Below are 55,619 nucleotides of genomic sequence, written 5' to 3' on the forward strand. Positions count from 1 at the left end.
AGGACCTCGGCCACCACCCGGCCGAGCTTCAGGGCCGTGCCCGAGGGGGCATCCACCTTGTGCCGGTGGTGCGCCTCGAGGATCTCGACATCCACGCTGTCGCCCAGTGCGCGGGCGGCCAGCTCGACCAGCTTGAAGGTCAGGTTCACCCCGACGCTCATGTTCGGCGCATAGACGATGCGCATCGCCCCGGCCGCGTCTCGCAGCCGCTGCTCCTGCGCGGCATCCAGGCCCGTGGTACCGATCACCAGCGCCTTGCCGTGCGCGCGGCACAGCTCCAGGTGCTGCATGGTCGCCTCAGGGCTGGTGAAGTCGATCAGGACATCGAAGTCATCGGCCACGGTCGCCAGGTCCTCGACCAGCTGGACCGAGGCCGCCGACCCCACGGAGGTACCGAGACGCTCGCTGCCCGGTCGTTCGCTCGCCGCCCCCAGCGTGCCTCCGGGGTGATCCTCGACGGCCTGCACCAGGTTCTGCCCCATGCGCCCGGCGGCGCCCGCCACTGCCACTCGAATCATTGCCGTGTTTCCTTCGTTTCTGTTCATTCCCAGCCCGCGAAGACTACGGAAGATCCCGGGCATACGCGAGGAAGACCCCGTGGCCACCGGATTCGAACTCCAGCCAGATCAGCGGCAGATCCGGGAAGGCCTCCTCCACCGCGGGCTGGCTGTTGCCGACCTCGACGATCAGCGCGCCGTCCTCGGTCAGATGGCGGCGCGCATCGGCCAGGATGCGGCGCACGATGTCGAGCCCGTCCTCGCCCGCAGCCAGGCCCAATTCGGGTTCGTGGCGGTACTCTTGCGGCAGCTCGGCCATGTCGCGGGCATCAACATAGGGCGGATTGCTCACGATCAGGTCGTAGCGATCCTCCGTCCCCAGCGCATCGAAGACATCGGAGTGCCGCACCTGCACGCGGTCACCGACGCCATGGCGCTCGATGTTGCGCGCTGCGATGGCCAGCGCCGGTTCGGAGACATCGCTCAGATCGACCTGTGCCTGCGGCAGGGCCAGCGCCGTGGCGATACCGATGCAGCCGCCGCCCGTGCACAGATCCAGCACCCGCTCCACCGAATCGGCCTCGATCCACGGTTCGAAACCGACCGCGATCAGCTCCGCCAGGGGCGAGCGCGGCACCAGCACGTGTTCGTCGACAAAGAAAGGCAGCCCGGCAAACCAGGCCTCGCCGGTCAGATAGGCCGCTGGCTTGCGGGTCTCGATGCGCGTGCGCAGCACCGCAATCACCCGCGTGCGTTCGGCCTCGCTCAGGTTCGACGACCACCAGCTCTCGGGCAGATCCAGCGGCAGATGCAGCGTATGCAGCACCAGCCAGGCGGCCTCGTCGAAGGCGTTGTCCGTCCCGTGGCCGAAGCTCAGCCCGGCCGCGCGAAACTGGCTCGCGCCAAAGCGGATGAAGTCGCGCAGCGTGCGCAGTCCTGTGGTGGATTCCATTTGGGCCTTTCCCATTGGCGTGGGGGCCGTCATCATACCGGCTCGCTTTCGTCCCGTGCGCCCGAACCGAGTATTCCAATGAGTGCCCTAGACCCCTGGCTGGCCCGAGCTTCCCACCTGCTGCCGCAGCATGCGCTGTCGCGGGTGGTGCACCGCCTGGCCCGCATCGAGAGCCCGCGCGTTCAGCCACTGCTGCGCTGGTTCGTGCGCCAGTACGGGCTGAACATGGACGAGGCGGCGGAGCCCGACATCGGGGCCTACCCCAGCTTCAATGCCCTGTTCACACGGGCGCTGCGCGAGGACGCCCGCCCCCTGGCGGGTGACGACAACACGGTCGTGAGCCCCGCCGACTCGCGGGTCAGCGCGGCCGGGCGCATCGAGGCCGGCCAGATCTTTCAGGCCAAGGACCACCACTATACGGTGCGGGAGCTTCTGGGCGGGGAGGAAGACCTTGCCGAACCGTTTCGCCATGGCCATTTCGTAACGCTCTATCTGTCGCCGCGGCATTACCACCGGCTGCACATGCCGTTGACCGGCACGCTGACCCACATGCTGCATGTGCCCGGCCGGCTGTTCTCGGTCGCGCCGCGCATCGTGCGCCATGTCCCGCGCCTGTATGCCCGCAACGAGCGCGTGGTGGCCTGCTTCGACACGCATTTCGGGCCGATGGCCGTCGCCCTGATCGGGGCCCAGAACGTCGGCTCGATCGAGACGGTATGGGCGGGCGAGGTGACGCCACCGGCCGGACAGCCCTACAGCTGCAGCGAATACCCGGATCGCGAGATCACGCTCGAGCGCGGGGCCGAGATGGGGCGCTTCAACCTCGGCTCGTCGGTGGTGCTGCTGTTGCCGGATCATCCGCTGGAGCTGGGCGCGCACCTGACGCCGGAGACCGAGGTGCAGGTTCGCGGCGCCCTCGGCCGTTTCTACTAGCCTCCGCCTCCCGGCCGGTTTCCGCACCAGTGCCTTACTATGCAACCCCGCCTGTGGTCAGTTGCCAGCGCCGTTGAGGCTGGGCCTGGTTCGGCATCCGGGGTTTACGTGCCTTCGGTCCGCATACTGCCGTGCGCTCACTCGCGAGCGCGCCGCGAGGTACTTTCTTGCTTGCCCAAGAAAGTACCCAAAGAAGGGCACCCGGATTCCGCCCGGGAACCTTGCTCCAGGGCCCTCGGGCCGGCGGCGCTGAAACTCGCTACGCCTTCCGGCTTCTCTCAGACAGTCAGCGCCCCGTGTCTATTTTGAATCGTCCGGCCCGAGGACCCTTCCGCAAGGGGCTTCATACGGGGGGATAAGGTCAAGACAACGGCTGGCCTGACGTTCGTGCCAATGGATGGAGGCAAGGTGTCCCGACATCCTGGGCACGCGCGGCCTGCGGCCCTGGCGTGCCGCGCCCGCCAGCGGGCGCCAGACCCCATCGTAGGATGTGATGAGCGCAGCGAATCGCATCAGGGTTGCCCCAACGTCGGAACGGTGCGTTTCGCTGCGCTCAACCGCACCCTACAGCGCGGGACTTTTGGCAGGCGCTGGAGCGCCTTCTGTTTTGACCTACCCTCCCGATATGAGCCCCTTGTGGAGGGCGTGACAGGCCGGACGATTCATAATAGACACGGGGCGCTGACTGTCTGAGCGCAGCGAGTTTCAGCGCCGCCGGCCTGGCGCGTCCGGAGCAAGGTTCCCGGGCGAATCCCGGGCGTGTTTCTTGGTTACTTCTTTGCACGAGCAAAGAAGCCCGTTTTTGATTAACAACGGGCGCGGCGCGCTCGCGAGTGAGCGCTTGGCGGGCGGCGGACCGAAACCACCGTAAACACTGAAAGACGAACCAGGCCCAGCCTGAACGGCGCAGGGCGCGACGAAGCGCGATCAGTCGTGGGCGGCGGCGGGCGGCAGCTGGATGAAGTGTTCGCGGTAGACGCGAAGTTCGTCGATGGAGTCGCGGATGTCCTGCAACGCCTGGTGCGAGGCGTTCTTCTGCAGCTTCGAGAGCACGTCGGGGGCCCAGCGTCGGGCCAGCTCCTTGAGCGTGGAGACGTCCAGGTTACGGTAGTGGAAATAGGCCTCCAGCTCCGGCATCAGGCGCGCCATGAAACGCCGATCCTGACAGATCGAGTTCCCGCACATCGGCGAGGCCCCTTTCGGCACATAGTCGGACAGGAAGTCGATCGTCTCGCGTTCGGCGGCGGCCGCGTCCGTACTGCTGTGGCGGATGCGCTCGATCAGGCCGGAGGCCCCGTGCGTGCGCCGATTCCATTCGTCCATCGCATCCAGCACGTCGGCGGGCTGGTAGATCGCGAGGACCGGGCCCTCCGCCAGGATGTTGAGTTCCTTGTCGGTGACGATGGTGGCCACCTCGATGATTCGGTCGTTCTGGGGATCCAGGCCGGTCATCTCGAGATCGATCCAGATCAGGTTTTCGGCGCTCGCTGCCATGCCCGCTCCTTTCCTGTGCGCTCAAAGTCTATCATCATGGTCCAGGATGACGTTGTCCGTTTTGCTCACCTGCAACGCGGCCAAGGTCTCGGGGGCCATACGGCCCCGCCGGATCCATTCCCCACAAAGGAGGGAATCATGCGACTGATCATCTCAAGCCTTGCGGCCCTGGGCCTCGGTTTTTCGCTGGGCACCGCCCAGGCCGACGACATCCAGAAGGGCAAGAACCTGCATCAGGACAACTGCATCAGCTGTCATGCCGACATGGTCGGTGGCGACGGTACGGACCTGTACACGCGCGACAACCGGATCGTTGGCGACTATGACCACCTGGTCCGGCAGGTGAACAACTGCAACGCACAACTGGGCACCAACTGGTTCGACGACGAGATCGAGGCGGTGGTGGCCTACCTGAACGCGGAGTACTACCAGTTCGATGAGTGACCTGAAGACCAAGCACTGCCAAGCCTGTGAAGGGTTCACCGAGCCGATGTCGCGCGCGGACGCCGAGCGCGGCCTCGGCCAGCTGGACAGCCACTGGGGCATCGACGAGGCGGGCCGCAGCATCCAGCGCGGCTTCAAATTCAAGAACTTTCACGAGACGATGGCGTTCGTGAACGCGGTGGCCTGGATCGCCCATGTCGAGGATCACCACCCGGACATGGCGGTCGGCTACAACCGTTGCTCGGTGCAATTCTCGACGCACGCGGTGGGTGGCCTGACGGAGAACGACTTGATCTGCGCCGCCCGCATCGATGCGCTCTTTGACTAACAGCGTGACCAGCACGGCACCGGCTGGTCCGACCTCTTGAGCCGGGTCGGCCGGGTTCACGCCCGCCACAACCAGATGGCCGACATCGCGGCGCCGGCGAACGCGGTGCCGCGCCGCATTCGGCTGCACCGCCGGGTGAAGGATCTCGCCTGCGGTGATCGCGTGGAGATGGATGCGACCGGCGAGCAGGTTCAGCGGCGCCTGGCCCGGGACAATACCTTGGTGCGCCAGGACGGCTTTGGCCGGCGCAAGGTCATCGCGGCCAACATCGACACCGTCTGGATCGTGATCGCGCCCTCCCCGATGCCGGCGCGGTACTTGATCGACCGTTTCCTGGTTGCGGTATACAACCTCCCCGCACGGCCACGGATCCTGGTGAACAAGCAGGACGCGGGACCCGCCAACACGGGGGACTGGCTGGCCCCTTACGCTCACCTGGACCTTGACCCCCTGCATGTCAGCGCCCGCAGTGGGTACGGGCTGTCCGCCCTCGCCGAGGCCGCCCGGGGGCATACCAACATCCTGATCGGACAGTCCGGGGTGGGCAAATCCTCGCTGATCGCCGCGCTGCTGGAGCGCCACGGCAGCGGTGATATCAAGCTTCCGGAAACGGGAGATCTCGCGGTGTCCGGCGAGGGCCGCCACACGACGGTCACGGCACAGTGGTATTCATTGACAGGGGGTGGCGCCTGGATCGACTCGCCGGGCGTGCGCGACTTTACGCCGGAACTGGAATCCATCGATGCGCTGGTGCGCGGGTTTCCGGATATCGAAGCGCTTGCCGACAATTGCCGATTTCGCAATTGTCGGCACCAGTCCGAACCCGGCTGCGCGGCAAGGGAGGCCGTCGATCAAGGCACTCTGCCCGTGGCACGGCTCGAGGCCTGGACCGCCCTACTGGGGACGCTGGAGAAACGCTAGGGGAAGGCGACTAGAACGTCAGCCCCATCTCCACGCCGACCACCGACGACGAAGAGTCGCGAGTACTCTCGAAATCGAGGCGATCGGACATCCAGTCGCTTGAGGTGTTCAGCGAGTAGTCGTCGTAATACAGGCTCAGCGACAACTCGGACTGATTCTGCAGGCGCAGGCGACTGTCGAGGCTGAGATACCCCGCGCTGCGACCCAACTCGCGATGACGGCCCCCGTAGCCGAAGCCGAGGGCATCGTCTCCACTCGTCAGTGACTGGCGCACGCCGACACGGAACTGGCTGTCAAAGCGGCCAGACCCGGACGCAAAGGTGGGGCCGAAGCTGAGGTCGGTGAAATAGGCCGTGGATTCAGTCTCCGGGCCCAGGTCCGACCAGCCCGGACGAGTCTCCATACCAACCCCCAGGTTCAAGCCATAACCAAAGCCCGCGCCCAGCTGCTGGTGGTAAGCCCCTTCCACCTCGAACAGGCGGCTGGAGAGGACGCCCATACCGGTCTCGTCACCCGGAAGGCCACCAGTGGTCTCGGTGCGCAGCGTCAGTTGATAGCGCCAGTCGCGACTCGCCGAGGCGGGTTCCGGATCGGTCATCGGCAGGACGTTGGGCGCGGAGCGGGCCGCGCCACCGATCGGCTCCATGCCCACCGGGTCCACCACGGTCCCGCTCTCGGATTCGTACTCGGCTTCTTCCTCGACGCGATCCGGCCCACCAAGCGTCGACTCGGTGCTGGTGGGGGTATACGTCAGGGAATAGCGATCGTCGGCATGCGCCACACTGGTGGCGGCCACTCCGAACAAGACGGCCAGTGCCAGCGCGACCGGCACACGCGCAGGCGCCAGCTGCGGGCTGTTGCCCCGCGCTGCTTGCCTGGCTTCACCGTGATGATTCCGTCGCGTCACGCCGCATCGTCCGTGTTGTGTTGTCTCGATCAGCCCGGGGGCCAGCTCAGCGCGCGACCGCCCAGTACGTGCATGTGTACATGGTAGACCGTTTGCCCGCCGTCTTGGTTGCAGTTCATCACGGTTCGATAACCGTTTTCCGCAAATCCGCGATCGCGTGCAATCTGTGCCGCCACGTGCGCCATGTGCCCAATCACCGGGGCCGTCTCGGCGGTCAGTTCGTTCAGGGTGGCGATGTGCTGTTTCGGGATCACCAGCACATGCGTCGGGGCCTGAGGATTCAGGTCTTCAAAGGCCAGGACCTGGTCGTCCTCGAACACGACCTTCGCCGGGATCTCCCCCGCGACGATCTTGCAAAAGATGCAGTCAGCCATCATGTTCTCCTAAACGACGCGCGGGTTTATATCAGGAAACGGTAATGCATTCAATGCATCCCGAAAACCTGATCCCGATCAGTAATCGCGGCGCCCCGACAAGGCATGCGCCAGGGTCCCCGCATCGATGTACTCGAGCTCGCCCCCGGTCGGCACGCCCTGCGCGATGCGCGTAGCGCGAATGCCGTGGCGCGCCGCCATTTCCGCGAGGTAGTGCGCGGTGACCTCGCCCTCGACCGAGGTATTGGTCGCCAGGATCAGCTCGCGTACGCCCTCTTCCTGCAAGCGCGTCTCCAGCTGATCCAGCCCCAGCTCTTCGGGACCAATGCCATCCAGCGGCGACAACCGCCCGAGCAACACGTGGAAACGGCCGGCAAAGTCGGTCGCCGACTCGATGGCCATCACATCGCCCGGGCTCTCGACCACGCAGATCACGCCCGGGTCGCGCTCGGGATCCGCGCAGCGAGGACATACCTCTGCGGTGGTCAAGGTACGGCACACCTGGCAGTGCCCGACGCGCTCGACCGCCTGATCGACGGCCCGTGCCAACCGGCGCGCACCGTCGCGGTCGCGCTCCAGCAGGTGCAGCGCCATACGCCGCGCGGACTTGGCACCGACACCCGGCAGGCAGCGCAGCGCCTGCACCAGTTCGTCGAGTTCAGCGTCCATCGCGCGCAGCGCCGGTTCCGACCCAGGGAGACGCGATCAGAACGGCAGCTTCATCCCGGCCGGCAGGCCCATACCTTCGGTCAGGCTGCCCATGCGCTCCTGGGTGGTGGACTCGACCTTCTGCACGGCGTCATTGATGGCCGCGGCCACCAGGTCCTCGATCATGTCGCGGTCGTCCTCCAGCAGGCTGGGGTCGATCTTGACCCGGCGCACCGCGTACTTGCCGGTCATGAGCACACTCACAAGACCGCCGCCTGCCTGGCCCTCGATCTCCATTTCGGCCAGCTCCGCCTGCATCTTCTGCATGTCTTCCTGCATCTTCTGGGCCTGCTTCATCAGGCCACCCATGCCACCTTTCATCATGATTTCGCTCTCCTGCCCTGCGCCTTGCGCAGGGGTTATCGTTCAATCGATTGCGACGCGGACGGCTCATCACCCGCACGGTCCTCGCGAATGCGTACCGCGCCCAGTTCGGCCCCGAAGGCCTCGCCCAGGGCCTGTACCACCGGATCCTCGCGCATCGCCGTTTCGGCGCTAGCCTGACGTTCCGCTGCGTCTGCCGCAAGCCGTGCAGCGGGCGTGGCTTGCGAGGGTTGTGTCTGGTCGACAATCTCCAGCCGCACCGAGTGCCCGAGGCGTTTCTCCAGGGCCTCCTTCAGGCGCGTACGGGTTCGATCGGTATAGAGCGTACCCGGGGCTACGGCGATCACGACGCTTTCGTCATCCAGTTGCTGCAATTCGCCATGCAGCGCGAGTTCGCGCACCGTGCCGGTCGGCAGACCTTCGGCAAAGCGATGCCAGTCAAAAGGCCCGGAATCCGGCTCCGGGGGCATGACAGGCTTGGCATCCCGGGGTGGCGGCGCAGACTCGGCCGGCCCGGTATCCGGGCCGGGATCCGGCTCGCGCACCCGCTCCTGAACCCGCTCGGGCGGCGGCTCCGGGATGGGGGGCGGAGCCGACCGCGCCGTGGTGTCGGGCCGGGCCATGGCCGAACCCGCACTCGGGCCAGCTTGCGGTGCGGCCGGGGCCCCGCCCTGGCGCTCGACGGGCACGACCCCTTCGCCGGGCCCTTCCGGCCGAAAGGCCAGCAGACGCAACAGGGTCATCTCCACGCCCATCTGCGCATCCGGCGCCCAGGGCAGATCGCGGGCTCCATGGATCAGGATCTGGTAGGTCAGCTGCAGGGTTTCCGGATCCACCCGAGCTGCGGTCTCGCGCGCCCAGCGTTCGGCGGCATCGTCACCGTCCGCGCCGGCGGCACTGCGAACCAGCTGCTCCACGGCCACGCGATGCACCAGGGCCGCCAGCTCGTCCAGCAGGCGGGACCAGTCAGGCCCCAGCCCCGTAAGCTCCTGCAGACCCTGCATCAAGCCCGGACCATCACCGGAAAACGCCGCGTCCAGCAGGCCGGTCAGGCGGGTTCGCGGCAGCAGGCCCAGCATGTCGCAGGCATCGGACTCGGTCAGGCGATCGCCGCCGTAGGCGATGGCCTGGTCAGTCAGGCTCAGCGCGTCGCGCATGGAACCCTCGGCCGCCTCGCCCAGGCGCAGCAGCGCGCCCGGTTCGGCCTGCAAGCCTTCGGCCTCGAGGATGCGCGTCAGGTGCTCGGCGATCAGCGCCGGCGGCATCGGCTTGAGATTGAACTGAAGGCAGCGCGACAGCACGGTGACCGGCAGCTTCTGCGGATCAGTCGTGGCGAGCAGGAACTTCACGTGATCCGGCGGCTCTTCCAGCGTCTTCAACAGGGCGTTGAAGCTCTTCTCGGAGAGCATGTGCACCTCATCGATCAGGTACACCTTGAAACGCCCCGCCGTCGGGGCATAGGAGACGTTGTCCAGCAGCTCGCGGGTGTCGTCCACGCGGGTACGGGACGCGGCATCGACCTCGATCAGGTCGAGATGCCGGCCCTCGGCGATCTCCACGCAGGAACGGCACTCACCGCAGGGGGTCGGGGTAACACCCGTCTCGCAGTTCAGACAGCGCGCGAGGATGCGGGCGATCGTGGTCTTGCCCACGCCGCGCGTCCCGGCGAACAGGTAGGCATGGTGCAGACGATCCCCGCTCAGGGCATTGGCCAGAGCACGCACCACATGCGGTTGCCCGACCAGGTCCTCGAAACGACCGGGACGCCACTTGCGGGCCAGAACCTGGTGACTCATGCCTCCCCCGTCAGTGCAGTCTTTCGCGAGCCCGCGTGCGGGGCCATCACCGCAGGAGTCGGGGCCGCAGGGAAAAGGGTGGTGGCCCGCACCCGCCACACCCCGGCGCCCGACGCAGCTGCTACCGTTGCTCCCTTCCGGGCCTGGCGGGATTCACAACCTGTCGTCGCGAGGGGACTGATACGGACCACCATAACGCGGTCCTCGAATCGAGGCGAACTCGAATCGGGGTGGCAAGCTTCCGGGTTTGGCCGGGTGACGTCAAGCATACACAATAGCCGAAAACTAATGATACAATAGAAACATAAAACTGGATCAATCGATGGCCAGGCCTTACCTTGGGTCCCGTAGCCGGGAACTACCCCGGCCGAAAAGAAATCTTCATCCCTGACTGACAAGCAAGCGCCATTTAATTAAGGAGAGTATTTATGGAACTCGAAAATCGCGAAGGCCAGCGCGTCCCGGAAGTCACCTTCCGCTGCCGCAAGGACAACGACTGGAACGACGTACGCTCGGAAGACCTGTTCAAGGGTCGCAACGTGGTCGTTTTCGCCCTGCCGGGCGCGTTCACCCCGACCTGCTCCTCGGCCCACGTGCCGCGCTACAACGAGCTGGCGCCGGTGCTCAAGAAGCACGGCATCGACGAGATCGTCTGCATCTCGGTCAATGACGGCTTCGTGATGGAGGCCTGGCAGGCTGACCAGCAGGCCGACCGCGTGACCTTCATCGCCGACGGCAACGGCGAGTTCACCGAGCAGATGGGCATGCTGGTCGACAAGAGCGACCTCGGCTTCGGCCACCGCTCCTGGCGCTACTCCATGCTGGTGCGTGACGGTGTGATCGAGAAGCAGTTCATCGAGCCGGACGAGCCGGGCGACCCCTTCGTGGTCTCCGACGCCGACACGATGCTCGCCCACGTCGCCCCGGACGCGGCCTGCCCCGAAGACGTGGTCGTCTTCACCAAGCCCGGCTGCCCGTACTGCGCCAGTGCCAAGGAGATGCTCGAGAACGCCGGTCTCGACTACGAAGAGATCGTGCTGGGCCGCGACGCCAGCCTGCGCAGCCTGCGCGCCGCCACCGGTGCGATGACCGTCCCGCAGGTATTCGTGGGCGGCCACCGCATCGGCGACTCGGAAGATCTCCAGGAGTGGATCTCCCGCGAGAAGAAGGCGGCGTAACCCCGCCTGCCGGGTCGGGTCCTTGTGACCCGTCCCCGGTGGTCACCCTGTGGGGTGGCCATCCGTGTCCGGATGCCCGCACAGGCGGACGTCCGGACACGGATGGCAGACCCTGGCGACCGCGCGGAACGCGGTCGTTATGTACCATTTTCACCGAACCCTTCGAGGAACCGACATGGAACACTACGACATCATCGTGATTGGCGGCGGCAGTGGCGGCTTGGCCGTGGCGGAACGCGCCGCCCCGCACGGCGCGCGCGTCGCCGTGTTCGACCCGAAACCGCTCGGCGGTACCTGTGTGAACGAAGGCTGCGTGCCGAAAAAGCTCACCTGGTATGCCGCCGAGCATGCTGCGCAGGCCCGTCAGGCGCACGAGTTCGGTGTCGATGTCGAGATCAAGGGCATCCGCTACATCGATCTGGCGAACCAGCGCCAGGCCATGCTGAAAGGCCTGAACCAGTTCTGGGCCGGGCACCTGGAGAAGCTGGGCGTGACCCACATCCCGGAACGCGCTCGCCTGACCGACAGGAACAAGGTGATCAGCGACAGCGGCACCGAATACACCGCCGAGCGGATCGTGCTGGCGATGGGCGGTGCCCCGATCGTGCCGCCGCTGGAAGGGGCCGAACTGGGCGCGACCTCCGACGACTTCTTCGAGTGGACCGAACTGCCGGAATCCATCGCCGTGATCGGCGCCGGTTACATCGGCCTGGAGATGGCCGGCATGCTGCGCTCCATGGGCGTGAAGACCGACGTGGTTGCGATGGAGGACCGCGTGCTGGAGATGTTCGACCCGATGGTCTCGCAGGCGCTTGATCAACACATGGAGTACCAGGGCATCGACCGCCACCTGGGCGTGAAGGTCGCCGGCCTGGGCGGCAAGCCCGGCGCCGTGACCGTCCAGCTCGAGGGCGGCCAGGAACTGGGCCCGTACGAGAAAGTGCTATGGGCCGTTGGCCGCAAGCCGGCCACCGCTGACATGGGGCTGGAAGACGCCGGTGTCAAACTGGCCCGCGATGGCACCGTCCCGGTGGATGAGTGGCAGGCGACCAGCGTCGACGGCATCTATGCCCTGGGCGACATCATAGGCAAGGGTCCGCTGACCCCGGTTGCCATCGCGGCCGGTCGCCGACTGGCAGATCACTGGTATGCCCCGGAGACGAACCCTGTGCCCGTGGACTACGACCAGATCCCGACGGTCACCTTTACCCACCCGACCGCCGGCATGGTCGGGCTGACCGAGCCGCAGGCCGTGGAGCGCTTCGGTGATTCAGTGCGCATCTACGAGACCCAGTTCGGCGGCCTGGACCGCGCCTTCGCCAAGGGCGAGGTGCCGCCCGTCGCGATGAAGCTGGTCTGCGCCGAAGAGAATGAAAAAGTCGTCGGCATCCACATGATTGGTGCCCATGTAGACGAGATGCTGCAGGGCTTTGCCGTGGCCGTGCGCATGGGCGCCACCAAACGCGACCTGGACCTGACCATTCCGCTGCACCCCACCAGCGCCGAGGAACTGGTGACCCTCAAGGAGGCCCGCCCGGGTCGCCAGCAGGGCCTGGCCAAGGCCAAGGCCGCTTGACAGGCAGCTGGTCGCAAACGGCAAAACGCCGCCCCTGTGCAAAGCGCCGGGGCGGCGCGCCTGTGTTGCCCAGGGTCATGGCGAAACGATCCGGCAAGCCGGATCGGCTTGCTCGCCGATACCCGTCAGGCTTGTTTAGCGTCCTTCACTCCCCTAGAAGCGCCAGCCCAGCGACGCGGTAAAGGCGTCCATCTTGTAGTCGCTGTCGAAGTCATAGCGCTCGTATTCCGCGCGAATCATGAACGCGTTCAGATTGACCTGCATGCCGACACCATAGACCGGATCGAAACCGTCCTGACTGCGCAGCGTACGGCCCTCGTCTCCCAGGTTGCCGCGCACGTCCGCATCCCACTTGGCCGCGCCGACCTTCGCGAAGGCCTCTACATAGGGGCCAATCGGCAACTTCCCGAGCACACTGGCACCGTAGGCCGTCGAGCGGACGCTCGAATGGGCACCGTCCTGGTCGCCCCGCAGGTGCACCTCGCCCAGATCGGTATAGAAGCCCTCGACCGCGAGATAGCGATTGAAGTTGTAACCGACAAAGCCGCGCCAGACATTGTCGTCATCGTCGATGCTGTAGTCCGACGTCCCGGACCCAATAAAATCCGCGACCTCGTCGCTGTCATTCTTCAATGAGCTGAACCCCGTACCCAGACCCATATACAGGCCTGTGGTGCGGTCGCGCTCCTGCGTCGTACGGTCACGGTCCTGCTGTGCAAGCGCACTCTGGGAACCAAACAGGACGAGCGCCGATACTGCAACCCCGGCAGCCAGATAACGTTTCATCTTCATCTCCTTCTCATTTGCTAATCGTGCTTGAGGACGGCAAAGGAACGGAGATGATTCTTGATTCAATCCAGGCCACATGGAAGGCGCAATGGTTGAACCGATTCATAATTACACCGATATCTACATGCCCCGGTCATCAATCATTGACAAAGCGCACACCCACTTTGACTCAGGTTAAGGATAAAGTCAGGGATCAATCTAAAACGACCCATAAAAACAAAAAGGCTGGGGCGCGGATGACCACCCGCTCGTGGCCACCCGCGCCGCAGCCTTCTGGTTCAAACGACTACGGACTAATCGAAACGAATAGGGTTTCCGTCCCGGTGCTCGTCATAGTACTCGTCTTCGTATTGCTCCTCGTTTTCTTCTTCCTCACGCTGGATTTCGTCTTCGTCCTCACGCTGATCTTCGATCCAGCCGCGTGCCTCATCGCCCGATTCTTCAACGGCATCCACGGCGTCTTCTACCGTTTCTTCGAACGTTTCACCGGCATCATCCGCCGTATCCGAATCGGAACAGGCCGACAAAAACAGCAGGCCTGCCGCAGCCAGCCCCATCGCCACCCAACGAACAGCCGGGGTCTCAGGAGTCTTCTTCATTACGCACCTCGTCCATCAGTTCGTTGATCTTAGCGGCAATCTTTTCCTGGCTATCACCGTATTTCTCGCGAACCCGCGCGGCCAGCTCGTCCATATTGCCCTCGGCCTCGACTACCTCGTCATCGGTCAGGCGGCCCCATTCCTGTTTCAGCCGCGCCTTGAATCGTTCGCTGCGCCCCAGCATCTGATCTTTGTTCATACAGTTTCCCTTTGTTGAATGCGTCTGCATCACGCGGGCGGTAAAGCCTGAACAGACCGGATAACGATGGCATTAACCTGAAGCAAAAAGCTCCCCGGAAACGGGAAAAATGAGAACCGAGACACCCTGCGGGCGCTGGACCGCGCAAAAGCGCGGACCATGCCCTACACTTCAGGCGCGATTACAGCCAAAAAAGGAGTGGACGATGCTGGGATGGGCACTGATGTTCTTGATCGTCGGAATCGTAGCCGGCGTGCTGGGCCTGAGCGGGATCGCGGGCGCAGCGACCAATATTGCATGGATTCTTTTCGTGGTGGGCCTGATCCTGGCGGTCATCTTCTTCATCACGGGACGACGCCCCCCGCTATAGGCGCCCCGCTATAGACGTCTTTCTGGCACTGCAATCGCCCGGCCTTGAGCCGGGCGATTGCTTTATGAGGCTTCCTCCGCGCAACCGAGGCTTGCGCTTTTCACCCAGTTGGCTTCGCAGTCCAGATAGGCCTGGTTGAATCCGGAGAAGCGTACCAGTCCGTCCATATCCTTGATTCGGATGGCTCCGTCTTCCGTGCTAATGAGGTCCCGCTTGCGCAGCTGGCTGAACGATCGACTCACATGCACCGCGGACATGCCCAGCGCATCCCCGAGCACGCTCTGATTCATCGGGAGCCGTACCTCCTCGGACGGACGCTGCAGGCGCACTTTCATCTCGAGGAGAAAATGCGCGAGGCGCTCGGCCGCGGGCCGGCGGCCGATGTTGATGATGCGCTCCACCAGCATCGACTGTTCGCGCGCCAGGATCAGAAAGAACAGTGAAGCCAGACGCGGGGCCTGCTCGAACACCTCGGTCAACTGACGGCGGGGAAACGGGCAGGCCTCGATGTCCGTCAGCGCGACGAAGTCCGAGCGCGCCTCGTTGAACCCCATCTCGCGCAAGCCCAGGATTTGCCCCGGCAGGAAGATGTCCAGGACCTGACGCCGCCCATCGGCCAGGTCGCGTACCGCACAGGCCCAACCAGAACGCAATGTGTAGAAACGCTCGGCCTCCTCGCCAGCCGCACACAGGCAGGTCTGGGCGGCGTAACGCTTCGGGTCCTTCTCCAGTTGCAACAACAGGGCCTTCTCCTCGGGCACGAGGTCTGCAAACTGGTCAATCTGCTCGAGGATGCAACCTTGCGATACAGGCATCGCGGGCTCCTTTGTCTTCGCAAAAAGCGTTCATGTCACGCATCGAAACACCAGCGTTACCTTGCGTAACACCCGCAAGAAAGTCGTACATCCAAACGACTGATTCCCAATACTGTCCACTTATGGCGTGCTTTTTGCAGGTTGAAGGCCATTCTGTGATCCCGTTCACCCAGGGGAATGCGCCACCGCCATGACCGACGCGCTCGACAGCACCCGCGAGTTCCTCAGCGCCCACGCCCCGTTCGATCAGCTCGAACCCGACGCGCTGGAGTTCCTCGTACCGCGTCTGGAGAGTCGCTTCTACGCGCGCGGGGCCCGCATCACGGATCCCGATGCCGGACCGGCGCGCCGCTTTCACATCATCCGCCAGGGGCGCATCCGTGGCGAGACCCCCAGCGAAGACGAGCAACTCTCGGGCAAGGCGTGGGAACTGATCCCCGGCGAGTGTTTTCCGATCGGCGCCCTGCTCGGTCGCCGGGCCGTTCATACGGTACACCGAGCGGCCGAGGACACGGTATGCCTGGAGCTGGACCTGGAGGACTTCGACCGGCTGCGCACGCGCTCCCGCGTCTTCAATGACTTCTGCACGCGACGGCTGGCCAACCTGCTGGACCGCCTGCAACAGGGCCTCGACACCCTGTCCAGCCGTGACGGCGGCGCAGCCGGGCAATTGAATACCCCGCTCGCGCTGCGCATTGCCCGCGTCCCGGTGACCTGCCGTCCCGACACACACCTGCGCGAGGTGCTGACCACCATGCGCGACGAGCGCGTGGGCTCCGTGGTCGCGGTGGACGCCGAACAACGACCGGTGGGCATCTTCACCCTGCGGGACCTGCTGGCACGGGTCGCCCTGAAGGATGTCGACCTCGACACCCCGCTGGACGCGGTGATGACGCCCGAACCGGTCGCCCTGGAGGAAAGCGCGCCGGGCTTCGAGGGCATCGAGGCGATGACCGAACACGGGATGACGCATCTGTGCGTGGTACGCGACGGCCGCCTGGTCGGCGTGCTCGGCGAACGCGACCTGCTCACCAGTCAGCCCCTGACCCTGGACGGCCTGGTGCGCGAGATTCGCCGCGCCGACAGCGTGGCGGCCATTGCCGAACGGCTGCGCCAGGTCCCGCGCCTGATCGAGGCGGTCGTCGGCCAGGGGGCCGAGGCGGATCAGGTGCTGCGCCTGATCACGCGCCTGAACGAGCACGCCACGCGCCGCGTGCTGGCCCTGCTGCGCCCCCAATACGAGGCGATCGAAGGGATCGATTTCACCTGGCTGGCCTTCGGCTCCCAGGCGCGCGAGGAACAGGCGCTGGTCACCGACCAGGACAACGGCATCCTGTTCGATGCCGAGGCCGGCGATGCGGATGCGGTCCGCGAGCGCCTGCTGCCCTACGCCCGGGCCGTGAACGAGGCACTCGCCGAGTGCGGCTTCATGCTGTGCCCCGGCAACATCATGGCGGGCAATCCGGAGTGCTGCCTGAGCGGCCCGGAGTGGGATCGGCGCTTTACCCGCTGGATCGAGCAGGGCACGCCCGATCACCTGCTCAAGAGCACCATCTTCTTCGACCTGCGCGCGGTGGATGGCGACCACGGCCCGGTAGAGGCCCTGCGCACCCAGCTGCTGCAAAAGACCGCCTACAACAGCCGCTTCCGCCGCCAGATGGCGGCCAACCAGCAGGCCTTTCGCCCGCCGCTGGGGCTGTTCGGCGAGATCAAGAGCGGTGCGGACGGCATCGACATCAAGAAGCAGGGGCTGACCCCGTTCGTGGATGCGGCACGCGTGATCGCGCTGGCCGCCGAACTGCCGGCCACCCGCACCCACGAGCGTCTCGACCAGGCCGTCACCGCGGAGGTGATGCGCGAATCCGACGCGCGCGACTATCACGCCGCCCTGCGCTATCTGCAGATGCTGCGCCTGCGGGCCCAGCAAAAGGCGCTGCGAGAAGGACGCGACGACGACAACCGAATCCGGCCGGAGGAACTGGGCACCCTTGAGGGACGCATCCTCAAGGAATCCTTCCGGCAGGCCCGCAAGCTGCAAGGCCAGCTTGAAGTGCAGTACCAGCTGTGACGAATCGCATAGACGAGTCACAGCGAACAATAAAACCTATGAGAGGAGCTACGTCATGTCACAAGAAGACCTGAGCCGGCAGGCCTACTGGCGCGAGCATCTGCGCCTGTTGGCAATCTGCCTTGCCGTCTGGTTTCTCGTGTCCTTCGGGCTGGGGATCATTCTGGCCGCACCGCTGAACGCGTTCTCGATCGGCGGGTATCCGCTGGGCTTCTGGTTCGCCCAGCAGGGCGCGATCTACACCTTCATCATCCTGATCTTCGTTTATGCCTGGCGCATGAACGTCCTGGATCGCAAGTACAACGTCCACGAGGAGTAAGCCTGTCATGGATCAACAGACTCTAAGCCTGCTCGTGGTCGGGGCGACCTTCGCCCTGTACATCGGCATCGCCATCTGGGCGCGCGCCGGTTCGACCAGCGAGTTCTATGTCGCCGGCCGCGGTGTCAATCCCATCGCCAACGGGATGGCCACCGCTGCGGACTGGATGTCCGCCGCGTCGTTCATCTCCATGGCCGGCCTGATCGCGTTCCTCGGCTTTACCGGGGGCGCCTACCTGATGGGCTGGACCGGCGGCTACGTGCTGATGGCCCTGCTGCTGGCCCCGTACCTGCGCAAGTTCGGCAAGTTCACGGTGCCGGAATTCATCGGTGACCGGTTCTACTCGAAGGTCGCGCGTGTGGTGGCAGTCATCTCGCTGCTCGCGATGTCCATCACCTACGTGATCGGGCAGATGCGTGGTGTGGGGATCGCGTTCTCCAACATCCTTGAAGTGCCGCTGGCCATTGGCCTGGTATCGGGCATGGCGGTGGTGTTCATCTACGCGGTGCTCGGCGGGATGAAGGGGATTACCTACACCCAGATCGCACAGTACGTGATCATGATCTTCGCCTACACGGTGCCCGCGGTCTTCATCTCGCTGACGCTCACCGGCCAGGTGTTCCCGCAGATCGGCCTGGGTTCCACCCTGCAGGGTCAGGACACCTACCTGCTGGAGGCCCTGGACCAGACGATGGTGGATCTTGGCTTCACCATGTACTCGGCCACCGAGGGCGGCATGAGCATGCTCAACATGTTCCTGCTGACGATGGCGCTGATGATCGGTACCGCCGGTCTGCCGCACGTGATCATCCGGTTCTTTACCGTGCCGCGTGTGCGCGATGCGCGTAAGTCCGCCGGCTGGGCGCTGGTCTTCATCGGCATCCTCTACACCACCGCCCCGGCGGTCGGTGCGATGGCGATCTGGAACCTCGTCAACACCGTGCATCCGGGCGAGATCGGCACCGAAGAAGGCCACCTGGCCTACGAGGACAAGCCGGCCTGGATGGAGCGCTGGGAACAGACCGGTCTGCTCGCGTTCGAGGACAAGAACGACGACGGCCGCATCCAGTACTACAACGAGGACAACGAAGAGTTCGCCGCGATGGCGGAAGAGGAATACGGCTGGGAAGGCTCCGAGATCGTGACCCTCGACCGCGACATCATGGTGCTGGCCAACCCCGAGATCGCCGGTCTTCCGGGCTGGGTGATCGCGCTGGTGGCGGCCGGTGGTATCGCGGCGGCCCTGTCGACCGCGGCCGGGCTGTTGCTGGCCATCTCGTCGGCCATCTCGCATGACTTGCTGAAGGGCGTATTCATGCCTCGAATCAGCGAGAAAAACGAGCTGATGGCGGGACGTATCGCCATGGCAGGCGCAATCTTGTTCGCCGGATATCTGGGGTTGAATCCACCGGGCTTTGCGGCCGAGGTGGTAGCACTAGCCTTCGGTCTGGCCGCGGCCTCGCTGTTCCCGACCCTGATGATGGGCATCTTCATGAAGAAGATGAACAAGGAAGGCGCGATCGCCGGCATGCTGGTCGGTCTGGTGACCACCCTGCTGTACATCTTTACCTACAAGGGGTGGTTCTTCTTCTCCGGCACCGCCATGCTCCCGGATACCGAGGAGTACTGGCTGTTCGGCGTGAACCCGACCGGCTTCGGCGCCATTGGTGCGGTGTTCAACTTCGTCGCGGCCTACATCGTGATGAAGCTGACCAAGGAGCCGCCGCAGCATATCCAGGAGCTGGTGGAAAGCGTGCGTGTCCCGCGCACCGACAACCCGAGCTGATGTCGTGCCCGGTCATGCCGGCGGCATGACCGGGCCTCTCGGCCCACCATGAATGGAAATGCATGACGAACGTCCATGCAAGAAAGGGGGATCCGGTTCCCCCGGGGGTCGGCCCGGCGCATGCCGGGTCGGCCTTTTTTCCTTCGGGACAATTCTCCAGTACCCGGCAGAGGCACTGGAGAATTGCTCTGACCCCACCACCCACGCCGCGAACGAAGGTTGCCTGGTACGCACATGAACGGTGAACTGGAAGAGATTCGCGAGTTCCTCGAACGCTGCCCGGAGCTCGCACGACTGCCGTCCGAAACCCGTACCAGCCTCGTTCGGCGCCTGACGCTGCGCTACCTGCGCGAAGACAGCCCGTTCCCGCCCGAAGATGCGCCCCCCGGCGAGTTGTGGATCGTGCGCACCGGGGCCGCCGAACTGTACGACGCCCAGGACCAGCTCCAGGACCGTCTGGGCGAGGGCGACCTGCTCAACACCGCCCACACCGACCACCTGCACGGCCGCATCACCGAGGATGCCCTGATCTACCAGCTCGAGGCCGGTCGTGCCCGCGATCTCGCCGGCCGGGACGAGGCCTTCCGCGAGTTTGTCGATCTCGGCACCGACCGCCTGCGGGCGCCAGCCGCGACCTCGCCGGCGGGCGAGCGCAGCCTGCTGACCACCCCCGTGCGTGCCCTGATGACGCCACGACCCATCATGTCGCCCACCAGCCTCACCCTGCGCGAGGCGGCCCAGCGCATGACCGAGGCGGACATCTCCGCCCTGCTGCTGCACGAGCCCGGAATGGAAGACATCCCCGTGGGCATCCTGACCGACACCGACCTGCGCCATGCCCTGGCCGCCGGCACCGACCCCGGATGCCGCGTGGCCGAATGCATGGCCCGGCCGGTCGCCTCGGTCAGCCGCGACACCCCGGCCTTCGATGCTCTCCTGCGCATGGCGCGGCGGGACATCCACCACCTGCCGGTCACCGATGGCGAGAACGGCCCGCTGGTCGGGATCCTCTCCAGCACCGACCTGATCCGACATCAGGGCACCAGCGCGGTCTACCTGGTACGCGATCTGCGCCGCGCCGACGGCCTCGACGGCCTGCGTGACGTGATGCGCGCCCTGCCCAGCCTTCAGGTGCAACTGGTCGAGGCCGGGGCCGATGCGACCCAGATCGGCCAGACCATCACCACGGTGATCGACACCCTCACGCAGTGCCTGATCGAACAGGCGGAAGAGAAGCTCGGCCCCGCGCCAACCGCCTACGCCTGGCTGGCCAGCGGCAGTCAGGGGCGGCACGAACAGACGGTGCATACCGATCAGGACACGGCGCTGGTTTGCGACGATGCGGCACCCCCCGATGCCGACGCCTGGTTCCAGCGCCTGGCCAACGAGGTCGGCGAAGGCCTGGCAGCCTGCGGCATCCGCCGTTGTCCGGGCGATGTCGACCCAAGCCAGCCCCACTGGCGCCGTTCGACCAGCGACTGGGAGCGCGAGATTCGACGGGTGTTGAGCCACCCCTCACCGCGCGATGCGATGCTCGCCACCCATTACCTCGATCTGCGCGTGATCCATGGCCCGACCCGCCTGTTCGAGCCCATGCGCCACGCGGTCCTGGAACAGGGCTATCGCAGCGAAGCGGTATTGAGCACGCTCGCCGACCAGGCACGGGAGCTGCGCCCGCCGCTCGGATTCTTTCGCCAGTTCGTACTCGAGCGCGGGGGCGAACACGCCGACACCCTGGACCTGAAGATGCGCGGCCTGATGCCGATCGTCGCTCTGGCCCGGGTGTTTGCCCTGCGCGCCGGGTCGGACGCCCGTGGCACGGTCGAGCGACTGCGGGCCGCTCGCCACGCGGGTGTTTTGTCGGAGGGCACAGGCGCCGACCTGATCGACGCCTGGCAGTTCATCGCCACGCTGCGCGCGCGCCTGCAGGCCGAGCAGATCCGGCGCGGGTCCGCCCCCGACAACGCCCTGCCCCCGAACGAGCTGTCCGGGCTGGAGCGCAGCCACCTGAAAAACGCATTTCGTCTGGTGGCCCATGCGCAGAAGGCCGCCCTGGCTCAGGCCGAGCGGGTACACGGGTGACTAGCCCTGTGTGTCGAATTCCTCCCCGGCTTGAGGCCTCCTGATGCCCTGCCCACGGCCGGAGGACACCCCATGGATGCGCCCCATCGGGCACTGGCGTTTTTGCCGGGACCGCCAGCGAGCAGCGCGACACGCCCCGGCAGGGGCCCTGCGGGCCTGCCTGGAGTCACCCCTGCCCTCCGCCCGGCACGTGGTGGCGGGCTGTCGCTTTCTCGCGGTGGATCTCGAAACCACAGGGCTCGACCCGGAGCACGATGCGATCCTGAGCATCGGCTGGGTGGCGATGGACGGTGTACGGATCGACCTGTCGACCGCCGATCAGCGGCTCGTACGCGCGGATTGCCCGGTGCCGGAACAAAGCGCGGTCATCCACCGCATCACCGACCGCGAGGCGGCCGGCGGGACCACCGTGGACAGCGCCCTCGATGCCCTGTTCGAGGCGCTTCAGGGGCGCGTCCTGGTCGCCCATCACGCCGCACTGGAGCTCGGCTTTCTGGAGGAGGCGTGCCATCGCCTGTACGGCGTGCGCCCCCCGCTCCCGGTGGTAGACACCCTGCGCCTGGCCGAGCGCCAGCTGCGCCGTGCAGGACGCCCCATCCCGGCAGATGGCATGCGCCTGCACACCCTGCGCACACGCTACAATCTGCCGCAGTACCGTGCGCACGATGCACTGTTCGACGCGCTGGCCGCGGGCGAGCTGTTCGCCGCCCTGGTCAGCCAGCTTTCCCCGGACGCGCAGGTCCCGCTGGCGCGCGTACTGTTCCGTCCCGGCTGGTTCTGAAAGCACGGATCCCGACGGTCGGCATGCTATCCTCAGCCCCCAAAATGCCACGAATTGATCACGATTCCCGAACTGAATCACGGAGGCCCTGATGAGCGACACCATCGAGTCCACGCTGCACGAGACCCGTCACTTCGCGCCGCCGGCGGAGTTCACGAAGAACGCCCGTCTGAAGCCCGAGGATCTCGAGGCCCTGTACAAGAAGGCCGATGCCGACTACGAGGGCTTCTGGTGCGACCTCGCGCGCGAGAAGATCGACTGGCAGACCGAGTTCACCGAAGGCCTGGACAGCTCGAACGCCCCCCACTACCGCTGGTTCGCCGACGGGCGCATGAACGTGTCCTACAACTGCATCGACCGCCATCTGGAGGTCCGCGGCGACAAGACCGCAATCATCTTCGAGGCGGAGAACGGCGAGACCCGCAACCTGACCTACCGCGACCTCTACAACGAGGTCGGGAAGCTCGCCAACGCGCTCAAGACCATGGATGTGGAAAAGGGCGACCGGGTGATCATCTACATGCCGATGAACGCCGAGGCCGTGATCGCCATGCAGGCCTGCGCCCGCATCGGCGCGATCCACTCGGTGGTCTTCGGGGGCTTCTCCGCCGATGCCCTGCGTGACCGCATCGTCGACTCCGGCGCAAAGCTGGTCATCACGGCGGATGGTGGCGTGCGCGGTGGCAAGACCGTGGCACTCAAGGCCAACGTCGACAAGGCGCTGGACTCCAATCCGGCCGACGTCGAGAAGGTCATCGTCTGCAAGCGGGCCGGCAACGACGTGACCATGCAGGACGAGCGCGACGTCTGGTGGGACGACGCCGTGGACGGCGAGTCGGTGGACTGCGAGCCGGAGTGGGTCGAGTCCGAGCACCCCCTGTTCCTGCTCTATACCTCCGGCTCCACCGGCAAGCCGAAGGGCATCCAGCACTCCAGTGCCGGCTACCTGCTGGGCGCGATCATCACCAACCAGTGGGTGTTCGACCTGCAGGGCGACGACGTCTACTGGTGCACCGCCGATGTCGGCTGGATCACCGGCCATACCTACGTCGCCTACGGCCCGCTGGCGGTCGGCGCGACGCAGGTTGTCTACGAGGGCGTGCCGACCGTCCCCGACGCCGGGCGCTGGTGGAAGATGTGCCAGGACCACGGCGTGACGGTTTTCTATACCGCGCCGACCGCGATCCGCGCGCTAATGAAGGCCGGCGACGATTTCCCTGCCCAGTACGACCTGTCGAAGCTGCGTCTGCTGGGGACGGTCGGCGAGCCGATCAACCCGGAGGCCTGGATGTGGTACTACCGGGTGATCGGCGGCGAACGCTGCCCGGTGGTCGACACCTGGTGGCAGACCGAGACCGGCGCCAACATGATCGCGCCGACCCCCGGCGCTACCACCCTGGTGCCCGGATCCTGCACCCAGGCCCTGCCCGGCGTCGACGCCGATGTCGTCGACGAGAATGGCAACAGCCTGCCGGCCGACCAGGGTGGCTACCTCGTGATCAAGAAGCCGTGGCCCTCGATGCTGCGCACCGTTTGGGGCGACGACCAGCGCTACAAGGACACCTACTGGCCCAAATTTGGCGGCAAGTACTACCTGGCCGGCGACTCCGCCCGCCGCGATTCCGAAGGCAACTTCTGGATCATGGGCCGCATCGACGACGTGCTGAACGTCTCCGGACATCGCCTCGGAACCATGGAGGTCGAATCCGCACTGGTCGCGCACAAGGCCGTGGCCGAGGCCGCCGTGGTCGGACGTCCGCACGACGTGAAGGGCGAGTCCATCGTGGCCTTCGTGATCATGCACGGCGACCGTCCCACGGGCGACAGCGCGGAAAAGCTGGTCAAGGAACTGCGCGACTGGGTGGCCGACCAGATCGGGCCGATCGCCAAGCCGGACGACATCCGCTTTGCCGACGGCCTGCCGAAGACCCGCTCCGGCAAGATCATGCGCCGCCTGCTGCGCTCCATCGCCAAGGGCGAAGAGATCACCTCGGATACCTCCACCCTCGAAAACGAGGCCGTGATCCCGCAGCTCCAGGGCAAGGCCTGAGTCAGGGCCGGGGCCCACCGCCCCGGCCCTGCTTTGATCTTCCTGTAGGAGGCCAGCCCTCTGGCCGATTGGGCGCCGGAAAGGGCCAATCGGCCAGAGGGCTGGCCTCCTACCGTTTGTGCCTTGGCGGCGATCCCCATTCCGGGCACCATATCCGTTCCACCCGGGGCACCCAAGGCATGACGACACACCACTCCGATCACTCGCAAACCCCGCGCCTGCGCGTGCTGCTCGGCGAAGTCACGGCCATGGGTCCGGGCAAGGCCATGCTGCTGGAGGCCATCCGCGAGAAGGGCTCCATCTCGGCCGCGGCACGCAGTGTCGGCATGTCGTACCGGCGTGCCTGGGATCTGGTCGAGACGATGAACCAGAGCTTCCGTGAGCCCATGGTCGAGACGGCCAAGGGAGGCTCAGGTGGTGGCGGCGCACAAGTAACGGAGTTCGGCGAGCGGGTACTGGCGCGCTACCGGGAGATGGAAGCCCGCGCGACAGCGGCCATTCGCGAGGAGCTGGACGACTTCAGCGAATTCCTGACCGACCCAGCCCGCCCGGACTAATACTCTTCCGCCACCAACCCTTCGGCCAGCAACGTGGCAAAGCGCTCGGCGGGTAGCGGGCGGCTGGCCAGATAGCCCTGGTAGTGATCGCAGCCCAGCTCGCGCAGCGCGCCGAGCTGCTCGCGCGTCTCCACCCCCTCTGCCAGCACGCTCAGGCCCAGTCCGTGTCCCAGCGCCACGATCGCCCGCGCAATCGAGCGGTCATCAGCATCGTGCGCACCCGCCGCCAGGCCATCCACGAAGCTCTTGTCGACCTTCAGCGTATCGACCGGGAAGCGCTTGAGCTGGGCCATGGACGAATACCCAGTCCCGAAATCGTCCACCGCGAAGCTCACGCCCCGCTCGCGCAGCCGCTGGAGGATACGCCGGGCGCGTTCGGGGTCGAACATCAGTGCCGATTCCGTAATCTCCAGCTCCAGATACTTGGCCGGATAACCATGCCCCTCCAGCAGATCGGCCACCTGCTGGTCGATCGCCACCCGCTGAAACTGGAGTGCGGAGACATTCACCGCCAGGCGTACAGCCGGATAGCCGGCATCGCGCCAGGCCTGCCCCTGCGCCAGCACGCGCCGCAGCACCCAGTCGCCCAGCTCCACGATCAGGCCAGTCTGCTCCGCCACCGGAATGAAGCGTCCGGGCGATACGGGCCCCAGTTCGGGATCGGTCCAGCGCAGCAGGGCCTCGGCCCCGATCAGCACACCATCACTGACGCGATACTGCGGCTGGTAGTGAACCTCAAGGCTGTCCTGCTCGATCGCGCGCCGCAGCCGCGCATTCAGGTCGATGCGCTCGCGGGCCGCTTCAGTAAAGGCATCCGAGTAGTAGCGATAGCCGCCGCGCCCGTCTTCCTTGGCACGCGACAGCGCCGTACCGGCCTGCTGCAACAGGGTCTCGGCATCCGCCCCGTGGTCCGGGAACACCGCGATACCAATCGTCGCCGCGATCTCGATCTCGACACCATCACCGATATCCGCCGGACGCCCCACTTCGCGAAGGATGTCTTCAGCGACCAGTGCCGCATCATCCACATGGGCCAGGTTGTCCGCCAGCACGGCAAACTCGTCGCTGGCCAGGCGGGCGACCGTGTCGGTCCCCCGCCGCCCCGCCTGGAGACGATCGGCGACAATCTTCAGCAGGCGATCACCCGCGGCATGCCCTCTTGAGTCGTTGATGTCCTTAAAACGGTCAACGTCGATAATCAGTACCGCCAGCAGACCATTACGCCGCCGCATCAGCCCGATCGCCTGTGCCAGTCGAGCACGTAGCAACCGGCGGTTGGGCAGTTCCGTCAGGGGGTCGTGGTGCGCGAGAAAGTCGAGCTCGGCCTCCGAGGCCTTGAGGCGGGAGATATCCGCGAACACGGAGACATAGTGTGTCAGGCGACCCTGGTCATCGCGCACTGCCGTGATGCTTTGCAGCTCGGGGAAGATCTCGCCGGTCTTGCGCCGGTTCCAGATCTCGCCCTGCCAGTGCCCTTCGGTCTCGATCTGACGCCGCATGTTGGCGTAGAAAGCCTGGTCGTGGCGACCCGACTGGAACATCTTGGGCGTGCGCCCCACTACCTCGTCCTGGGTATACCCCATCAACTCGGTGAATGCGCCATTGACCGACAGGATATGGGCGGTGGCGTCGGTAATCACCACGCCCTCGCGGGTGTTCTCGAATACCACCGAGGCCAGCCGTCGGCGCTCCTCCTCCTCGCGCCGCTCGGTGATATCCTCGATGGTTGCGACCACGCGATCCACGGCGCCGTCGGCGGTACGCGTGCACTTCACATCGATGTCGGTGACCAGAACGCGCCCATCCCGGCGCAGCAGTCGCTTCTGGATGCTGTAACTATCCCGCTCGCCGGCCTGCATGGCCGCGTCCAGCGGCGCTTCACAGCCGCGATCCTCGGGCACCGCCAGCCGATCCCAGTCGGTCCGCACCAGTTCCTCTGGCGAGTAGCCCAGCATCTGTGCCAGGAACGGGTTGACCCGCTCCCAGCCCCTGCCGCCCGGATACGAGATCGCCATGCCCAGAAACGGCATGTCGAAGTACAACCGCAGCAGACGGTCCTGCTCGGCATGCGAATGCATCAGCTGCAAGTGATGGCGCAGCCATTGCTGACGCCAAAGCAGACCGCCCCCTGCCAGCACGACCAACCATACAAAGAGTGTGGCCGCCCCCATCCAGATCGCCTGCTGGCGCGGAACGATCGCCAGGGGTGCGACATCTCGCTTGAGGATCAGGTCCCATCCCGGCGCCGACAGTGGCTGTACGCCCGCCAGAAAACCACCATCGGCGTCATCGAACAACGCCACGCGCACACCGTCTCGTTCCTGATCGAGCAGCTCGCTGCGCAAGCGCGCAAAGGCCTCGGGCGGATCGATAATTCGTCCGCCCCCTGCCTCGATCCGCGCGATCGTAGCCCAGCGTGCGTCCTCCCGAGCCACTACATGCGGGTCCACGGTGCCCGCTTCCTCGCCCACGGTCAGGAGCGCCCGCAGCGTCTCGATACCGGAGGACAACACGACTACGGCAACCGCCTCGCCCTCCGGGTCCACGCGGTCCTCGACGGGGACCGCCCAGCTGATACGGGCCTCGCCCCGGGCATTCGCATGCAGATGGGGGGTGCTCACCTCGCCGCTGACCAGGGCCTCCGTCACCGCCTTGTCCACCGCGGCATGGTCCAGCGAGTTGTGCCCCACCTCGACAATCGGGCGCCAGTCGCGGTCAATCAGCGTGATGGCGTCATAGTCGTAGCGCTCGTGCATCAGTTCCAGGCGGTGACGGACCTGTTCCAACGCCAGCGCCGACTGCATCTCGACCGCGGTTCGTGCAAAGACGGAGAAGTCCCGCGCCTCGGCGAGTACCATCGCATCGCCTTCGCGCTCGGCCAGCCAGCGATCCAGCAGCCCGGCTTTCAGGAAGGCAGAGCGGTGCAGTTCCTCTTGCGCCTGCCGCTGGGCCGAGGCGTACTGCACATGGTAGGTCACCAGGGTGGCCCCGATGATCGAGACAATCACGACCAGCACGAGCAATAGCCAGGGCCCGTAGCCGAAACCCCCGGGGCGCAGCGGGCTGGTGACTGCCCCCCCCTCCGGAGGGCGCGCCAGGACCCAGCGGATGGCCAGCAAAAGGGCCATACCCGAGACGATCACGAACCCGAAGCCCTTCCCGAGGTTCGCTACTGTCAGCGCATCGCCGACCTGCCCACCCGACCACCAGGCCACCACCGCATCAGACAATGCAATCCACAGCAGACCCAGCACCGTGTAGGTACCGGCAATCCAGGCTGCAGGGCGCAGGGGGCTGTGTACGCGTTCATTCACGCGCAACCGCCCGTCCACGCCGTACCGCGTGACCTGCGCCAGCTTTCGTCCGGCCCCACCCTGCTCACTCGCATGCCGCTCCCAATGGTCGATCCATGCCGCACTCCGGACAGGCGACATAATCGGTAAGCGATATGCCGCTCGCGCATTATGCCCACAAAAGCGAATGGGGCACGTCCCGGACGTGCCCCATTCGCTGCTTCATCAACCGCGCCCCCGAATTCCGGGTCCGCGGGTCGAGTTGGAGGCGGATTATTCCGCTACAGTCTGCTCGATGATGGCCTCGATCTCGTTGCTGGAGAGTTCCATCACTTCCGCAATCTCGTCCGGCATCATCGGCAGGAAGGCCGGGACGTTCATCCGCGAGATAAAGACATCCCCCTGGCTGTCCTGGTAGATGCTGACGCGGCAGGGCATGAAGGCCGAGACCGGCCGAAACGCGTCTTCCTCGAGAATGCGGGCGCTGTACTCCCCGCTGCAGACGTCGATGATGACTACCGGATCCAGTGTGAAACCACGCTGCGAGAGCACACCGGACATGTAGTTCTTGTTCAGCACGCTCCAGCCGGCGTCTTTCACCTGGGCCTCGAAGGCCTCGACCGTGTCCGGGAAGGACATCGGGCTGGGCGTGACCTTGACCATGTCCGGCTGCTCGCCGCCATGGCTGCCGGCCTGGGCGGCACCGGCGAGCAGCAAACCCGCGAACAGCATCGCGAAAATCGGCAGGAACCGGGCACCGGCGCGTGATGTCATCTTTGTAAGCGTTCTGGTCATTGCAATTCTCCTGGCGTGAATCGGCACAAGCTTGTGATTAGAGGCCGCCCGGAGAGTTCCCGGAGGCTGCGGGGCCATTATTCGGGCACCGGCGCGGGAAGGTATTGACCCAGATCAACGGAATGCGATTCAGACGCGCTCCAGCCCCTGCGGGCAATGCGGACGCGACCCACGAAGCCAGACGACAAGGAGCACGACATGGAGGCCACACTGAAGGACGGGACCCTAACCCTGAAGATCGACAAGAAGACCGCCGAGAGCATCGCGGAGAACATCACCGAGCTTGAGGGCGAGATCAGCAACGGGGCGCGCGCGCTCGGCTCCGTACTGCAGCAGGGCGTCTACGAGCTGGGGAACGAATTCCGCCAGCCGCCACATGCCTTCGACGAGCACGCGCCCAAGCAGCCATCGATCGAGGACTGACGCGAGCCCGCTCGTATACACACGGAACCCGCAAGGAGGACGTTATGCACCTGGAAAAGGCCGAGAACGGCGAACTGCTGATCACGATGCCGGAGGCGGAGGCCTCCGATGCCCTGGCCACGCTGAAAAAGCGCGCCGATGAACTGGACGAATGCGAGGAACTGACCGAAGCCCTCGAAGAGGCCGGGATCCAGCTGCCCGCGCAGCCCGATCACATCCGGCACGAGTACATGCCCCCGGCGGATTAATGATCCGATCTGCCACCCGGCCCGCGAGCGGGCCGGGTTTTCCCATCAGGCGTTGACCTGTTCCACGGCCCCCAGGGGATCGTCACACACCTCGAGGATGGTCAGGAACCCGCTGATCTCGAACACCTCGCGAATCGGATCCCCGATCTCGCACAGCACCAGTCTCCCACCGTTCTGCTTGACCTTCTTCGCGGTCATCAGCATCACGCGAAGGCCCGCGCTGGAGATGTAGTCGACGTCGCCAAAGCGGATGACCAGCGACGGGTGATCTTCCATCCGCTGGAACAGATGGGCTTCGAATTCGGGCGAGGTATTGCTGTCCAGACGGCCGGTCGGACTGACGACCAGCACGCCGTCGATCGTCTCTTCGTTGACTTGCATCGGTGCGCCTTGCCTTTTCGTTTGCGTTGAATAGCGGCCCCGCCCACACGCGCTACACCGCGCGGACGCGACCGGAATCAGACCGGTTGCTTGCGCAGGGTCAGACGATTGACGCCATCGGCGGATCGGTAGTCGATCTCGTCCATCAGCGTCTTCATGAAATGAATCCCCAGCCCGCCGACCTGACGCGACTCGATATCACCGTCGAGCTGGGCCTCGGGGGCATCGGTCAGCGGATTGAAGGCCTGGCCGTCGTCGGTGACCGTAATCGTCAGCCCGTCATCCGCCTTGCGCAGCTCCACCTCGATGGTGTGCTCCGCGCCATCATCGAAGGCGTAGGTGATTAGATTGGTCAGCCACTCGTCCAGCACCAGATTAATCGGGTAGACCGAGGACATCGAGACGCCGGCCTCCTCGCAGAAGGCCTCCACCTGCTCGGCCAGGCGCGGGATCTCCCGCAGTTCAGTCTGGATCCGGAACGCCCGCTGCATCATGCACTCCCTGCCGGCGCTCGACGAGCGAACGCCCGTCGAGTCAAAAGGTATTCGCGACGCTGGCAACCCCCGGCGCGCGCGAGCGCACCAGGCGCTCGACCACGTTCTTCAGATCCAGCGTCGAACGCGGGCAGCCTACACAGGCCCCCTTCAAGCGCACCCGTACGGTGCGCCCGTCGAGCTCCACGAACTCGATATCGCCGCCGTCCTGCATCAGGATGCGCCGTGCCTCCTCGATCGCCGCGCGCACCGCATCTTCGTCGATCGGCCCGTCCGCCGGGACATCGGACGCCTCGCGCTCGGCGAAGGTCTGTGCCCGGTCCAGGCGCAGGGCCAGTTCCGGATCAAGCTCCTCGATCGCGTCCAGTTCGTCCTCACTGTACACATGATCCGGGTCGTCGTTCAGCAGGTGGGAGACGTCCACCATCACCTGTGCCTTGTCGGGTCCCGCCATGGTCGGTCCTCCGCATGATCGCATTCGCGCCAGTATAGCAACGCCCCATGCCCACCCGGCCCGAAGCCGCACGCGCCAACCGGATTCCGGTGTTGCGACTGGCGGCCAGCGCAGGCGGACCCGCAGCCGGCGCAGGTCATCAGGATCCAAGCGCGCGGCATGCAGCCAGAGCCGCCACAGGCGCCCCCCGTCCCGTTCGCGCAGCACCAGCAGGACCATCCCGGCCAGGACCCGGCTGTCGGGCAACAACTCCACCCAGGTTACCTGTTCCTGGCGAAGGCCCTCGCGGGTCGCGACCCAGGTATCCCCCTCCGGCGTCTGCCCCAGCCAGGCCCAGTCCGGTGCCGCATCGCGACGCTGCCACCACCAGCCGACGGCCGCCAGGCCCCAGACGGGCAGCAGCATCCACAACGGGCTGTAGACCAGCACAAAACCGGAGACGGCGAGGACCAGCAGGATTTGCCCGGCCTGCGCGAGCCGCGGCAGGACGGGGTCAGGGTGCAGTCTCAGCCGCAGCGGCGGCGCGGATCGCCGGGACAAGCCGCGCTATCCCGTCATCCACCGTGGTCTGGCGACCCATGACCACATCCAGTAGCACATTGTCGGGGTAGTCGAGCAGGCGCTCGAAGGCATCGCGACCCTCCTGGTCCAGTTGCGCATATCCCTGCGCAAGAAACTGCCCGAGCAGCCAGTCGTTCTCCAGCATGCCGCGGCGGCAACGCCAGCGGGTGCGGCTGTCGGGTTCCATCACAGCGACTTCTTGAGCATGGTGCGGCGGATATCGCCGATCGCCCGGCTCGGGTTCAGGCCCTTCGGGCAGACCTGCGTGCAGTTCATGATGGTGTGGCAGCGGTAGAGCTTCCAGGCATCGTCCAGCTCAGCCAGGCGGTGATCGGTGGCCTCGTCGCGGCTGTCCTGGATGAAGCGCGCGGCCTGCAGCAGTGCGGCCGGGCCGAGGAACTTGTCCGGGTTCCACCAGTACGACGGGCAGGCGGCGGAACAGCAGCCGCACAGGATGCACTCGTACAGGCCGTCCAGCTGGTCACGATCCTCCGGGCTCTGCTTGCGCTCGACTTCGGGCTCCGGGCTGTCGTTGACCAGCCAGGGCTCGGCTCTTCGGTACTGCTCCCAGAAGTTGCCCATGTCCACGATCAGGTCGCGGATCACCGGCATCCCCGGGAACGGACGCAGCGTGACCGGCCCCTCCAGATCCGCCAGTGGCGTGATGCAGGCCAGGCCGTTCATGCCGTTAATGTTCATGCCGTCGGAGCCGCAGACCCCGTGCTGGCAGGAGCGGCGAAAGCCCAGCGAGTCATCCTGCTCCTTCAGCAACAGCAGGGCATCCAGCAACATCATCCCCGGCTCGATCTGGTCGTCGGGCAGGGTGAAGCGCTGCATCTTCGGCAGCGTGTCCGTCTCCGGGTTGAAGCGGTAGATCGAGAATTCCAATCGTCTCTCCTGTCAGCGTTGCTACAGGTTGTCTATTGCGATCCAGTCCCCTGAAATCGCCGCCTCCTGATCTCATACGGTCCGTGGTGCGCGGGATGTGTCAATCCCTGCGAAATGCACCGAACGTGGTCCGATCAGGCGCCTGTTGATGCGATTCGCTAAGCTCATCGCATCCTGCGAGGCTTCCCTTCAAGCAGCACCGGCCGTCAATACACCCGCTCCTTCGGCGGGAACGAGGCCACGGTGTTCGGCTGGGTGCGCACCGGCTTGTAGTCGAGGCTGTCGTCGGCCAGCGAGTACAGGCTGTGCTTGAGCCAGTGCTGGTCGTCGCGCTCGGGGAAGTCAATGCGCGAATGCGCCCCGCGGCTCTCCTCGCGTCCCAGCGCGGAGCGGATGGTCGCGATCGCGCAGTCCATCAGGTTCTCCAGCTCCATCGCCTCCACCCGCGCGGTGTTGAAGGTGGCCGAGTGGTCCGCGATCACCGCGTGGTTCAAGCGCTCGCGCAGCGCGCGGACCTTCTCCACCCCCTCGCGCATCACCTCGTCGCTGCGGAACACCGAGCAGTGGTCCTCCATCACCTTGCGCAGTTCGCGCTTGAGCGGTTCGACCTGCTCGGCGGAGCCGTCGCCCGGGTCCTTGCGGTCCCAGCGCGTGAGCCGCGCCATCGCCTGCTCCACCGCCGTCTCGTCCAGCGGCCGGTGATAGCGGTTCTCGCCCAGGTACTCGAGGATGTGATTGGCCGCCGCACGCCCGAATACGAGGATATCCAGCAGCGAGTTGCCGCCCAGGCGGTTGGCCCCGTGCACCGAGACACAGGCGGCCTCGCCGGCCGCGTACAGCCCCGGAACCGGGTCCTCCGGGGTGTCCTTAACCGGCGCCACCACCTGGCCGAAGCGGTTGGTCGGGATCCCGCCCATGCTGTAGTGGCAGGTGGGGAACACCGGGATCGGGGCCTCGATCGGGTCCACCCCGAGGAAGGTCATGCTGGTCTCGCGGATGCCCGGCAGACGCTGCATGATCGTGTCCGAGCCCAGGTGGCGCAGATCCAGCAGCACATGGTCGGCATTGCGCCCGCAGCCCCGGCCCTCGCGCACCTCGGTGGCGATGGAACGGCTGACCACGTCGCGCGAGGCCAGGTCCTTCGCCCGCGGGGCATAGCGCTCCATGAAGCGCTCACCCTCGGAGTTGATCAGGAACCCGCCCTCGCCGCGCGCGCCCTCGGTAATCAGCATCCCGCGCCCGGCGATCCCGGTCGGATGGAACTGCACGAACTCCATGTCCTCCAGCGGCACCCCGGCGCGCAGCGCCATCGCCATGCCGTCGCCGGTGTTGATCAGGGCGTTGGTGGTCGTGCGGAACAGCTGCCCCGCCCCGCCGGTGGCGATCAGCGTGGTCTTGGCCTCGATCACGATCGGCTCGCCGGTCAGGATCTCGAAGGCCAGCACACCGAGCACGAAGCCCTGCTCGTCGCGCAGCAGGTCCACCGCGAAGTACTCGTCAAAAAAGTGCGTGCGCGCGCGCAGGTTCTGCTGGTACAGCGAGTGCAGGATCGCGTGCCCGGTACGGTCGGCCGCCGCACAGGTGCGCGCCGCCTGGTCCTGACCGAAGTTCTGGCTCTGCCCGCCGAAGGCGCGCTGGTAGATGTTGCCGTTGTCCAGACGCGAGAACGGCACGCCGAAGTGGTCCAGCTCGTAGACCACCTTGGGCGCCGCGCGGCACATGTACTCGATCGCATCCTGGTCGCCCAGGTAGTCCGAGCCCTTCACGGTGTCGAACATGTGCCAGTGCCAGGAGTCCGGCAGCACGTTGGCCAGCGCGGCGTTTACCCCGCCCTGCGCGGCGACGGTGTGCGAACGCGTGGGAAACACCTTGGAGACCACCGCGACCTTGGCATCGCCGTTGGACAGCTGCAGCGCGGCGCGCAGGCCCGCGCCACCGGCGCCGATGATGAGCGCGTCGAATTTGCGCCGGGTCAGATTCATGCAAGCCCCGTTCGAATCAGGAGGTAGAGGGCCCACAGGCCCAGAAGGATGAGCGCGCCCGCGCCGAGGGTCAGCACGGTCAGGCGCAGCGCCAGCGGCTTCACGTAGTCGAGCACGACATCGCGCAGCCCGATCCACGCATGCAGCAGCAGGAGCACGACAAACAGTGCACTGCCCAGCGCCACCACCGGGTGCGCGATCACCGCCACCCAGGCCGCGTGATCGGCCGGCGGGGCGATCAGGAAATAGCCCAGGGCTGCGATCACGAACAGCCCCACGTAGACCGCGGTGATCCGCTGCAGCAGCCAGGCGCCCTGCCCCGACAGCAGCCTCACAGGATCAGCCCCAGCCAGACGGCGAGCGTGGCGAAGATTGCGGCGTACAGGGCATCACGCGCGGTGCGCAGCGAGCCGGCCCGGTCCTCCCCGATGCCGAACTCCATCAGCAGATAACGAATCCCCGCGAACAGGTGATGCAGCAGCCACCACAGGCCGATCAGCAGCAGCGCCAGCCCGACCGGGTGCCGGATGATCGCGGCCACCTGCGCAAAGCCCTCCGGGCTCGCCAGCGAGCGATCCAGCAGCCACAACAGCACGGGGATGGCGAGAATCAGGAGAATCCCGGTAATACGGTGCAGGATGGAAACTACGGCATTCAGCGGTAGGCGGATCTTGCGCAGATCCAGGAAAACGGGCCGTGCCGGAGAACTCATGCCACCCCCAAAACCGGATGATGAAAAATGTCGGGCTGACACCCTGCAAGAGGTTCGTCTACTATCGACCCGCTTGGTTCAGCCGGTCGCCCGACCTGTGTTGAGCTTACCACCTCAATCCGCCGCCGTGGGTCCCCAAGGCCACCAGCCGAACGGACACACGACGCGCTGCCACGGGAGAGTTTTCGATGCGCGAAGACTGGAAGAATCACCTGATCGACGCCGGGGCCGAGTTCGAGGACGACGACCTCCTGCACTACGGAAACCCCGAACGCGAACGCCGCATGGCCATCAATGGCGAGGTGATCTGCGACCTGTCCCACCGGGGCCTGCTGGAGGTCCGCGGCGAGGACGCGACCGAGTTCCTGCAGGGCCAGTTCGGCAACGACATCACCCAGGTCGATGCCAGCCACAGCCAGATTTCCAGCTACTCCAGCCCCAAAGGGCGCGCCTACGCGGTGTTTCGCGTGCTGCGCACCGCGGACAGCTACCTCCTGGAGATGCCGGCTGACCGCATCGAGACCATCGCCAAGCGGTTGCGGATGTTCGTGCTGCGGGCCCATGTGGTGATCGAGCGCGCCGACGACTCGCGCATCCACTTCGGGTTTTCCGGCCCCGACGCCGAAACCGAACTGAACAACGCACTGGGCGCCCGCCCCGCGAACGTGGACGACGTGGTCGAGAAAGACGGCGTGACCATCGTGCGCGTGCCCGGGGTGCACCCGCGTTACGAGCTGTTCGGCGAGCTCGAACCGATGCGCACCGCCTGGGACAAGCTGAACGTGCGCTCGGGCCCGGTGGGGCCGCGCGAGTGGGCACTTCTCGACATCCTCGCCGGGATGCCGACCGTGGTCGAGGCGACCAGCGAGATGTTCGTGCCGCAGATGCTGAACCTGCACGCGCTGGGGGCGATCAACTTCGAGAAGGGCTGCTACCCGGGACAGGAGGTGGTGGCCCGGATGCACTACCTCGGCAAGCTGAAGCGGCGCATGTTCCGCCTGGCAATCCCCGCCTCGGAGCTGCCGCAGCCGGGCTCACCGGTATTTCGCGCCGGAGGCAACCCGGAGCAGTCGGACGGCGAGATCGTGGCCGCGGAACTGCACCCGGACGGCCTCTACTCGGCCCTGGCGGTGGTGCAGGTGGCGGCGGCCGAAGGCGAGCTGCACTGGGGGGCACCGGATGGCCCGCGGGCGGAGGTCGTCGACCTGCCCTACGCGGTACCGGAAGGAGCCTGAGCCATGCGATTCCTGTTCTTCTTTTTTGTCCTGATCCTGCTCGCGCTGTGGGCGGCCTTCTTCAGCCGCCCCAACAACCCGACGCTGTCCAATTGGCTGTACGTGCTGTCCGGGGTCCTCGCCGTGCTATTCCTGATCGGCTACCTGCGCCTGGACGGGGTGATATAGCGCAGACGAGCACGAGGAGTGCCCTGCGCTACTCGTGAATGTAGTCGACGACCTCGAGCCCGAAACCGCCCAGGCCATGGAAGCGCTTGGGCGCGGACATCAGCTTCATGCGGCCCACGCCGCAGTCCGCCAGGATCTGCGCGCCGATGCCGTACATGCGCCACTCGGCCGAATTCTCGCGCCCGCCACGCTCCTCCTGCGGCGGCTGCCCGAGCTGTTCCAGGCGCTGCGCCAGGGCCTCGGCGCTCTCGTGCTTGCGCAGCACCACCACGACGCCCTCGCCCGCCTCGTCGATGCGGCGCAGGGCATCGTCCAGCGGCCAGCCACGATCCGGGCCGGCATAGCCCAGCGTGTCATGCAGCGTGTTTTCCAGGTGCACGCGCACCAGGGTGCCCTGCTCCGGCTTCGGCTCGCCGCGCACCAGCGCAAAGTGTAGCTGGTGGTCGACCTCGTCCTGGAATGACAGCAGGCGGAATTCGCCGTGCGCGGTCGGGAACGGGCGCTCCGAGACGCGCTGAACGGTCTTTTCGTTCTCGATGCGGTAGCGGATCAGGTCCTCGATCGTGCCCATCTTCAGGTCGTGTTCGGCACAGAAGCGCTCGAGGTCCGGGCGCCGCGCCATCGTACCGTCCTCGTTGAGGATCTCCACGATCACCGCGGCCGGCTCGGCCCCGGCCAGGCGCGCGAGGTCGCAACCGGCCTCGGTATGGCCGGCGCGCACGATCACCCCGCCCGGCTGCGCCATCAGCGGAAAGACATGCCCCGGCTGGACGATGTCACCCGGCTGCGCGTTGGGCGCCACGGCCGTGCGGATGGTGTGCGCGCGGTCATAGGCGGAAATACCCGTAGTCACGCCCTCGGCGGCCTCGATGGACAGCGTGAAGTTGGTGCCGTGCACATCGTTGGTGTCGGTCACCATCAGCGGCAGTGCGAGCTGCTTGCAGCGCTCGCGGGTCAGCGTCAGGCAGATCAGCCCGCGGCCGTACTTGGCCATGAAGTTGATGTCCTCGGGGCGCACATGCGAGGCGAGCATCAGCAGATCGCCCTCGTTCTCGCGGTCCTCGTCGTCGACGATGACCACCATGCGTCCGGCCTGCAGTTCCTCGAGGATGGTTTCGGTATTGGAAAATTCCATGCGTGCCTTCGGTCGGGGGCCGTGCGCTCAGTCGCGCGGCCCGGAATGATTGGGGAAGCCCTGTTCGGCCAGCCAGGCCTCGGACAGATCACCCGCGCCCACGCCCGGCTCCGCCGCGCGCTCGCCCAGCATCAGGCGCTCGAGGTAGCGCGCGATCAGGTCCACCTCCAGGTTCACCGGCGTGCCCACCGCGTAGACAGAGAAGCGGGTCAGCGACCAGGTGTGGGGGATAATGTTGACCTCGAACTCGGCCCCGTCGACGCGGTTCACGGTCAGGCTGGTGCCGTCGATGGTGATCGAGCCCTTCGCCGCGATATAGCGTGCCAGCGCGGCGGGGGCACGAAAGCGCACGCGGGTCGAGCGTGCGTCCGGCTCCATCGCGACCACCTCGCCCACGCCATCGACATGGCCCGAGACCATGTGGCCGCCGAGGCGGTCGCCCAGGGCCAGGGCCCGCTCCAGGTTGGCCCGGTCGCCCGGCCCCAGCCCGCCCAGCGTGGTCACGTTCAGGGACTCGCGCGAGACATCGGCGGCAAAGCCCGCGCCCGTCAGGTCGGTCACGGTCAGACACACGCCGTTGACCGCGATGGAGTCGCCCAGGCGTGTGTCCGACAGGTCCATCCCGGGGGCATTCACATGCAGGCGCACGTCGCCGCCGCTGGGCGTCAGGCGATCCAGGCTGCCAAGGGTCTCGATGATTCCGGTGAACATGGGCCTTGCTTCGGTTACAGGCCGCCCCGGGAAGGGACGCCGCGAGCCGCCCATCTTAGGGAAACGCGAAGGCGTTCGCACCACACGATGGAGGACGTATGGATTTAGCACCCCGACAAGGCGCAGGACGATCGGACCATCAGGAGCGCGGACGGGCTCGCAGGCGCAGGCTGTCACCGACCCAGCGGCTCTCGAGGATCTCCAGCTCCGCGCGTTCGTCCATGCGCGCCAGCGGCCACTCCACCAGCGGACGGGCACTCGAGCCCAGCAGCAACGGCGCCTGGTACAACAGCCACTCGTCCACCCAGCCCCCGCGGGCCAGGGCGCCGGCCAGACCGGGGCCGGACTCGACATGCAGTTCGTTTACCTCGGCGCGTGCCAGCTCCACCAGCACCTCGCCGAGGTCCAGTCCGCCCTCGGGCGAGTCGCTGGCCAGCGCGATCGGCCGCACATCCGCGCCATGCCCGCGCAACGTATCCGCGACCGGCGAACGCGCGGCATCCGGCCCGGTCAGGACCCACACAGGCCCGCTCTTCAGGATCTGGGCGCCGGGGGGCGTGCGCAGCCGGGCATCCAGGATCACCCTGAGCGGCTGCCGGGTGGGCAGATCCGAGTAGTGCGGGTCATCAGGAAAACCGGCCTGGGCAGCCAGCTGATGCGGTTTCATGCGCACGGTCAGGCGCGGGTCGTCGGCCACCACGGTACCGCTGCCGGTCAGAATCGCCCCGGCGCGCGCCCGCCACAGCTGTACGTCGCGACGCGCGGCCTCGCCGGTAATCCAGCGGGACTCGCCCGAGGCCATCGCCGTGCGCCCGTCCAGGCTCGCCGCGAGCTTGATCCGGACCCAGGGACGTCCTTGCTCCATGCGCTGGACAAAGCCCGGGTTCAGTGCCCGGGCCTCGGCCTCGAGTACGCCGGTTTCGACCTCGATCCCGGCCGCGCGCAGCGCCTCCATGCCGCCACCACAGACCCGCGGGTTCGGGTCCTGCATCGCAATCACGGCCCGGGCCACGCCGGCCTGGATCAGCGCCTCGGTACAGGGAGGAGTGCGACCGTGGTGACTGCACGGCTCGAGCGTCACGTAGACAGTGGCCCCGCGCGCGGCTTCGCCGGCCGCGTGCAGGGCGTTCACCTCGGCGTGCGGCTCGCCGGCACACCAGTGCAGCCCCTCTCCGACGACCTCGCCATCGCGCACCAGCACACAGCCCACCCGAGGATTGGGATCGGCACTGAAGCGGCCATAGTCGGCCAGCTCCAGCGCCCGCGCCATGTGACGCCGATCCTCCACCGCCTGTTCGTGTCCCGGCTGTGCCATCAACTGCCCTCCTGCGAATCCCCCGGTGCGGCGGCATCCGTGTCGGCGAGTCCCTCATCGATCAGGCGCAGCTGTGAACGGCGCATCTCCGGCGTCAGGTCATCCTCGAGCCGCTCGATGGCCTCGCGGAAGGACTGCACACTGGCAAAGCTCAGATAGATGGAGGCAAAACGGATATAGGCCACATGGTCCAGGGCATGCAAGGCTGCCAGGACCATTTCGCCAATACGGTCGGACTTGACCTCGGGGGCCGCCAGGGACGCGAGCTGGCGCTTGATGTCGTCGATCACGCGCTCGACATCCTCGGTCTTCACCGGGCGCTTGTGCAACGCCCGGCGCAGACCACTGCGCAACTTGTCTTCGTCGAAGGCAACGCGCTCGCCGGAGCGCTTGACCACCCGCGGCAGGCTAAACTCCGCCCGCTCGAAGGTGGTGAAGCGCGCCCGGCACTCGCGGCACTCGCGCCGACGCCGGATCTGCTCCTGCTCCGGACCGGCCACCCGCGAGTCGACCACGCGGGTGTCCTGAGCGCCACAGGCCGGGCAGCGCATGGCGGGCCGCCGCTACGCCGCGTTATTCGGGGGCGCCGTAGACCGGGAAGCGGCGGCAGATCTCGACGACCTTGTCGCGGGTCGCGTCGATCACCTGCTCGTTCTCGTGGTCGTCCAGCACGTCGGCGATCCAGCCGGCCAGCTCGCGCGACTCCGCTTCGGTGAAGCCACGCGTGGTCAGAGCGGCGGTGCCGATGCGGATGCCGGAGGTCACGAATGGGGATTCCGGATCGTTGGGCACGGCGTTCTTGTTGACCGTGATGTTGGCGCGACCCAGCGCGGCGTCCGCGGCCTTGCCGGTCATGCCCTTGGACACCAGGCTCAGCAGGAACAGGTGATTGTCGGTCCCGCCGGAGACGATGTCGTAGCCACGCTCGACCAGGACCTCGGCCATCGCGCGGGCGTTGGCGATCACCTGCTTCTGATAGGTCTTGAATTCCGGCTCCAGGGCCTCCTTGAAGGCCACCGCCTTGCCGGCGATCACGTGCATCAGCGGGCCGCCCTGGGTACCCGGGAAGATCAGCGACTGGAACTTCTTGTTCAGCTCCGGCTGGCCCTTGGTGATGATGAAGCCGCCACGCGGCCCGCGCAGGGACTTGTGCGTGGTGGAAGTGACCACGTGGGCGTGGTCGATCGGGTTCGGGTATTCGCCGGCGGCGATCAGGCCGGAGACGTGGGCCATGTCCACCATCAGGTAGGCGCCCACGGAATCGGCGATCTCGCGGAAGCGCTTCCAGTCGACCACGCGCGAGTAGGCGGAGAAGCCGGCGACGATCATCTTCGGCTGGTGCTCGGTGGCCAGGCGCTGGACCTCGTCGTAGTCGATCAGACCCTCGTCGGTGATGCCGTACTGCACCGCGTTGTAGATCTTGCCGGAGAAGTTCGGCTTGGCGCCGTGGGTCAGGTGACCGCCGGCGTCCAGGCTCATGCCCAGCACGGTGTCATGCGGCTGCAGCAGGGCCATGTACACGGCCGCGTTGGCCTGCGAGCCGGAATGCGGCTGCACGTTCGCGTAGTCGGCGCCGTAGAGCTGCTTGAGGCGATCGATCGCGAGCTGCTCGACGATATCCACATACTCGCAGCCACCGTAGTAGCGCTTGCCCGGATAGCCCTCGGCGTACTTGTTGGTCAGCACGGAGCCCTGGGCCTCCATCACGCGCGGGCTGGTGTAGTTCTCGGAGGCGATCAGCTCGATATGCTCTTCCTGGCGCTGCGCCTCCTTGCTGATGGCGCCCCAGAGTTCGTCGTCGTAGCCGTGGATACTCATGTCGATCGAAAACATTCGGATCTCCCGTTTCATTACTTTCGTGGATTCGGTTTCCCGGCGCGCCGACTCACCGGCGCAGGCCTGGGAAGGGGGAAACAAAGACGCGTAATGATAGGGGATGCGGGGCTTTTTTTCAGGTGGCCGCCACGCCATGGCCAGACCACCGTCCAGGTAGCGCACAACGCAAGAATCCAAAGCCTTCCGTATTTTCAGCTACATACGGCCTATTGCGCGCTGCCGGGCAAGCTCGACAGGGTAGCCATGGCCTCCGGCGCGCACGGCCTGGTGTCCCGTTTCTTTACACCCAATCCTGGCCGGGTAAACCCCTCTCGCGGCACTGAGAATGTACCCGCCGGGCGCCACTCACCCGAACGGCGTAGTCGTCGGTGTCACACTTTTTTACGCCCATCCAGTCCCGCTGCCATCCGGCAAAAGGCGCATCCTCCTATCGGTCTGTTTTTTCGAATGAATTAGCGCGCATATGGGAATGGCACCGTTTCTGCATAGCCCTGAGTGCACAAGGACCGGATGGGCCGGATCCGCGCAAGCCACCCAGGGGGCTATTCCCAGGGAAGGTGCATCGAATGAACCCCAAACGTACTACACCCTATTTCGCGAGTGCCGCCCTGTTGCTGGGCCTGGGCCTTTCCGGCGCCGCACAGGCTTCGTTGATCAGCTGCGCCAGCCTGGATGGCGGCGTTGAAAACCGCGTCACCGCCAACATCGGCTGCCAGATCCTCGAACCCCTGGATGGGCATGCAAACGACCCTGTGGGAGGCGACCCCTCCAACTGGATCGTCAACACGGCCGGTGGCACGGGCTTTTTCGGCATCAGTGACTGGCAGTTCGATGGCCGCTGGGAAGATCCGCCGAACAGCAACGGCGATCCGCTGGAGTTTGATCCGGCCGATCCGACCCTCAACCTGGTCACGCTGGACGGAACCTCCCAGGGCGGGACCTGGACACTGGATCCGAGCTTTGTCTACGGCGACCTGCTGTTCCTGTTCAAGGATGGCCGCGGCACCAATCTGACCGGGTTCCTGATGACTGGCTATAACGGCAGCTACCTCTCGCCATTCATTGACCCGCCGTTTGACTTCCCGGGTGCAAGCCCCAAAGACATCTCCCACGTGAGCATCTACTACCGTCCGAACGGGCAGGTACCGGAGCCCCACACACTGTTGCTACTGGGTCTGGGTCTGGGCTTGCTGGGTATCGCCGTCCGCCGCAAAGCACGCAGGGACACGATGGCGGCCTGATCACGTCCTGCTCGACTTGGCATGATGGCGCCCATGTGGCGCCATCATTTCGTTCATGCCTCCTGATCCACAGTGATTCGCTCGCCTCGACCGAACATGTCCGGTTCTTTTACATCTCGGCCGTAACCCACGACCGCCTCTCCACATCAAATCTCACAAGCGATTGTTTCATCGCCCGAATCCCCCATCTCGTCGAACATGGCACGAAGCGTGCTGCATTCCCGCCTTGTGAGTGATGGCACTTTCAGGCGATCCGCGCCCCAGCCGCATTCATGAGAAACCATGGAGGGACTTTCGTCCCATGGAGGTAAGCTCGATGTCATGCAAGCCATTGCTCTCGTTCCTGGCCGGAACGGTGTTCCTGTTGACCCTGTCGCTCTCCGGGGCCACCCAGGCCGCACTGCTCGATTGCACTGCCCTGTCCGGCAACGTCGGTGACAAGGTCACCAACAATCTCGGCTGTCAGATTTTGTCGCCACTGGATGGCGCAGCCACCGACTCCACCACCGGCGATCCCTCCAGCTGGCTTGTGAATACCGCGGGCGACACCGGATTCTTCGGAATCAGCGACTGGCTATTCGACGGCCGCTGGACCTCCCCCGGGTCGAACAGCTCGACCCTCGCCAGCTTTGATGGCAATCGCCACAGCGGGCAATGGAACCTCGATTCCGAATGGGACTATGGAGACCTGCTGTTCGTGTTCAGTCATGGCAGCGGCACCAACCTGGTCGGCTTCCTGATGACCGGGATCAATGGCGATTACAGCTCGCCCTTCACCCAACCGCCCTTCAGCTATCCGGGTGTGGCCACACGCAACATCTCGCATATCAGCGTCTATTACCGTTCGGGCGCGGTCGGCACCGTCCCCGAACCGAAGACGATGCTGCTGATGGGACTGGGGCTCGGCCTGCTCGGGCTGATGCTTCGCCGGAACCGACGTCAGGGGCCCCGTTTGCCGATCTAGCCGAGCGCACCGCGGCCCGTCGCCGCGCCATCAAGGGCACGCCTGTCGGGCGTGTCCTTTACCCTGATTGAAGAGGGGCCTGCACAGGAGCGCGGATGACCGAAGGCGAGGCGATCCCCATCGCCCCCGGCCCGCAGGCACAGTCGACCTGAACGCGAACGTGCTATTTGATCGGCGTCTCCCTAGAATCCTCGGCACTGCCGCGATTCGTTCCCGGCATGACCCCGGAGGGCGTATGAATCGATCCAGTGTGCCGAGGGCCGACCGGCGATGGCTGCAACGCCTGCTGCCAGTGCTCACCCTGGTCAGCCTGCTACTGGCCACCAACGCGCAGGCCGAATCGCGCTTCATCAATATCGGCACAGGCGGGGTCACCGGCGTGTATTACCCGGCGGGCCAGCACCTGTGCCGCCTGTTCAACACCCGTCGCGACGAGCACGGGATGCGCTGCACAGCGGAGAGCACCGGCGGCTCGGTCTTCAATCTCAACATGATCCGCTCGGGCGACATGGACTTCGGCGTCGCGCAGTCGGACCTGCAGTACCACGCCTATCGGGGCTCCGGGCGTTTCGAGGAATTCGGGCCCGCTCCCCATCTCCGGGCGGCGTTCAGCCTGCATGCCGAACCCCTCACCCTGGTGGTGCGCCCCGACGCAGACATCGAGGGGCTGGATGACCTGCCCGGCAAGCGCGTCAACATCGGCAACCCAGGCTCGGGCCAGCGCATCCTGATGGAAGAACTAATGGGGGCGCTGGGCTGGGACCAGGACACCTTTCGCCGGGTGAGTGAGCTGCCCTCGCGCGAGCAGGCCCAGGCGCTTTGCGACAACCGCATCGACGCCTTTGTATTTTCCGTCGGCCACCCCTCGGCCGCGATTCAGGAACCCATCGCGACCTGCAACGCCCGACTGGTGTCGATCGAGGGTTCAACCGTCGACCAACTGGTCGAGGACACCCCTTATTACCTGCGCGCGCTGATCCCCGCCGGCACCTACCCGGGCCAGGACGACGACATCCATACCTACGGTGTCGGCGCCACGCTGGTGACCTCGACCCGCACCTCGGAACGCGCGGTCTACGAGATCACCCGCGCGGTGTTCGAGAACTTCGAGACCTTTCGCGGCCTGCATCCGGCCTTTGGCCCGCTGGAGCGCGAGACGATGGTGGACGAAGGACTGTCGGCCCCCCTGCATCCGGGGGCCCAACGCTATTTCCGTGAAGCGGGGCTGATCGAATGAGCGATACCAGGGGGACCACCGGGGGGGGCACGGAACCGGCCGACAACGCGGCCGAGACTGCTCAGGAGCTGGAATCCGGCGCACGTCATCCGGGGCGCGGCACGCGCAGCCTGATCTGGCTGACGGCGGTGGCCTGGTCGCTGTTCCAGATCTGGATCGCCTCGCCCCTGGGCGACTGGCTGGATTTCTTTGTCGTCTCGGACACCGAGGCGCGCTCGATCCATCTGGCCTTTGCAGTCTTCCTGGCCTATCTGCTGTTTCCCGCGATCCGGCCGGGCACACGCCACGTGTCCTGGCCACGCGCCATTGGCGTGACCTATGCCCTGGGCGGGCTGGTCCTGATGGTGTTCGGGATCTGGCAATTGCTGGGCCTGGAGCGCCTGGCCGAGGTCTACGTGATCATCGGGCTGACCCTTCTGGTGGTCGCATTGCCGCTGCTGCGCGGCCATGACCCCATCCACCACATACCGCTGACCGACTGGATGTTCGCTGCAATCGCGGCCTTCAGTGCGCTGTATCTGTACCTGTTCCACGCCGAGCTGGCCGACCGTCCCGGGGCGCCCTCGGACGTCGACCTGATCGTCGCCGGGATCGGCCTGATCCTGCTGCTGGAGGCCACCCGGCGGGTACTGGGCCCGGCGCTGACGATCATTGCCGCGATCTTTTTGTTCTACACATTCGCCGGCCCGATCATGCCGGACATCATTGCCCATCGCGGCGCCAGCTATCCGCGCGCGATGGCCCAGCAGTGGCTGTCCAACGAAGGCGTGTTCGGGATCGCGCTTGGCGTCTCGACCAGCTTCGTGTTCCTGTTCGTGCTGTTCGGCGCGCTACTGGAACGGGCCGGCGCCGGCGACTACTTCATTCGCGTGGCGTTCTCGCTGCTGGGGCACATGCGCGGTGGCCCGGCCAAGGCGGCGGTGATGGCGTCCGGGATGACCGGCGTGGTCTCGGGCTCGTCCATCGCCAATGTCGTCACCACCGGGACCTTCACCGTGCCCCTGATGAAGCGGGTCGGCTTCAGCCCGCACAAGGCCGGGGCCGTGGAGGTCGCCAGCTCGGTGAACGGGCAGCTGATGCCGCCGGTGATGGGTGCGGCCGCGTTCCTGATGGTCGAGTACGTCGGGATTCCCTATGTCGAGGTCCTCAAGCACGCGATCCTGCCGGCCCTGATCGCCTATATCGCGCTGATCTACATCGTGCACCTGGAGGCCTGCAAGAGCGGCATGGAGGGCCTCAAGCGCGCCACCGTCACCACCTGGCGCGGCCGCCTGATCAGCTTCGGGATTACCGTCTCCAGCCTGATCATCCTCGCCGCCGCGGTGTACTGGGGGCTTGGCTGGATCAAGGATCTGGCCGGCGACGCCGCCGCCTGGATCATCGCCGCTTTGCTGTTTACCGCCTATATGGTGCTGCTGTGGATTGCCGCCCACGAGCCGGAGGCGGAGCCGCTGGATACCGAGCGTCCCCTGCCGCGCGTGCTGCCCACAGTGCTGGGCGGCCTGCACTACGTGCTGCCGCTGGTGGTGCTCGTCTGGGCCCTGGTCGTGGAGCGCCTGTCGCCGGGGCTTTCCGCCTTCTGGGCCGTGGCGTTCATGATCTTCATCGTGCTGACCCAGCGGCCGCTGGTGGCGCTGTTCCGGCGCCAGGGCCGGCTCGCCCAGGCGACCTGGGTCGGGGTGTGGGAGCTGTTCCAGGGCTTCGAGACCGGCGCGCGCAACATGATCGGCATCGGGGTGGCGACCGCGGCGGCCGGGATCATCGTCGGCACCGTCGCGATGACCGGGGTCGGACTGGTGCTGACCGACCTGGTCGACACCCTGTCCGGCGGCAACCTGCTGATGGTGCTTTTGCTGACCGCGCTGATCAGCCTGGTGCTGGGCCTGGGGCTGCCGACCACCGCGAACTACATCGTGGTCGCGACCCTGATGGCCCCGGTGATCGTGGAGCTGGGGGCGCAGAACGACATCCTGATACCGCTGATCGCCGCACACCTGTTCGTGTTCTATTTCGGCATCATGGCGGACGTGACACCGCCCGTGGGGCTGGCCTCGTTCGCCGGGGCGGCCGTCGCCAAGGCGGACCCGATCCGCACCGGCATACAGGCCTTCGCCTACAGCCTGCGCACCATCGCGCTGCCGTTCTTCTTCATCTTCAACAGCCAGCTGCTGCTGATCGGCGTGGATAACGTGTTCCAGCTGCTGCTGGTCTTCCTCGGCTCGCTGGCGGGCATCCTCCTGTTCACTGCGGCGACCCAGGGCTGGTTCCTGGCCCGCAGCCGGCGCTGGGAATCGGCACTGCTGCTGGTCAGTGCGTTCGTGCTGCTGGCCCCGACCGTACTGATGGACCGCGTGGCGGAGCCCTACGAGCGTGTGCCGGCCGAACAGCTGTTCGAGGTCGTGGAGACCGTCCCGGATCGCGAATCGCTGCGGGTCGAGGCCACCGGCATCGACCTGGAGGGCCGCGAGATCACCCGCACCGTGATGTTCCCGCTGGGCGACCCGGGCCTGGAGCCGCGCGAGCGCCTGTCCGATGCCGGACTCGATGTCACCTTCGATACGGACACGGAAAAAGCGCGCATTCAGACGGTTGCTTTTGGCAGCCCGGCCGGCCGGGTAGGCTTGGAAGGTGGCTGGACGATCACCAGCGTGCTCGTGGATACGGACCGCCCGAGCCCCTACTGGTGGTACCTCCCGGGCATGCTGCCGGCGCTGCTGGTGGCCTGGAACCAGCGCCGTCGCGAACCGCCCGCCGGGCCGACCGCGACGGCACCGGCGCTCAGCGCCTGACGACCCACGCGACAGGAAGACGGCACCATGGAACAACCCAAGTACGGCTTTAACGTGATTCTGAGCGTCCCGATGGATACGGCCATCGAGCGCACGACAGCGGCCCTCGGCGAGGAGGGCTTCGGCATCCTCAGCGAGATCGATGTAGCCGCCGCCTTCAAGAAGAAGCTGGATCTCGATCATCGCCCCTATCGCATCCTCGGCGCCTGCAACCCGCATCTCGCGCGTCATGCCATCGAGGCCGATCCCAACATCGGGCTGCTACTACCCTGCAACGTCCTGGTGCAGGACAACCAGGACGGGACCTGCACCGTCGGCTTCATGGACCCGGTAGCGGTGATGGCCCTGGTGGACAAACCGGGCGTCGAGGCCCTTGCCAGCGATGTCCGGGAACGCCTCGAACGGGTCCGCCAGGCACTGGAAGCCGGCTGAGCCTCCCGCCCGGTGAGAGATACCAAGGACCATGCCGCGCCGCTCGCGGAGGCGATTCGCGAGGCCAGCGTTGCGGGGACCCGAATCGCCGTGCGCGGCGGGCGCCAGCATGGTGATCAGAGCTTCCCCGACGGCCTCCCCTCCGGTGTACTCCAGCTGGAGACCCGCGAGCACCGGGGTATCGTGACCCTGGAGCCGAGCGAGCTGGTCGTCACCGTGCGCAGCGGAACGCCCGTGGTCACCCTGGACCAGGCGCTGGCCGAGGTCGGCATGATGCTCCCCTTCGAGCCCGCGCTGGGTACTCCCGAAGCCACCGTCGGCGGCATGGTCGCGCTGGGGATGTCGGGACCGCGTCGCCCGTGGGCCGCCGCGCTACGCGATGCGGTGCTGGGCACCCGGATTGTGAACGGACGTGGCGAGACCCTGCAGTTCGGCGGCCAGGTAATGAAGAACGTCGCCGGCTTCGATGTCTCCCGTCTGATGTGCGGCAGCCAGGGCGGTCTCGGGCTGATCCTGGAGACCAGCTTCAAGCTGCTGCCAAGACCGCCCTGCGAGCGCTACCTGCAACGCGAGGATGATGCGGAGTCGTTCGTCGCGCGCTGCAGCGCCTGGGGGCGCACCGGGTGGCCGTTCTCGGGGATCGCCTGGCACGACGGCGTCACCCATATTCGGCTCGGTGGCGGCGAGGAGGCGGTCGACGAGGCCACCCAGCGCATCGACGCCGAACCGGGCGACCCGGCCCGGGGCTTCTGTGACGCGCTGAGGGACCGCAGCCTGCCCCTGTTCACGGACGAGCTGGCCGCCGAGGCCCGGCTGTGGCGGATCAGCCTGCCGCCGGCGACGGAACCGCTCGCGCTTTCCGGCGAATGGCTGATGAACTGGGGTGGCGCGGAGCGCTGGCTGCGCACGACGGAGCACGCTGAGACCGTGCGCCGCGTCGTGACCGACGCCGGCGGGCACGCCCGCCTGTGGCTCGGCGACGCCCCGGGCGTGCCCCGCCTGCACCCGCGCGGGGAGGCACTGGAGGCCCTGGAAGGCCGCCTGCGCGAGTCCCTGGACCCGGATGGCGTCTTCTTCGCCCCCCTGCTGCCGAACCCGCGCTCCCGCCGGCCGCGCACGACCTGAGCCATGGAGACCCGGCTGCACAAACGCTTCGCCGATGACCCGGCCGCGCGCATCGCGGAGGATGCGCTGCGCGCCTGCGTGCACTGCGGCTTCTGCAACGCGACCTGCCCGACCTACCAGGAGCTGGGCGACGAGGTCGACGGCCCGCGCGGCCGCATCTACCAGATCAAGGAAATCCTCGAATCCGGCGAGGCCAACCCGACCGCGCGCACCCACCTGGATCGCTGCCTGACCTGTCTCAACTGCATGACCACCTGCCCCTCCGGCGTGGATTACAACCACCTGGTCGCCTATGGCCGGGAGGTGATCGAGCACGACCTCGACCGAAACTGGCGTGACCGGGGCCTGCGCAGCCTGCTGGCCCGCGCCCTGCCCGCACGCTGGCCGTTCCGAATGGCCCTGGGGCTGGGGCGCCTGGTCCGCCCCGTCCTGCCGGCGACCCTGCGCCGTCGAGTACCCGCGCGACAGGAAGCCCACGAAACGACACAACCGACCCCTTCGCCAACCCTGGAAGGTTTCCCCCACGGGCGCATCCTGCTGCTGGCTGGCTGCGTACATGACGCGATTGACGCACGCACCAACGCCTCGCTGAAGAACCTGCTGGGGCGCCTCGGCATCGACGTCGTGGAAGTCGCTGAAACGCGTTGCTGCGGCGCGGTCGAACATCACCTGGCGTTCGAGGAGCGCGCCCGGCAACGGGTGCGCGCCAACCTCGACGCCTGGAAAGGCGTACTCGACCAGGGCGTGGACGCGGTGGTCAGCACCGCCAGCGGCTGCGGTGTGATGCTGCGCGACTACGGCCACCTGCTGGCCGGCGACCCCGACTACGCGGAACGCGCACGCACCGTTGCCGAGCGCGTACGCGATCCGGTGGAACTGTTCACCCCCGCTGCCGTACAGAAGCTGGGCATCCGCGCGCCGCAAGGCCACGACCCGATCGCCTGGCACGCCCCCTGCACCCTGCAGCATGGCCAGCGCCTGGCCGGGCGCGTAGAGCCGCTGCTGCAGACGGCCGGCTTCGAACTGGTACCCACAGCGGAGCCACACCTGTGCTGCGGTTCGGCGGGGACCTATTCGATCACCCAGCCGGCGATGGCCGCCCGGCTGCGTACCCGCAAGCTGGACAACCTGGAGGCCGCCACGCCCGCGCGCATCGTGACGGCCAACGTCGGTTGCCAGACGCATCTCCAGTCCGGGACCGACACCCCGGTCGAGCACTGGCTGACGCTGCTCGAACGCCATTGCCCGGCAACTCCCGCCGGTGCGTAGGGGCGCTTGCCCGGACCGGTACGGCACACTAGATTCCCCCTTTTCCAATCCGGTAGACGCATCCATGCAGGCAAAATCCTTCCTCCCCCCGCAGCGCACCCTGATGGGCCCCGGCCCCTCCGACGTGAATCCGCGCGTGCTGAGCGCGATGAGCCGCCCGATCATCGGTCACCTGGATCCGGTGTTCGTCGGCATGATGGAGGAGATGAAAGGCCTGCTGCAGTACGCGTTCCAGACCGAGAACGCGCTGACCCTGCCGGTCTCCGCTCCCGGCTCTGCCGGCATGGAGACCTGCTTTGCCAACCTGGTGGAGCCGGGCGACAAGGTGATCGTCTGCATCAACGGCGTGTTCGGCACGCGCATGAAGGAGAACGTCGAGCGCTGCGGCGGCACGGCGGTGGTGGTCGAGGATGACTGGGGCGCCCCGGTCTCCCCGGGCAAGGTCGAGGACGCACTGAAGGGCAACCCGGACGCGAAGATCCTCGCCTTCGTGCATGCCGAGACCTCCACCGGCGCCTGCTCCGACGTCGAGACCCTGTGCCGGATGGCCCGCGAACACGACTGCCTGACCATCGTGGACGCGGTCACCAGCCTGGGCGGCAGCCCGCTGAAGGTCGACGACTGGGGCGTGGATGCGATCTACTCCGGCTCGCAGAAATGCCTGTCCTGCACCCCGGGTCTTTCGCCGGTCAGCTTCAGCCAGCGTGCGGTGGAGCGTATCCAGGCGCGCAGCCACAAGGTGCAGAGCTGGTTCCTCGACCTGAACCTGGTGATGGGCTACTGGGGCGGCGGCGGCAAGCGCGCCTACCACCACACCGCACCGATCAACGCCCTGTATGCGCTGCACGAGTCGCTGGTCATCCTCGCCGAGGAAGGCCTGGAGAACAGCTGGACCCGCCACGCCCGCCACCACGCAGCCCTGCGCGCGGGCCTCGAGGCGATGGGCCTGACGTTCCTGGTCGACGAGGCCCACCGACTGCCGCAACTCAACGCCGTACACGTCCCCGAAGGCGTGGACGAGGCTGCCGTGCGTGCGGAGCTGCTGGAGCGCTACAACCTCGAGATCGGCGCCGGGCTCGGCCCCTATGCCGGCAAGGTCTGGCGCATCGGCCTGATGGGTCATGGCGCCAACGAACGCAACGTCTCGCTGTGCCTGTCCGCGCTGGAGGCGGTGCTGGCCGACATGGGCGCGGTGAAGCCGGGCCAGGCCCTGGCCGCCGCCCGCGCGAGCTACAAGCAAGCGTAGCGCTGGACCACCCGAGCCAATAACGAAACCTGCGGGAGACGCAACATGACGCTATCCGAACTGCTGCAGTACCTGGACGAAAATATGGACGGGGTCTTCCTGGACGGCGACCCAGCCGCCACGCTGGACAAGGCACGCGAAGGCTCGCACCGCAACCCAATCGCCGCCGAGGTGCTGGTGGCGTTGATGGACGGTGCCGGCGCCGATCGTCCGGATGCCACCCTGGAGCGCGCCGAGGCGGTCAAGGCCATCGGCCCGGTACGCCTGAAATACATGGCCGACGACGCCCCGGTCGAGGGCTTCCGCCTGGTCGAAAAGACCATCGTCACCATCGACGCCGCCTACAACGACGAGGCCCTCTCCTCACGCGGCTGACCCCCGTCCCCCGCCGCCCCGGAAACCGCATGGCGGTTATCCGGGACCTCGCGTGCACTGGCGGCGGCCGGCACGACGGAACACTTCCTGGACGACAGGTCGCAACCGCACCATCGGGCCCGTTCAAACCAGACCGGCCAGTGCCAGCACCGCCCCGGCCATACTGGCCCCGATCAGCGCCCCCATCGCGACGTCGCTGGGATAGTGCAGCGCCAGCACCAGGCGCGAAGCGGCGACCAGGGCGGCGAACGGCACCACCAGCCAGACCCAGACGGGGAACCATGCCACCAGCACGACGGTGAATCCCACCGCATGCATGGTGTGGCCGGAGGGGAAGCTGAACTCGTCCAGTGGATCTACCGTGCGGGTGAACGGACGGTCGCGGTTGCACGGTCGCGGTCGGCTGGTGCGACGCTTGAGCCACTTGTACAGCGGTAACGACGCCAGCCCCACCACGGCCATCTGCAGGCTGACCCAGGCGGCCTGCGGACCGTGGAACAGCGGCAGCAGGAGCATCAGCCCGTACCAGAACACCCCGTCCCCCAGCCGGCTGATCAGTCCGAAGAAGCGGCTGATCGCCCACTGACGATTGACCTGATTGCACAGCTGGCAGATCGCCAGCTCCGCCTCATCCATGCGCCGAGGCATGCGCATCACGGGCCTCCGTCTGCACCAGTTGCACCAGGACCGACTCGAAGCCGCCGATCACTTCGGACCAGTCCAGCGTGGACGCATGCTCCCGCGCACGCGCGCCGAGCAGCGGCCACTGCTCGGGATGGCCGGCGAGCTCGCGTGCCGCGCGCACGAAGGCCTGCTCGTCGACCCGGCGACTGCCGGTCAGCGAAACGCGGACACCCGATACGCCATCGGCCAGGTGCTCGTGAGCGGCGGCCGTATCGAAAGCGAGCACCGGAAGGCCGCTGGCCATGGCCTCGATCACCACATTGCCGAAGGTCTCCGAGGTCGACGGGAACAGGAACAGGTCCCCACTGGCGTAGTGCTGCGCGAGGGCCTGTCCGGTCTGCTGCCCGGCGAGAATGACATCCGGATGCGTACGCGCCAGACGCTCGCGCTGAGGGCCATCCCCCACCAGCACGAGCCGCGCATCGGAACGAATCGTCTGGATCGCGCGGAAGGCGGCGATCACCAGATCCAGATTCTTCTCCGCGGCCAGGCGTCCGACATGAATCACGACCGGCACCGGGCCACTCGCACCCCACTGCCCCCTCAGGGTCCGGGAACGACGCGCGGGGGTGAAACGCCGGGTATCCACCCCCCGCGCCAGGACACCTACTCGTTGAAACCCCTGATCCCGCAGTTCCTCGGCCAGCGCACGGGTGGGTGCCAGAGTGGCGCCACAGCGGTTGTGAAACCGGCGCAGCAGACGCCGCACCGGGAGCGTCAGCAGCCCCAGCCCGTAGTGGCGGGCATAGCCATCGAAACGCGTGTGAAAACCCGAGGCCACCGGGATGCCGAGCTGCCTGGCCACCGCCAGCGCGGCATGCCCGAGGGGTCCTTCGGTGGCGATGTACGCGACATCCGGGGGGGAGTGCCGCCACAGGCGGCGCAAGCGTCGAGTGGAGGGGAGGCCCATGCGCAGCCCCCGGTAGCCGGGGATCGCGATACCGGGCAGCGTGACATCCTCGGGGCTCGTTGCATGCCGGGGCCCCGCGACGGGCCGATCGAGCCCCTGCCGCGGGCGAATCACCTGGACCCGATGGCCCCGTTCCCGCAGCCCCTCGGTCAGCCGTTCGAGGGTATGCGCCACACCATTGACCTCGGGTGGCCAGGTCTCGGTCACGAGGGCCACGTTCAAACGACCTGGATTCGGGCCACGCGATGCAAGGGAAAACGGGACTGGCATCGTCGCGGCCTCCATGGTCAGCGCGCCTTTCGTCGCTTCGTGGCGGGCGGGTCCAGGGGCTCGGCGGGCAGCCCCAGTCGCTCGACGATCGCGTCCCGCGAGGCCTCGGCCAGCGAGCGGCGATCCTCTTCGGCGGTTTGCAGCGGCGCGAGGAAATGCACCTGCACGCGGGTCTCGCGGCGGCACAGCAGCTGCCAGGCATTCACCAGCAGGCGGTCGTCGTCGGTATAGGCGACGGGGACCGGGCCGCCCTCGGGGCGCTCGTAGTCCAGCGCCACCGGCTGCACCGGATGGCCGTTCTCGGCCACCGCGGCAAACAGGCGCGGATGAAAGCGGCGCACGCCCTGCCCGCGGCTGGTCGTCCCTTCCGGGAACACGACGAAGTGCCGGCCCTCGTCGAGGCCCTCGCGCATGGCCTCGATGTGGGCGTTCGCCTCGCCCGCACCGCGGCGGATGAAACGCGTGTCGTGCTGGCGCGCCAGCCAGCCGATCACCGGCCAGCGGGCAATCTCGTCCTTGGACAGAAAACACGGGTCCACGGCCGCGCCGATCAACGGGATGTCCAGCCACGAGACGTGGTTGGCAACCACCAGCGAGGCCTGTTGAGGCCGTGTACCGGTCAGGCGAAAGCGCACACCCGCCAGCCACAGCGCGCGATCGTACCAGTCGCGGCGGATGCGGCTGCGCGTCTCGAAGTCATCACCCCGGCGCGACATGCGCCAGGTCAGCCAGACGCCTTTCAGCAGGTGCAGGAGAATGCGCATCAGCCTACCCGATGCCCGCAGGCTTCCCGTCATGGTGCAACCCTCGGCTTGCGGGCGCGATCGCGCCCAGGAAGTGCCGATGGTAGCGATCCGGAAGGTCCCTGACATCCAGTAGGACCAGCAGGTCGGCGACGTTGAAGTCGGGATCGTGACAGGCCTCGCCACAGATACGGGCGCCCAGGCGGAGGTAGGCCTTGAGCAGCGGCGGCAGACCGGCGCGCGACGGCGTGCCGTGCCAGATGCTGAGCGAGTTGGGCAGTGGGCGGCGCGGCGTGACTCGGAGGCGCGACGGGCCGCGGTGGAACAGGCGCAGCCACGAGAGCTGAGCCGGGGTCTGTTCGGTCAGCGGCAGACTGGCGCAGCCCATCAGATACTGATACTGCCTCGCGGTCATAAAGCGGGCGAGACCGGACCACAGCGCGTTGATCGCCGCACCCTGGCGCTGATCCGCGCGCACACAGGTGCGCCCGATCTCCAGCGTCTTGCCGGGCAGATTCATCAACGGACCCAGCTCGAACTCGGCCAGTGAGTAGAAGCCACCGGCAATGGCCGCGCTCTCCTCGGTCAGGATGCGTGTGCAGGCGACCAGCTCCCCGGTGCGAGGCTCGCGTACCAGGAGGTGATGGCAGTGGGGGTCCAGATAATCGGCACCCAGTTCGCGTTCGGCGTCGGGGATCCGCGCGCCCATCTCCTCCGCGAACACGGAGTAGCGCAGGCGCTGAGCGGCCTCCAGATCGCCCGGTCCGGCGGCCAGATGAACGCGAAAGCCCGTCTCGGCGTGAGCCGCCTTTACGGGCGGGATGATCTGCGGTGCGGACATGGGCGCCACCTCCGG

At 66.5% G+C, this 55,619-nt stretch carries 58 protein-coding genes and 1 other RNA gene (1 of these 59 only partly in view); 27 read left to right on the forward strand and 32 right to left on the reverse strand.

Going from position 1 to position 55,619, the window contains the following annotated elements; genetic code table 11:
- Positions 1-518, reverse strand: partial view of a 4-hydroxy-tetrahydrodipicolinate reductase gene (gene dapB / locus F466_RS0109935; protein WP_018994048.1) — the 5' portion only. It extends 277 nt beyond the left edge of the window; the window shows 518 of its 795 coding nt (coding positions 1-518); its start codon is at positions 516-518; its stop codon lies beyond the left edge, outside the window.
- A 43-nt stretch (positions 519-561) separates the two neighbouring features.
- Entirely contained in the window at positions 562-1,449 is an 888-nt protein-coding gene (gene prmB / locus F466_RS0109940; protein WP_018175491.1) for a 50S ribosomal protein L3 N(5)-glutamine methyltransferase, read from the reverse strand.
- A 78-nt stretch (positions 1,450-1,527) separates the two neighbouring features.
- Here prmB and asd point away from each other — a divergent pair, with 78 nt between their 5' ends.
- Positions 1,528-2,382, forward strand: a complete 855-nt coding sequence (asd, locus tag F466_RS0109945) for an archaetidylserine decarboxylase (protein ID WP_018994049.1) — start codon at positions 1,528-1,530, stop codon at positions 2,380-2,382.
- Positions 2,383-3,309: 927 nt separating this feature from the next.
- Here the strand turns inward: asd and orn are convergent.
- Entirely contained in the window at positions 3,310-3,876 is a 567-nt protein-coding gene (orn, locus tag F466_RS0109950) for an oligoribonuclease (protein WP_018138496.1), read from the reverse strand.
- A gap of 138 nt (positions 3,877-4,014) precedes the next feature.
- On the opposite strand from orn, the gene F466_RS0109955 reads away from it, so the two are divergent.
- From F466_RS0109955 to rsgA, 3 genes are all read left to right on the forward strand, one after another.
- Complete coding sequence (locus F466_RS0109955) at positions 4,015-4,320, forward strand: cytochrome c (protein WP_018138495.1); 306 nt, start codon at positions 4,015-4,017, stop codon at positions 4,318-4,320.
- Positions 4,313-4,648 (forward strand): 4a-hydroxytetrahydrobiopterin dehydratase, encoded by a 336-nt coding sequence (locus F466_RS0109960; protein WP_018138494.1) that lies wholly within the window; start codon positions 4,313-4,315, stop codon positions 4,646-4,648. Before F466_RS0109955 ends, F466_RS0109960 begins: the two co-directional genes overlap by 8 nt.
- Positions 4,649-4,723: 75 nt before the next feature.
- The gene (gene rsgA / locus F466_RS0109965; RefSeq protein ID WP_018138493.1) at positions 4,724-5,569 is read left to right on the forward strand and encodes a ribosome small subunit-dependent GTPase A; all 846 of its coding nucleotides are present in this window, start codon (positions 4,724-4,726) and stop codon (positions 5,567-5,569) included.
- Between the two features lie 10 nt (positions 5,570-5,579).
- Here the strand turns inward: rsgA and F466_RS0109970 are convergent, their stop codons facing one another.
- The 6 genes from F466_RS0109970 to ffs all read right to left on the reverse strand — a co-directional run bounded on the left by F466_RS0109970 (position 5,580) and on the right by ffs (position 9,861).
- A complete protein-coding gene (locus tag F466_RS0109970) occupies positions 5,580-6,401 on the reverse strand; it encodes a hypothetical protein (protein ID WP_018994050.1) in 822 nt (273 codons plus the stop codon).
- Between the two features lie 104 nt (positions 6,402-6,505).
- Positions 6,506-6,850 carry a histidine triad nucleotide-binding protein gene (locus F466_RS0109975; protein WP_012983218.1) on the reverse strand — a complete coding sequence of 115 codons (345 nt, stop codon included), beginning with the start codon at positions 6,848-6,850 and terminating at the stop codon, positions 6,506-6,508.
- Positions 6,851-6,928: 78 nt separating this feature from the next.
- Positions 6,929-7,519, reverse strand: a complete 591-nt coding sequence (recR, locus tag F466_RS0109980) for a recombination mediator RecR (protein WP_018138491.1) — start codon at positions 7,517-7,519, stop codon at positions 6,929-6,931.
- A 36-nt stretch (positions 7,520-7,555) separates the two neighbouring features.
- Positions 7,556-7,882 (reverse strand): YbaB/EbfC family nucleoid-associated protein, encoded by a 327-nt coding sequence (locus F466_RS0109985; protein ID WP_018138490.1) that lies wholly within the window; start codon positions 7,880-7,882, stop codon positions 7,556-7,558.
- A gap of 35 nt (positions 7,883-7,917) precedes the next feature.
- A complete protein-coding gene (gene dnaX, locus F466_RS0109990; protein WP_018994051.1) occupies positions 7,918-9,678 on the reverse strand; it encodes a DNA polymerase III subunit gamma/tau in 1,761 nt (586 codons plus the stop codon).
- 86 nt (positions 9,679-9,764) lie between these two features.
- Positions 9,765-9,861: signal recognition particle sRNA small type (gene ffs / locus F466_RS13495), an RNA gene on the reverse strand.
- Positions 9,862-10,106: 245 nt separating this feature from the next.
- On the opposite strand from ffs, the gene F466_RS0109995 reads away from it, so the two are divergent.
- Both F466_RS0109995 and gorA read left to right on the forward strand, forming a co-directional pair.
- A complete protein-coding gene (locus F466_RS0109995; protein WP_018138488.1) occupies positions 10,107-10,856 on the forward strand; it encodes a glutathione peroxidase in 750 nt (249 codons plus the stop codon).
- Between the two features lie 175 nt (positions 10,857-11,031).
- Entirely contained in the window at positions 11,032-12,432 is a 1,401-nt protein-coding gene (gene gorA / locus F466_RS0110000; protein ID WP_018994052.1) for a glutathione-disulfide reductase, read from the forward strand.
- Positions 12,433-12,585: 153 nt separating this feature from the next.
- Here the strand turns inward: gorA and F466_RS0110005 are convergent, their stop codons facing one another.
- From F466_RS0110005 to F466_RS0110015, 3 genes are all read right to left on the reverse strand, one after another.
- On the reverse strand, positions 12,586-13,218 hold the full coding sequence (locus tag F466_RS0110005) for a porin family protein (RefSeq protein ID WP_018994053.1): 633 nt from the start codon (positions 13,216-13,218) through the stop codon (positions 12,586-12,588).
- A gap of 296 nt (positions 13,219-13,514) precedes the next feature.
- Entirely contained in the window at positions 13,515-13,778 is a 264-nt protein-coding gene (locus F466_RS0110010; RefSeq protein WP_018994054.1) for a hypothetical protein, read from the reverse strand.
- Between the two features lie 25 nt (positions 13,779-13,803).
- The gene (locus F466_RS0110015; RefSeq protein ID WP_018138484.1) at positions 13,804-14,019 is read right to left on the reverse strand and encodes a CsbD family protein; all 216 of its coding nucleotides are present in this window, start codon (positions 14,017-14,019) and stop codon (positions 13,804-13,806) included.
- 205 nt (positions 14,020-14,224) lie between these two features.
- Between F466_RS0110015 and F466_RS13500 the strand changes: the two genes are divergently transcribed.
- Complete coding sequence (locus F466_RS13500) at positions 14,225-14,389, forward strand: DUF1328 domain-containing protein (protein ID WP_012983227.1); 165 nt, start codon at positions 14,225-14,227, stop codon at positions 14,387-14,389.
- A 62-nt stretch (positions 14,390-14,451) separates the two neighbouring features.
- Here the strand turns inward: F466_RS13500 and F466_RS0110025 are convergent, their stop codons facing one another.
- On the reverse strand, positions 14,452-15,204 hold the full coding sequence (locus tag F466_RS0110025; RefSeq protein WP_018138483.1) for a Crp/Fnr family transcriptional regulator: 753 nt from the start codon (positions 15,202-15,204) through the stop codon (positions 14,452-14,454).
- A 190-nt stretch (positions 15,205-15,394) separates the two neighbouring features.
- Here F466_RS0110025 and F466_RS0110030 point away from each other — a divergent pair, with 190 nt between their 5' ends.
- The 7 genes from F466_RS0110030 (at position 15,395) to F466_RS0110060 (ending at position 24,847) form a co-directional block, all read left to right on the forward strand.
- Complete coding sequence (locus F466_RS0110030; protein ID WP_018138482.1) at positions 15,395-17,272, forward strand: DUF294 nucleotidyltransferase-like domain-containing protein; 1,878 nt, start codon at positions 15,395-15,397, stop codon at positions 17,270-17,272.
- A 55-nt stretch (positions 17,273-17,327) separates the two neighbouring features.
- Complete coding sequence (locus F466_RS0110035) at positions 17,328-17,591, forward strand: DUF4212 domain-containing protein (RefSeq protein WP_018138481.1); 264 nt, start codon at positions 17,328-17,330, stop codon at positions 17,589-17,591.
- Positions 17,592-17,598: 7 nt separating this feature from the next.
- A complete protein-coding gene (locus F466_RS0110040) occupies positions 17,599-19,377 on the forward strand; it encodes a sodium:solute symporter family protein (RefSeq protein WP_018994055.1) in 1,779 nt (592 codons plus the stop codon).
- A 234-nt stretch (positions 19,378-19,611) separates the two neighbouring features.
- A complete protein-coding gene (locus tag F466_RS0110045) occupies positions 19,612-21,459 on the forward strand; it encodes a putative nucleotidyltransferase substrate binding domain-containing protein (protein ID WP_018138479.1) in 1,848 nt (615 codons plus the stop codon).
- 190 nt (positions 21,460-21,649) lie between these two features.
- Positions 21,650-22,240, forward strand: coding sequence for an exonuclease domain-containing protein (locus F466_RS0110050; RefSeq protein WP_018994056.1), 591 nt, complete (start codon positions 21,650-21,652; stop codon positions 22,238-22,240).
- 91 nt (positions 22,241-22,331) lie between these two features.
- Positions 22,332-24,290 (forward strand): acetate--CoA ligase, encoded by a 1,959-nt coding sequence (gene acs / locus F466_RS0110055; RefSeq protein WP_018994057.1) that lies wholly within the window; start codon positions 22,332-22,334, stop codon positions 24,288-24,290.
- A gap of 179 nt (positions 24,291-24,469) precedes the next feature.
- Complete coding sequence (locus F466_RS0110060) at positions 24,470-24,847, forward strand: winged helix-turn-helix domain-containing protein (protein ID WP_018138476.1); 378 nt, start codon at positions 24,470-24,472, stop codon at positions 24,845-24,847.
- Here F466_RS0110060 and F466_RS0110065 read toward each other — a convergent pair.
- Both F466_RS0110065 and F466_RS0110070 read right to left on the reverse strand, forming a co-directional pair.
- Positions 24,844-28,179, reverse strand: coding sequence for a GGDEF domain-containing phosphodiesterase (locus F466_RS0110065; protein ID WP_018138475.1), 3,336 nt, complete (start codon positions 28,177-28,179; stop codon positions 24,844-24,846). The two genes, F466_RS0110060 and F466_RS0110065, sit on opposite strands and share 4 nt — an antisense overlap.
- A 234-nt stretch (positions 28,180-28,413) precedes the next feature.
- Positions 28,414-28,914, reverse strand: a complete 501-nt coding sequence (locus tag F466_RS0110070; protein WP_018138474.1) for a DUF302 domain-containing protein — start codon at positions 28,912-28,914, stop codon at positions 28,414-28,416.
- 219 nt (positions 28,915-29,133) lie between these two features.
- Here F466_RS0110070 and F466_RS0110075 point away from each other — a divergent pair, with 219 nt between their 5' ends.
- Together F466_RS0110075 and F466_RS0110080 are read left to right on the forward strand one after the other, a co-directional pair.
- Complete coding sequence (locus F466_RS0110075) at positions 29,134-29,358, forward strand: hypothetical protein (protein WP_018138473.1); 225 nt, start codon at positions 29,134-29,136, stop codon at positions 29,356-29,358.
- A 44-nt stretch (positions 29,359-29,402) separates the two neighbouring features.
- Complete coding sequence (locus F466_RS0110080; RefSeq protein WP_018138472.1) at positions 29,403-29,606, forward strand: hypothetical protein; 204 nt, start codon at positions 29,403-29,405, stop codon at positions 29,604-29,606.
- Between the two features lie 45 nt (positions 29,607-29,651).
- Here F466_RS0110080 and F466_RS0110085 read toward each other — a convergent pair whose 3' ends face one another.
- The 8 genes from F466_RS0110085 to sdhC form a co-directional block, all read right to left on the reverse strand.
- On the reverse strand, positions 29,652-29,987 hold the full coding sequence (locus F466_RS0110085) for an STAS domain-containing protein (protein ID WP_018138471.1): 336 nt from the start codon (positions 29,985-29,987) through the stop codon (positions 29,652-29,654).
- 77 nt (positions 29,988-30,064) lie between these two features.
- On the reverse strand, positions 30,065-30,478 hold the full coding sequence (locus F466_RS0110090) for an ATP-binding protein (RefSeq protein WP_018138470.1): 414 nt from the start codon (positions 30,476-30,478) through the stop codon (positions 30,065-30,067).
- A gap of 43 nt (positions 30,479-30,521) precedes the next feature.
- Positions 30,522-31,475, reverse strand: a complete 954-nt coding sequence (locus tag F466_RS0110095; protein WP_018862921.1) for a NifU family protein — start codon at positions 31,473-31,475, stop codon at positions 30,522-30,524.
- Positions 31,429-31,683 carry a succinate dehydrogenase assembly factor 2 gene (locus tag F466_RS0110100; RefSeq protein ID WP_018175480.1) on the reverse strand — a complete coding sequence of 85 codons (255 nt, stop codon included), beginning with the start codon at positions 31,681-31,683 and terminating at the stop codon, positions 31,429-31,431. The genes F466_RS0110095 and F466_RS0110100 overlap by 47 nt, the downstream gene beginning before the upstream one ends.
- The gene (locus F466_RS0110105) at positions 31,683-32,384 is read right to left on the reverse strand and encodes a succinate dehydrogenase iron-sulfur subunit (protein WP_018138467.1); all 702 of its coding nucleotides are present in this window, start codon (positions 32,382-32,384) and stop codon (positions 31,683-31,685) included. The genes F466_RS0110100 and F466_RS0110105 overlap by 1 nt, the downstream gene beginning before the upstream one ends.
- A 206-nt stretch (positions 32,385-32,590) precedes the next feature.
- Positions 32,591-34,366, reverse strand: a complete 1,776-nt coding sequence (gene sdhA / locus F466_RS0110110) for a succinate dehydrogenase flavoprotein subunit (protein ID WP_018994058.1) — start codon at positions 34,364-34,366, stop codon at positions 32,591-32,593.
- Positions 34,363-34,701 (reverse strand): succinate dehydrogenase, hydrophobic membrane anchor protein, encoded by a 339-nt coding sequence (gene sdhD, locus F466_RS0110115; protein ID WP_018138465.1) that lies wholly within the window; start codon positions 34,699-34,701, stop codon positions 34,363-34,365. The genes sdhA and sdhD overlap by 4 nt, the downstream gene beginning before the upstream one ends.
- The gene (sdhC, locus tag F466_RS0110120; RefSeq protein WP_018138464.1) at positions 34,698-35,078 is read right to left on the reverse strand and encodes a succinate dehydrogenase, cytochrome b556 subunit; all 381 of its coding nucleotides are present in this window, start codon (positions 35,076-35,078) and stop codon (positions 34,698-34,700) included. Before sdhC ends, sdhD begins: the two co-directional genes overlap by 4 nt.
- A gap of 188 nt (positions 35,079-35,266) precedes the next feature.
- Between sdhC and F466_RS0110125 the strand changes: the two genes are divergently transcribed.
- A complete protein-coding gene (locus F466_RS0110125; RefSeq protein WP_018649306.1) occupies positions 35,267-36,313 on the forward strand; it encodes a folate-binding protein YgfZ in 1,047 nt (348 codons plus the stop codon).
- A 3-nt stretch (positions 36,314-36,316) separates the two neighbouring features.
- Positions 36,317-36,481, forward strand: coding sequence for a hypothetical protein (locus tag F466_RS13740; RefSeq protein WP_018138462.1), 165 nt, complete (start codon positions 36,317-36,319; stop codon positions 36,479-36,481).
- Positions 36,482-36,509: 28 nt separating this feature from the next.
- Here the strand turns inward: F466_RS13740 and ribBA are convergent, their stop codons facing one another.
- The 5 genes from ribBA to glyA form a co-directional block, all read right to left on the reverse strand.
- Positions 36,510-37,616, reverse strand: a complete 1,107-nt coding sequence (ribBA, locus tag F466_RS0110135; protein ID WP_018138461.1) for a bifunctional 3,4-dihydroxy-2-butanone-4-phosphate synthase/GTP cyclohydrolase II — start codon at positions 37,614-37,616, stop codon at positions 36,510-36,512.
- A gap of 27 nt (positions 37,617-37,643) precedes the next feature.
- The gene (locus tag F466_RS0110140) at positions 37,644-38,327 is read right to left on the reverse strand and encodes a riboflavin synthase (RefSeq protein ID WP_018994059.1); all 684 of its coding nucleotides are present in this window, start codon (positions 38,325-38,327) and stop codon (positions 37,644-37,646) included.
- Between the two features lie 139 nt (positions 38,328-38,466).
- Positions 38,467-39,642, reverse strand: coding sequence for a bifunctional diaminohydroxyphosphoribosylaminopyrimidine deaminase/5-amino-6-(5-phosphoribosylamino)uracil reductase RibD (gene ribD / locus F466_RS0110145; RefSeq protein WP_018138459.1), 1,176 nt, complete (start codon positions 39,640-39,642; stop codon positions 38,467-38,469).
- A complete protein-coding gene (gene nrdR, locus F466_RS0110150) occupies positions 39,642-40,193 on the reverse strand; it encodes a transcriptional regulator NrdR (RefSeq protein WP_018138458.1) in 552 nt (183 codons plus the stop codon). Before nrdR ends, ribD begins: the two co-directional genes overlap by 1 nt.
- Positions 40,194-40,215: 22 nt before the next feature.
- The gene (glyA, locus tag F466_RS0110155; RefSeq protein WP_018138457.1) at positions 40,216-41,475 is read right to left on the reverse strand and encodes a serine hydroxymethyltransferase; all 1,260 of its coding nucleotides are present in this window, start codon (positions 41,473-41,475) and stop codon (positions 40,216-40,218) included.
- A gap of 569 nt (positions 41,476-42,044) precedes the next feature.
- On the opposite strand from glyA, the gene F466_RS0110160 reads away from it, so the two are divergent.
- From F466_RS0110160 to F466_RS0110200, 9 genes are all read left to right on the forward strand, one after another.
- The gene (locus F466_RS0110160; RefSeq protein WP_018138456.1) at positions 42,045-42,719 is read left to right on the forward strand and encodes a PEP-CTERM sorting domain-containing protein; all 675 of its coding nucleotides are present in this window, start codon (positions 42,045-42,047) and stop codon (positions 42,717-42,719) included.
- Positions 42,720-43,050: 331 nt separating this feature from the next.
- Positions 43,051-43,683: a PEP-CTERM sorting domain-containing protein gene (locus tag F466_RS0110165; protein WP_018994060.1), complete on the forward strand. Its 633-nt coding sequence runs from the start codon at positions 43,051-43,053 to the stop codon at positions 43,681-43,683.
- Positions 43,684-43,918: 235 nt separating this feature from the next.
- The gene (locus F466_RS0110170; protein WP_018994061.1) at positions 43,919-44,920 is read left to right on the forward strand and encodes a TAXI family TRAP transporter solute-binding subunit; all 1,002 of its coding nucleotides are present in this window, start codon (positions 43,919-43,921) and stop codon (positions 44,918-44,920) included.
- Positions 44,917-47,709 (forward strand): TRAP transporter permease, encoded by a 2,793-nt coding sequence (locus F466_RS0110175; protein ID WP_018994062.1) that lies wholly within the window; start codon positions 44,917-44,919, stop codon positions 47,707-47,709. Before F466_RS0110170 ends, F466_RS0110175 begins: the two co-directional genes overlap by 4 nt.
- Positions 47,710-47,736: 27 nt before the next feature.
- Positions 47,737-48,141 (forward strand): DUF302 domain-containing protein, encoded by a 405-nt coding sequence (locus F466_RS0110180; protein ID WP_012983258.1) that lies wholly within the window; start codon positions 47,737-47,739, stop codon positions 48,139-48,141.
- A 12-nt stretch (positions 48,142-48,153) separates the two neighbouring features.
- Complete coding sequence (gene glcE / locus F466_RS0110185; RefSeq protein ID WP_018994063.1) at positions 48,154-49,266, forward strand: glycolate oxidase subunit GlcE; 1,113 nt, start codon at positions 48,154-48,156, stop codon at positions 49,264-49,266.
- Between the two features lie 3 nt (positions 49,267-49,269).
- Positions 49,270-50,535: a glycolate oxidase subunit GlcF gene (glcF, locus tag F466_RS0110190; protein ID WP_018994064.1), complete on the forward strand. Its 1,266-nt coding sequence runs from the start codon at positions 49,270-49,272 to the stop codon at positions 50,533-50,535.
- A 64-nt stretch (positions 50,536-50,599) separates the two neighbouring features.
- Positions 50,600-51,781, forward strand: coding sequence for an alanine--glyoxylate aminotransferase family protein (locus F466_RS0110195; RefSeq protein WP_018175470.1), 1,182 nt, complete (start codon positions 50,600-50,602; stop codon positions 51,779-51,781).
- 45 nt (positions 51,782-51,826) lie between these two features.
- Complete coding sequence (locus F466_RS0110200) at positions 51,827-52,156, forward strand: hypothetical protein (protein ID WP_018138448.1); 330 nt, start codon at positions 51,827-51,829, stop codon at positions 52,154-52,156.
- Between the two features lie 123 nt (positions 52,157-52,279).
- Here the strand turns inward: F466_RS0110200 and F466_RS0110205 are convergent, their stop codons facing one another.
- From F466_RS0110205 to F466_RS0110220, 4 genes are all read right to left on the reverse strand, one after another.
- Positions 52,280-52,810, reverse strand: a complete 531-nt coding sequence (locus F466_RS0110205; RefSeq protein ID WP_018994065.1) for a phosphatase PAP2 family protein — start codon at positions 52,808-52,810, stop codon at positions 52,280-52,282.
- Positions 52,785-53,972 carry a glycosyltransferase family 1 protein gene (locus tag F466_RS0110210; RefSeq protein ID WP_018138446.1) on the reverse strand — a complete coding sequence of 396 codons (1,188 nt, stop codon included), beginning with the start codon at positions 53,970-53,972 and terminating at the stop codon, positions 52,785-52,787. The genes F466_RS0110205 and F466_RS0110210 overlap by 26 nt, the downstream gene beginning before the upstream one ends.
- Before the next feature lie 65 nt (positions 53,973-54,037).
- A complete protein-coding gene (locus F466_RS0110215) occupies positions 54,038-54,784 on the reverse strand; it encodes a 1-acyl-sn-glycerol-3-phosphate acyltransferase (protein ID WP_018138445.1) in 747 nt (248 codons plus the stop codon).
- Positions 54,785-54,788: 4 nt separating this feature from the next.
- A complete protein-coding gene (locus F466_RS0110220) occupies positions 54,789-55,604 on the reverse strand; it encodes a GNAT family N-acetyltransferase (RefSeq protein ID WP_018138444.1) in 816 nt (271 codons plus the stop codon).
- Positions 55,605-55,619 lie beyond the last annotated feature (15 nt).

This window comes from Thioalkalivibrio sp. ALgr1 (assembly GCF_000378285.1).
Classification (GTDB): domain Bacteria; phylum Pseudomonadota; class Gammaproteobacteria; order Ectothiorhodospirales; family Ectothiorhodospiraceae; genus Thioalkalivibrio.

What these genes read in the sequence shown, in the direction of transcription:
- F466_RS13740 (WP_018138462.1), top strand. Translation starts at nt 36,317, where the DNA reads ATGCGATTCCTGTTCTTCTTTTTTGTCCTGATCCTGCTCGCGCTGTGG.
- F466_RS0110005 (WP_018994053.1), bottom strand. Translation starts at nt 13,218, where the DNA reads ATGAAACGTTATCTGGCTGCCGGGGTTGCAGTATCGGCGCTCGTCCTG.
- F466_RS0110160 (WP_018138456.1), top strand. Translation starts at nt 42,045, where the DNA reads ATGAACCCCAAACGTACTACACCCTATTTCGCGAGTGCCGCCCTGTTG.
- F466_RS0109995 (WP_018138488.1), top strand. Translation starts at nt 10,107, where the DNA reads ATGGAACTCGAAAATCGCGAAGGCCAGCGCGTCCCGGAAGTCACCTTC.
- F466_RS0110030 (WP_018138482.1), top strand. Translation starts at nt 15,395, where the DNA reads ATGACCGACGCGCTCGACAGCACCCGCGAGTTCCTCAGCGCCCACGCC.
- F466_RS0109955 (WP_018138495.1), top strand. Translation starts at nt 4,015, where the DNA reads ATGCGACTGATCATCTCAAGCCTTGCGGCCCTGGGCCTCGGTTTTTCG.
- F466_RS0109975 (WP_012983218.1), bottom strand. Translation starts at nt 6,850, where the DNA reads ATGGCTGACTGCATCTTTTGCAAGATCGTCGCGGGGGAGATCCCGGCG.
- F466_RS0110045 (WP_018138479.1), top strand. Translation starts at nt 19,612, where the DNA reads ATGAACGGTGAACTGGAAGAGATTCGCGAGTTCCTCGAACGCTGCCCG.
- glyA (WP_018138457.1), bottom strand. Translation starts at nt 41,475, where the DNA reads ATGTTTTCGATCGACATGAGTATCCACGGCTACGACGACGAACTCTGG.
- rsgA (WP_018138493.1), top strand. Translation starts at nt 4,724, where the DNA reads ATGGCCGACATCGCGGCGCCGGCGAACGCGGTGCCGCGCCGCATTCGG.
- F466_RS0110140 (WP_018994059.1), bottom strand. Translation starts at nt 38,327, where the DNA reads ATGTTCACCGGAATCATCGAGACCCTTGGCAGCCTGGATCGCCTGACG.
- F466_RS0110205 (WP_018994065.1), bottom strand. Translation starts at nt 52,810, where the DNA reads ATGCGCATGCCTCGGCGCATGGATGAGGCGGAGCTGGCGATCTGCCAG.
- ribD (WP_018138459.1), bottom strand. Translation starts at nt 39,642, where the DNA reads ATGGCACAGCCGGGACACGAACAGGCGGTGGAGGATCGGCGTCACATG.
- F466_RS0110100 (WP_018175480.1), bottom strand. Translation starts at nt 31,683, where the DNA reads ATGGAACCCGACAGCCGCACCCGCTGGCGTTGCCGCCGCGGCATGCTG.
- F466_RS0109960 (WP_018138494.1), top strand. Translation starts at nt 4,313, where the DNA reads ATGAGTGACCTGAAGACCAAGCACTGCCAAGCCTGTGAAGGGTTCACC.
- F466_RS13500 (WP_012983227.1), top strand. Translation starts at nt 14,225, where the DNA reads ATGCTGGGATGGGCACTGATGTTCTTGATCGTCGGAATCGTAGCCGGC.
- glcF (WP_018994064.1), top strand. Translation starts at nt 49,270, where the DNA reads ATGGAGACCCGGCTGCACAAACGCTTCGCCGATGACCCGGCCGCGCGC.
- F466_RS0110060 (WP_018138476.1), top strand. Translation starts at nt 24,470, where the DNA reads ATGACGACACACCACTCCGATCACTCGCAAACCCCGCGCCTGCGCGTG.
- prmB (WP_018175491.1), bottom strand. Translation starts at nt 1,449, where the DNA reads ATGGAATCCACCACAGGACTGCGCACGCTGCGCGACTTCATCCGCTTT.
- F466_RS0110035 (WP_018138481.1), top strand. Translation starts at nt 17,328, where the DNA reads ATGTCACAAGAAGACCTGAGCCGGCAGGCCTACTGGCGCGAGCATCTG.
- F466_RS0110080 (WP_018138472.1), top strand. Translation starts at nt 29,403, where the DNA reads ATGCACCTGGAAAAGGCCGAGAACGGCGAACTGCTGATCACGATGCCG.
- nrdR (WP_018138458.1), bottom strand. Translation starts at nt 40,193, where the DNA reads ATGCGCTGCCCGGCCTGTGGCGCTCAGGACACCCGCGTGGTCGACTCG.
- F466_RS0110200 (WP_018138448.1), top strand. Translation starts at nt 51,827, where the DNA reads ATGACGCTATCCGAACTGCTGCAGTACCTGGACGAAAATATGGACGGG.
- F466_RS0110085 (WP_018138471.1), bottom strand. Translation starts at nt 29,987, where the DNA reads ATGCAAGTCAACGAAGAGACGATCGACGGCGTGCTGGTCGTCAGTCCG.
- F466_RS0110010 (WP_018994054.1), bottom strand. Translation starts at nt 13,778, where the DNA reads ATGGGGCTGGCTGCGGCAGGCCTGCTGTTTTTGTCGGCCTGTTCCGAT.
- F466_RS0110040 (WP_018994055.1), top strand. Translation starts at nt 17,599, where the DNA reads ATGGATCAACAGACTCTAAGCCTGCTCGTGGTCGGGGCGACCTTCGCC.
- F466_RS0110015 (WP_018138484.1), bottom strand. Translation starts at nt 14,019, where the DNA reads ATGAACAAAGATCAGATGCTGGGGCGCAGCGAACGATTCAAGGCGCGG.
- F466_RS0110075 (WP_018138473.1), top strand. Translation starts at nt 29,134, where the DNA reads ATGGAGGCCACACTGAAGGACGGGACCCTAACCCTGAAGATCGACAAG.
- recR (WP_018138491.1), bottom strand. Translation starts at nt 7,519, where the DNA reads ATGGACGCTGAACTCGACGAACTGGTGCAGGCGCTGCGCTGCCTGCCG.
- F466_RS0110090 (WP_018138470.1), bottom strand. Translation starts at nt 30,478, where the DNA reads ATGCAGCGGGCGTTCCGGATCCAGACTGAACTGCGGGAGATCCCGCGC.
- F466_RS0110175 (WP_018994062.1), top strand. Translation starts at nt 44,917, where the DNA reads ATGAGCGATACCAGGGGGACCACCGGGGGGGGCACGGAACCGGCCGAC.
- F466_RS0110180 (WP_012983258.1), top strand. Translation starts at nt 47,737, where the DNA reads ATGGAACAACCCAAGTACGGCTTTAACGTGATTCTGAGCGTCCCGATG.
- sdhC (WP_018138464.1), bottom strand. Translation starts at nt 35,078, where the DNA reads ATGAGTTCTCCGGCACGGCCCGTTTTCCTGGATCTGCGCAAGATCCGC.
- acs (WP_018994057.1), top strand. Translation starts at nt 22,332, where the DNA reads ATGAGCGACACCATCGAGTCCACGCTGCACGAGACCCGTCACTTCGCG.
- F466_RS0110070 (WP_018138474.1), bottom strand. Translation starts at nt 28,914, where the DNA reads ATGACATCACGCGCCGGTGCCCGGTTCCTGCCGATTTTCGCGATGCTG.
- F466_RS0110220 (WP_018138444.1), bottom strand. Translation starts at nt 55,604, where the DNA reads ATGTCCGCACCGCAGATCATCCCGCCCGTAAAGGCGGCTCACGCCGAG.
- ribBA (WP_018138461.1), bottom strand. Translation starts at nt 37,616, where the DNA reads ATGGAATTTTCCAATACCGAAACCATCCTCGAGGAACTGCAGGCCGGA.
- dnaX (WP_018994051.1), bottom strand. Translation starts at nt 9,678, where the DNA reads ATGAGTCACCAGGTTCTGGCCCGCAAGTGGCGTCCCGGTCGTTTCGAG.
- sdhA (WP_018994058.1), bottom strand. Translation starts at nt 34,366, where the DNA reads ATGAATCTGACCCGGCGCAAATTCGACGCGCTCATCATCGGCGCCGGT.
- F466_RS0110195 (WP_018175470.1), top strand. Translation starts at nt 50,600, where the DNA reads ATGCAGGCAAAATCCTTCCTCCCCCCGCAGCGCACCCTGATGGGCCCC.
- F466_RS0110170 (WP_018994061.1), top strand. Translation starts at nt 43,919, where the DNA reads ATGAATCGATCCAGTGTGCCGAGGGCCGACCGGCGATGGCTGCAACGC.
- F466_RS0110215 (WP_018138445.1), bottom strand. Translation starts at nt 54,784, where the DNA reads ATGCGCATTCTCCTGCACCTGCTGAAAGGCGTCTGGCTGACCTGGCGC.
- gorA (WP_018994052.1), top strand. Translation starts at nt 11,032, where the DNA reads ATGGAACACTACGACATCATCGTGATTGGCGGCGGCAGTGGCGGCTTG.
- F466_RS0109985 (WP_018138490.1), bottom strand. Translation starts at nt 7,882, where the DNA reads ATGATGAAAGGTGGCATGGGTGGCCTGATGAAGCAGGCCCAGAAGATG.
- asd (WP_018994049.1), top strand. Translation starts at nt 1,528, where the DNA reads ATGAGTGCCCTAGACCCCTGGCTGGCCCGAGCTTCCCACCTGCTGCCG.
- orn (WP_018138496.1), bottom strand. Translation starts at nt 3,876, where the DNA reads ATGGCAGCGAGCGCCGAAAACCTGATCTGGATCGATCTCGAGATGACC.
- F466_RS0110125 (WP_018649306.1), top strand. Translation starts at nt 35,267, where the DNA reads ATGCGCGAAGACTGGAAGAATCACCTGATCGACGCCGGGGCCGAGTTC.
- F466_RS0110025 (WP_018138483.1), bottom strand. Translation starts at nt 15,204, where the DNA reads ATGCCTGTATCGCAAGGTTGCATCCTCGAGCAGATTGACCAGTTTGCA.